Here is a 53264-nt window from a genome sequence, read left to right as displayed (position 1 = left end):
TAGCGACAGAATCACAGCCGCCGGCACGGCCAAAGCTGTTGTAGGGATTGGCTTGTGCAGCAGGGCCTGCAACAGACATCAAGGTGGCACCAGCGGCGAGGGAGGCAGCGGCGGCGGCGATGGTTTTGATCGTGGTCATTGCTCTGATGGGGGTGATGCGTGGGGCGGGATCTCTCCCTCCGATGCATTCACCATCTCCGCTTTCAGCTCTCCAGCTGATGACCTCCATTCCCTCCTGCTGTGAGCTTGCTCACAACTGCGCAAACGGCGCCTGCTAGTGATCAGAAATAGTGGAGTCGCCTGCCACAGTGTGGAATGGAAGCATCGCCAGCCCTGAACAATGGGGGGACTTGTGCTGCAGACGCATCCACAGTTTCGGCAAGGGGTTCAACCACAGCGGCAGTGCCAGTGCCAAGGAGTAGGCCAGCAGCGGTGACAACGGCGACTGACAGAGACAGACCAACTGCGGATACGGCTGCAATGGGATGGATGGTCATCCTTTTGATGGATCAAGAATGGCAAGGAGCGAAAGCTCCGATGACCACACCCTCTGCGCTCAACTGGTGAGAAGCAGGCCTTCCTCCTGGTGAAACCCTGGTGAATCCAGCTCGCAATCAAAGCGCTCTCTAGTCAACGACTGCCATGAACGATCAGCAGGAACAGCGACGCCTGCTCATGCTGAGCAGAGATGAGAACAACTCCGGGCAAAACCCTATTCAGGCCGTGACACATGCAATAAAAAAGCACCTGGTCAAAGAGACCTAGGTGCTCAAAAAGCCTTAGAGGCTTCAATCGAATTGGCAGAATGAATTCAAGCCTGTATCAGCCGAGGCCGATTTGGCCAAGGATGCCTTGACCGGTCAAGAGCTCGGTGCCGATGGCGATCACGAAGCCGAGCATGGCCAGACGACCATTCCAGGATTCGGCGAACTCAGAGAAGCCAAATTTGGTGTCACCCATGAGATGTAAAGCAATGTTTCCAGAAATGTAACAGAACATTGAGCTGCGTGGGTGGATCGAATGCAACACTCCTGGCGCAACAGCCGAGAAGGCAGCCGACAACTGCGGACTTGGGATCGCCGTGATCGGACGCCCCCGATCGGCCCGAGACCTGAATGACCTGCAGGGATGGCACCCAGGAGCTGAATCCTCAAGACCAAACGATGGTGCGCAACCCGCGGCCGCCTAGGCGGTGGCTTTCACCACGAACGTCATGACCATGACTGCCATCGCAACCGTGCAACCAAAGAAGGCAACGTTGATGTGCAGTCCTTTCATGCCTAAATCAAGAGCTCTGATGAGTCTGCAGGTTTTTCTCTTGTGAGCGACTAAGGCTTAATGCCTAATCTCACCCTCCTTGAGCTGGGCGCTGCCAGAGAGCGACCGGCCTGCCTTTCGTTCAAGCCGGAACAAGCAAAGGCTGAGCAAACCTCATGAAGTCGACTGGGTGAGCTGAGTGCGTCCTCGGCAAGCTGGATCAGGCCAACAGACACCAGCGTCATCAAGATCACACCGAATTCACTGGAGGCCAGCTCCCACGACAACGTGCTGTGAGAAATCGATGTGGCGGCAACAGGATTGCCGACGCCACCGCCGCGAGGAAGGGAGATTCCAGATGCAATCAAAGGCTGCAATGAGCAACCCTCTTGAGGTCAATCAAGAATGATCGCGCCGCAGGATGGCGACCACCTGATCGAAGCGATGCAGAAGAAGCGACCCCAACAGGGGAGCGAGACGCTCATTGCAGAGCGCCGTAGCTAGCAAGGGAGAAAGAAACGAGAGAGCTGATGAAGTTTGTTGCGCTTGGACTGCTGGCAATCGGTGCCATCGCCCCCCTACCACTACAAGCACACGACTGCCCCATGGTGTTTAAGTGTGGCTCTCTAGAGCGAGGGACAACTTTTCTGATCACTCTGGACCCAAGCACGGGGAGAGTATTAGTTGACACTGGCGGAAACACATTCCAGTTCGAACAAGAGCTGGTCTCCCATCAATCGGCACAACAAGGATGGCGAAGGTGGCGAACCAATTCTGACCGAAATGGAAGGGCCAACTCTTGGACAGAACTCAACATCAACACTGGTGAAATGAAAGAAATTGATTACACAGGGCACGTCATTCCTTATCCACAGGGACATTGCAAAATGCGGACTCGATAACACCGCCATGGGATCCAGCCCACCTGCGAGCCAAGCAGGCTCAAAGCACAGCTGTTTGGCTAGAGATAAAACTGATCGCTTTCGGCAACGAACGGCACAAAAAAGGAGGGGCTCCTCGTCAGAGTCCCCCCATGTTTTTGTGTGTTGACGACCGCCCCCTTCCCGGGGCCCAAGCATTGTTATGTATCGCCTCGAACTCTTTTGTAGGCACGAACACACTTGATGTATCCAATTGAACCCCTGGCTGGAGCTCACCAAAGGGAGGAGGCGCGACACCCGCAGCGCCTAGATACAGAACTGATGTCTTAGTCGCGGTGGTTCCGCTGGAGGAGTGGGCTTTCATTGACGATCTGGAGCTGCAAAACTGGAAGGGAGCGAGGATCTGCTCAAACAGTGGAGGCACTGGCCATCGGCCTGCGAGGCTCAAGGCAGGGGCAGGGTGTCTGCCTGAGGCCACAAGCAATTCTGCCTATTGTTAAGAGCGATTGAGTAGCTTTAAGTTCCCCACGGTCACCGCTGTTCATTCTGGAAGCGTGGGCTCATCCGGTATTTTTTTGAGTATGTTCGCCAGGTGACTGAGGTTCCACATCGCTGTGGTGGGCCGTGGAACCTACGTTACAAACAACTGAAGCAGCGCAAGATTCTGCTCAAGCAAGCCAGCTCCATGTCGCTGGCCTGCGAAGGGGACGATTGAGGCAGAGTATTCGCGCAAGCCCTTGACTGATGCCAGCACTAGCAAGAGTGCTGAGAAGAATTCAATCGACTGAATCCGGTCATGCTGGCGACCCCAGATCGCCAGCATGACGAAAGGATTGCTTAGCCACCCGCAGGGCTTCATCTGGACGGGACACCGGAACAGAGAAGAGTCTGCCTGCATTAGATCGATGCAGCGATCAGGCTGCGCCTATCAACGGCAACTAGGGCGCGAATCAGGGTTATCGCCACTTGCTTAGGCTCAGCAAGCAAGCATGCGAGGTGACTACGGTCCCTGATTGAGAAGTGGAGCAAGTGCCCACGAATTGATCAAAGAGGTGGAGAACGGCGCAGAGAATTATCCACCCATCCGCCAATACCGAAACAGGCAAGGATTGACAGATGGGGAGATGAGACCTTCAACCCTCCATTGAAGAGCCTGCAAAGCAGCCACCCCCTGAAGGATCAGAGCCCGAGGAACTTGGCGGGAAGGCTATCGAGAGAGTGATTGCCCATCATTTGAAACATGATGTTCACGAGCATGCCACCAAGATGAATGGCTCCAACAAGAGCCAAACCACGCCAAAGCTTCTCAAAGTTTGAAGGGGGCTGGTTGTTTACCCACGTGCCAGTGTCGCTTGCCATCAATTGATTCAACGCAAAGCACATTCTGAGACATGTACCGCCAACTGATCAAGTTTCGTCACTCGATTCAATCTGAAGACTGCTCAACACCCGTGTCATCACCATGACGAGTCGTCAGTTGAGCAGTGCATCCAACCAACCGACAGAGGCGAACTACCCCCTGGGCAACAGGGATTCAGAGTGAGCTGAATCCCCAGCCTTCTTCCGCTGGGAACTCGAAGCGCAACTCCATCACGTCCACCTGTGCTGCAAGAACAGGAGAGCCAGGGCTCTGCTGAGCCTGCTTGTAGACATCGGCGATGAAATCAGAGGACTCGTCGCAACCCAGTGTTCTTCCAAGATCTGCCTTAGGGATAGACACAAACACATTCGAAGCTTGAGAGATCAGGATTGATGAAGGGATTACCGCCATTGGCGAGGCAGGAGACATGAATCTCACGAACCGCAGCCATTGCCTCTGACTCTGCCTTGGCGACCTTGGCTGGATTAGGAAGAACACCGTGGCTGTTGACGAGACCGGTTCATCGACGAGAGGCCTTAATCACGAACTCGGAGAAAGCATCTTTATTGGAATAAAATCGTGACAGTTATTTAGGCCGCTCGCTTAATTATATTTGCATGTTTTTGTTAGTGAGAATATATAAAATTGGGCAACAGAAGCCTCCGCTGCAGCAAAGGCTTCTGCGATTAGGTTGAGCCGTGATCAACTGGAAAACGTTAAACCATGGGGAGAATACTCAAGTCAATATGAAGCCTCTTCTTTTGCCAGCACTTGTCTCTCTACTGACTGTTGGTGCCGTACCAGCGACAGCAGAGGATTGCCGAGAAGAGCGGCAGCTGGCTTTAAGACTTGGCGGCCTACTGGGAACTCTATCAACATCTTGTATTCACCTTGAAAGCGAATGGATCAAAGAAGAATTCGAAGACGAGAGACTGGATGCGATCAGAAAGGGGCTAATACGTTTCAATGAAACTGAAGAGGTATCCGACAAAGTCAAGAGAGACATTTTTAACAAGCTAGACAACGATGTGCTTAGCAAATGCGCTGCGTTGATCAAAGAACTTGGTTACAATGATTAGAAGCAGCCTTGATCAGAATTCAGCCTCGGCACAGTACTACGAAGGCATCAACACTCGACAAAGCAAAGCCGGTTCACTGCAATCAAGATGAATCGATGATCGACTACGCCAGTCCCACAGCTTTCTTGTCAGATCAGACAGATCGATCAAACTCGACCAATTGGCTCTGCACGTTTGTACTGTGCCAGCACACGCCTGTTCTCTGCAGAGCCCCTATCGGTACGCAGTGTTCTTCAATCTGACAGCACTCGGCATGGCACGTAATCCCCGTGCGTGATCGCACAGATGGCAGTGATCAGCATCACTCTCCACTCTAAAAGGTGTCGATACATTCATTTTTGTTAGGTCACTTGTTCGCATCGTGAAGACTTTTCCACTTGCCTTGGCGGCCCTTGCTCTGGTTCCTCAGGCAGCTTTCGCCTCTTACCCCCCTCGGGGTTTCTCCAGTTCGTATAGTCCTACAGCCGCTCAGTGCTACAGCGTCCACCACTTCCTTGTGCCGCAGCCACAAGGAGCTGTTGCCATCCCGGGAGGACAGAAACGCCTAACAGTCCGTTATGGCAATGTTTTGGAAGTGTCCTGGAGCCCCTTCAGTCGTCAGTGTACTTACACACCCAAGGCACGGTTAAATCATTGGCAGAGGGGCATTCCCGGTTCTTCCTTCCGCTATGTGTTTGCTCCCGGTGGTGGTCAGCTGATCCGCGAATATCGCGTGGTTGGAGGGCCGATCCGCCGCATTTATTACCGCACGGTGTTGAGCCAATCGTTGCAGAACGGTGGTCAGCATTTGGACAGAGTGGCAAAACAGCGGTGCCTAAGTCAGGCGAACTATCGCGCCACCATTCAGAGCCTCGCTATGCACTCCATTCCGGAGCATCTACAAGTGCGTTTCAATCAGGTGCACCGCGTCAATTGGAACCCGCACCTAAGACGTTGCGACCTGAATCATCTCGGCCGTGTGGATCAAGGCCCCGCCATGTTTGTGAGCCATGGTCGCCCGGCCTTTCATTTTGAACGGGGCAACCTCATTCGTCGGACTCAGGTCGGCAGCGGTTGGGGAGCAGCCTCGAGCATCAGCACTTCCACCTTTGTACGGATCTGATACACCAGTCCTGAAGATTTCTTGTTGGGTACAGTCAGCTGCATTGACTTTCCTCTGACACACACCTACGGGCGGTTATGATCATCAAAAGCTATCACCTTAATCAGGAGATGATTGCAAACAAAGCCCCGACTCATGCGTGAGCTGGGGCTTTGTTGTTGGCAGTGGTTGTCTCTCTTGCACAGGGAGACTTCAAGGCAAATCCCTAGAGATCAATACGAGAACGACGACCAGAGCTTTGAGGATCACATGATCCGACAGATGGGCACAGGGGATATGGCATACGATGGAAGAGGTCTCCCTTTCGCACTGCGTAAAGCAGCGACAGCTCTTGCTTGGGTTGATTGGATGAGTGAGAATTGCGTTACGAGATTCCTTACGCTCAAAAGAGAATCGTTCCATTTGAGGCTGCATTGATGTCGGTCATTCTTTTCCTTTTTGCTCTTCTAATGCTTGCCAGCTTTTGTGCAGGCTTGGCGGCATCCATGTCTGTCCTTTATTGGGTATGGCGAATGGGCCCTAAGCAGAGTAAAGATGATATTTTTTGCTTTTTATCCATTGCTCTTGGGGTTTATCTTTGGGTGGTCCTGATATCAGTATTATTTGACCCAATGCTTGGAATTGGTGCCAACACCCTATACCTATTGCTTTATCCGGCTCTGATAGGCGCAACACCCTTAGCCGCATGTCCTGGGCTCTTCCTTTTCGGACCCCGCAAGAGATAAAGGAGTCCTATGCCAACTCAGACACTGAATTAAGCGGCTACCACGAACAAAAGCTATTGTGATTGTGCTTTGGAATCATTGAATTGAAGGCAATCCTGATTACAGCGGTGGCCTTCATGGTTACCGTCAACCCCATCTGTGCAGCAGACATGGGAGGGATGAAAGAGCATCTACCAAAACGCGGAAGAGATTACGATCATTTCCTCTGGGGTGCAGCATCCGCAACAGCATTGCTTGTCTGTAATTTTCTTCAAAAGGGATACAACATCCCCAGGCAAGATGCCAAAGACGCACTAGAAGCAATAAGCAAAGAACCAGGCATCAAAAAACAAAATAAATCCAAAATCCTGAATGCTATTAGGAACAACAAGGATCTAAGTGAATGCCATCAAATTTTTGACGAGCTCGGCATTCAGTGATTCAAGCCAATGGCAGTGGCAGTGATCTCCTGATGGAGATGGCATCAAAAAGCAGCACCATCACGGCACTGCTTGGTTGGCGTATGTGACATAGAGGTCTATGTCGCAGCCAGATAAGCCCAGACCGCCATTGGAATCCCACGCTTCACTGCAATTTCTGCGGTCGTGGCGATCAGATCATCAAGGGCATTGATCGGGAGGATCCGATTGTCTTCAAGCTGATGCACAGAGGCGCGTCACTCTCGATTGGTTCAAGCGTGTTCTCCTGCTTCCACAGATCACCGCCAACGTCCAATCGTTCAGTCATTTGATTGGCCGTGGCTTCGGGCTGCTCGTCTAAGAGACAGAACTTGAGTCCACCGCATGTTGGATGCACCTCAGGCAGAAGCAGTTGAAGCAGTGCGATCACTGGTTATCAGTCTGCGAATCAGAAGGTCGATCCACAGTGATGGTGTGACGCCAAGCCTCGTCACCATCTTCGTCTTCCTAGGTTGATATGAGCCGTAGGATGTGACCCAACAGCAAATCTGCAGGACTGAGGCAGTTGCTTTAAACCATTGCAGTAACAAGGGGACTCAAATGTCGCTGACAGAGGTCTTGACCTCGACGATCGAATACTCGATCCGATCATCAGAACAACAGGTGGCGGCATAGAAGCGCTCCAATTCGTCGTAAGCCGCGTCGTAATCGGAAAACGACAGCCGTGTGACGGAGTCGTGTTCCCCGTCATCCCGCACGATTCGATAACCCGGCGCTGCGGCAGTCAAACGCGAGCTGGAGAAGACGTGTTGACATGCCTGCGGCAGCGTCGCTCCGGGGGACGCCGCCAGAAGCTCAGGTAGGCCTTCGCAGTGGAAAGATCAGCGCAGTACACGCAATGGTGGCCACTACAGGGGCGATAGATCGGTCCATCATGTCCGTCAAACCGATGCACCATCACCCCGTCACGCCGAACAGGGTCAGTCTCATCCACCACCATCATCTCCTTGCTTGAGATGGACGAGCACACACTGCTCCACGCAGATGCCATCATCGATGTCACAACTGGTGATGCACTCGAAATAGGAATCAATGGCATCACCATGATCCTGCCTATCTGTTGATCCGATGGACGTCATCCCTTGCATGATCTCTACCAGCCTCCGCTGAACCTTTAGGTTGAACCTATCGCGATTCAGAACGCTGAAACCTCGAGTTTGAGAAGAACAAAGTACCCAGCAATAAATACCTATCCGCCGCAGATTGCGGATCGAAGCTAAGCACAATGACTTATCCGGCAGGATTCTGCTGATCCTGGATAATCCAGTCGATCGCTTCCTCAAGGTCAAGCGCCTCAAGCCGCCAGCGGCGGGGGTGTCGACTGGATAATTCCACCCGGCGATAAGCACGGCCCTGAATCACAATCAGACGAGGGCCTGACGGATCCGCCTGAGCTGAAGAGACAGATTCAGTCACGACGCAGCCAAGCTGAGGCCCCACCGAACCAGTCACCGAGGTCATCCTCCGGGCGATGACGATCAGCGGGGTCATCACTTCCGAGGGCGAGATCATCAAGCAGACCATCCAGACCTGTGACGGTGCCAGCACGTTGTCGCTGGCGCTGAGCACGATGAACCCAAGTGCTAACGCTGCGATCTCGATCAGCGTATTTCTGCACCAGAACACGCTCCTGCAGGCTCACAGCTTCTCCACGGGCCACACGACCAAGAATCTCCTGCAATTTGAGGCGGGTCGTTGTTGTGAGCATCGGGTCCCTCCTTAAGGCATGAATTGATTTGCAGTGTGGGATCACTTCACTGAAGACGCCACACCCAGCAGCCATCTCTATGGCCAAATCAAAACGAACGTCAAAGCGCGGAAAAGACAACAAACACGAACACACTCTGCACTGCATCAATCCGCAGCCATCAGCCCTGCGGGAGATCAGAGACCACCCTTCGCATCAGCAGAACGAGATCGCCGGAAGACTGATCATTGTTCTGCAGATCAATCCGTTGGCCCGTGCGATTGATTTGCACAGACAACACAGAGAAGGTCCAGCGGCCAGACCGTTTCGTTGCCTCCACCAGGATCTGAGCATCACCCTTCGGCCCTGAAATCGGAATCAGGAGCTTCGCTTCCCCGTTGTCTCCACTGGTGCTGAACCGACCGTTCACAAACAGACCCGGCTCGATGGGCTGACCAATCGCCTCCCTCAGCTTGAGGCTCTGCTCAGCTTCAGCCAGAGCTCGCTGATAAGGCACGTTGTTTTTGAGCAAGCCAAACAGCAACGACAAGAACGCCAAGACCAGCCCAGCACCGGTCAGCAGTGCACCAGCCATCGAAACCGGAAGAAACCAGCGCCAGTGACGTGACCACCAAGTGCCGGAACGTTGCGTTGGAGGAGAGGTCATGGCCGCAGGGGAGACCGAAACGGTTGATCAACTGCCCCAGAATGGCGAATATCTGCAGCCCTTCGCATGCGCCGCCTGTTCGCCCTGCTGATGATCTGTGCGGCTCTGGCTTGGCCGGGTATGGCACAGGCTGCAACCCTCGACGTGAGCATCAGCCGCATCAGCGCCGAAGGAGTGGGTGAGGCGATCGGCAGCGTCAGCGCACGAGACAGTGATCAGGGCCTCGAGATCATCCCGAACCTGAGCGGCCTCAGCCCAGGGGAACACGGCTTCCACCTCCACAGCAATGGAAGCTGCGACAGCGCCCTCAATGCAGAAGATGATGCCGTTGCGGGGCTTGCAGCAGGTGGCCACTGGGATCCAGATGAGAGTGGGGCCCACCTTGGTCCGTTCGGAAACGGCCATCGTGGCGACCTCAGCCGTCTGCTGGTGGATGAAGACGGCACCACGCCAACCAGCGTGGTGGCCCCCCGACTGAGCACAACGGATCTGCGCGGCAAAGCCCTGGTCGTGCACGCAGGTGGCGACACCTACAGCGACACCCCTCCTCTAGGAGGAGGGGGTGCCCGGATCGCCTGCGGTGTCGTCGAGCGCTGAAACCTGCTTATCCCTGCTTGACCGGTCGCCCGCGCTCTTCGCTGCGACGACTGTCTTGCACGATCAGAACAACGTGACTAGACCTTCACCAGACCCGAGGGGTGTCCTGCCTGATTTCTGACGGGACATCCTCATGGGGAGTCAGGGGCGCGATAGGCCCCTTTCTTGATGACTGTTGTGGGGAGCATCGAAATGGAAGCACGTTGCTATGGCGTTCGCTTTGAAGCAGATGGTGCCGATCTTTTTGTTGAGCTCCATGCACAGGACACACTCAATCGCCAACAGGTTCTGGAACGGGTGGTGGCGATCCTCGAAGACCGTCATGGGATGGCGGTGAGCCAGAACGAACTTGGTGCCATGACGCGCGTCGTGCACAGCGACGGCTCAACCCTGTTGGCCTGGTTATCCATTTCAGGCAACAGCATCCGCCAGTCGCTGGATGACGAAGGGCTCGATGAAATCCTCACCTGCCTGGCCTTTCTGGCCTTTCCTCCCGTGGTCGAAACCAGTGCAATCTGCACTGACGGGAAGGTCACACCCCTGAATTGATCGCAGGGGCTGAATGGCGACGCCTCAGATCACACGACCAAGGTTGTTAAGCCCAAAAACACAATGAGCATGACAACGGGTGGGCAGATTCTGGCGCCAGGGTGAAAGTGTGGGAACGAACAATGGAGGCGACGATGCAGGCCGACACTCCACCCGAGCACAGTCAAGAAGCACGCTGACTATCTGGAGCCTGGAACCCCTGCTGATCCAACGATTGGCGCAGGCGAGCATCACAGTCTCCGGTGCCTCCAGCGTGATCGGTCCTTCTGTCCAAAGGAGAAGGAGACCTTCCCTTGTCAACATCCCCCTCTGCAGTGCCATGAACCGTCTCTCCGTCGTCTCCTCAAAGACCACCCCACTGCTGATGTCGGTGAGTGGGGCGCAGGAATGCAGAGCCCGCAACGACCGTCAGAGTTATTTCTCAATCACCCGGCAGCTGGGGCGGGCCCAGTTTGAACTGGCCGATCAGGAACTCACTCGCCGGCTCTGGCAGGAGGTCGCAGACCGTGATCTAGAAGTGGGACGCATTACCCATCTTCTGTACGGCTGTCACTGCCATCAAGACGGCGCCGAAATGGTGGCAGCCGATGACGCTTTCCTGGCAATGGACGTCCAGTAAGGAATCCGAGATCCAGGCCTCAGGGGTGATGGCCTCACCCCTGAGACGAGAGTCTCAGTTGTATTCCCCAGGTGTTTCCTGCTTCGACACGGTCACTCTCCCCACCTTCTGACCCGAGAAGCGAAGGAGTTCATCGCCGGAAAACTCATAGCCGCGAGCTGCGGCAATCTTGGCCACATCATCCGCTGTGGAAGACGCCAGCACCGTTTGCTTCAGGGCTGGATCATCCTGCATCAGGACAAGAAAAGCCTTCAACTGATCGAGGGCCATGGGATGAGAAGCAGGCTCTGCTGCATAGAGGGCACACCATCATCTGCCGAAGCAAGCGCTGAGGCGTCAGAGAGTGCGGTCCTCGCGGACGCACACGTCGCCCTCACAACTGATCTCACACTGAGGATCCCTGTTTCTGTACTGACTGGGCTCGCGCATGGCCCAATACTCATCCACTACCCCAAGGATGTAACTGCCGACGCGGCGCAAAACCGTTCTCAAGCCCATGGCCTCCCGCTTCGTTCTCTCCAACCCAGTGTGGCGAGAGATCCAGCGATGACAGGCATGTTTGCGCGAACAACACACCCTGATCGAGAAGGGCCACTGACGCCCGAGAGCAGCCGGTGAGACGTCAACCGCAGGGAGAGGGACAACCTGAAGGGACATGACCACTGCACGGCCCCTCGCGACAGCCCCATCATCACCGTTAAGTTTTCATAAGCAACTTTCAAACCTGTGCTTCGCACCGTTCTGACGCGACCATTTCTGACCGATGCGGGGCTCCTGATCCTGCGTGTGTTCACAGGTGTTTTGTTAATCCATCACGGCTACGAAAAACTCGCCAACATCGAGAACTTTGCAGCTGCTTTTGTACGTCCTCTACATCTTCCCTTTCCGATCACACTCTCGTATGTGGCAGCCTTTTCTGAAATTATTGGCAGCTGGCTGCTGATCACCGGTCTGCTCACCCGCGTTGGCGCGGCTGCCATTGCAGGAACCATCAGCGTTGCGATTTACCACGCGATTGTTGTGAATGGATTCAATATTTATTTGCTTGAACTGCTCGGGCTTTATTGGGCTGCGGCAGTGCTGGTGCTAGCAGCTGGGCCCGGCCTTTTCTCAGTCGATACGTTGATTGTGCGCAAGCTCAATCCGAGCACAGAAGAGCAGGCAGCCAAACTAGAATCACTACTGCAGCCAGAGACTGAACCTGAATATCAGAGCTCAACCAACTAAAAAGCACATCCCATTTATGCTGGCCCAGACGATTGGTCAGGTGCAATGCGCGATTGCACTGATTGCCTTAGGCGCCAGATGGGTGAACACTGATAGCAACGAGATCGGAGGAGCCAATGACGGCCGACACTCCACCCGAGCACAGCCAAGAAGCACGCTGACTTTCTGGCCCCTGCTCCAACAGTTTTCACGCATGTGAGAGGGATAGCCCTTCGGCAGGCACTGCTTTGGTTTCGCCACGTCGATCGGCGCTCCATCTGCACCGCACCAGGTGCCCTACGGAGTGAACCAACCCTCCCCCCTAGGAACCTGGCCCCAGGCGCCACGAGCCAGTTGCTTCGACCACGTTCTTTCAGTCCCATTGCTTGAGGTCACACCTTCAAGGAAACACTGAATTAATTGGTTCGATGCATAAACGAGCGAGTTAGGCCGTCTCTTCCACCTGGGAGGGGCGGCCTCCCTTTATGAGAAGCCTTGGCGTGAGTGACTCGTTGTTTTGGCTTAAAACACAGCCGTCAGCTCTCGTGACATCGTGAGTCACCTCAAGACCCGAATCACACAAGCCCCGAAGGGAGCACATCATTGCCAATGGCAATGATGTGCTGAGTGGCATAGGCCGGCCTCAACGATGGTCAGAACAGAAAGCCTCAGCGGGCCTAGATGCGATTGGTTGCCTGAGCGAATTCTCTGCACCGTCTTAGCTACCAGATGACATCAAGCTGGGGCAGAGCGCCTCAATCTTTCAGCTTGAGCTTTTAAAATGACCGTAAGGATATATGCTCATCGGCAGAGAAATGTTGTATTACCTACCGATGTAAAGCCACATCTTTATCAAACAAGTAGTTGTAGCTACCTTACGCTCAAGCTTTGAGGTCCACGCTTATAGCAGTCAGATTTTTGCCATGGAAGCCTTGGTTGGCCTTGTCTTTGTGATTACGGCGCTGACAGTTCAAGCATGGGAACGAGATGACGACAGCGAAGACCTTTTATAATGAAGAGCCTGTCCAAGGTCTTACACTGAGATGAATCAACGATCGAGAGGTCGTCTTGAAGCAAATTGGCACTATTACATTGATTAGGCTTACATCTTTTCCACTTTAATCAGGTAGCACCAACGCCTTAGCGAGGCTTTCTCACAAGCGAACAACCGCTAGTGCCTCTAGTTTTTGAGACTGATCATCGCAATTAACCTACGCTCTTAGCACACCCGCAATAACGAGGGCCTCTTCAGTCAGCTGACACTCTTTTGCTAAAAAAGACCTCAAGCAAGCCACCCGATCTTGATCGCGACGAAAGTTACCCGAGAAAGTTCTTGGGGTGTGATTAAAATATAAGACGACTGACTTCGTGAAAGGAATGGTCAACACATCAACTTTTTCTATGCTTGCGTAGTCACACTTTTTCAGCCGAAATGAGCCACAGTACTCAATACGATCTCCATAAAGCCTTAGGACTGGCTTGAGACTATTGCTTCCCATCGCCCATATCTTTGGCATAAAGCTCAAGCCATTGAACCCAGCCAGCAAATCGGAATCAAAAACGAGGCCGGGCTCATGCATGCCCATTGATCGCGACTGAGCCAAGGATAGCTGTGTTTCTGTGATATCAGAGAAAAATAGTCAAGTCGCTTTGCGATCAATTGCGACAACTGATCGACACTCCAGAAATCACGGGAAGCGACACGGGGACTTGGCCAGCAGGCACCTGTGAGCAAGATCACAGAAAGTTTTGACCCCGGTCAATGAGTGGATTTCAAATGACGGCGATGGTGTGTGAGCCAGAAGGGCACAACCCTCCACCGCCGTTTCGACCCATGCCTCACTACCGCGATTGGTTTTCATTCCAACCACAAGAAGAAGCCTTCGGCAGGTTTACGGCTAGCAAAGAGAAGGGACGTGGTGCCACTCCAATCAGCGGTGAAGGAGTCTTTAAGCCGCAAGGAGTTTACGACAAAGGCAGCATCATCGTTGGCGACAATCATTTCAAGACTGGTGCTGGTGCTGATCCAATCGTTGACTACCGACAAGCAGATATTCAGCACGTTCCAAACGTGTTTCAGGGCAGTGGCCAGAATGGAGCGAATGCTGACGTACCTCGACCAACCGACAGGTTTATTGATGGTGAGGACTCATCTCCTTTCAAGGTGAACAACAACATTGTGTCGCTACAAGAACACAACCGTTTCTCAACTGGTGGTGGCAGCGACTCCATCACAGGCAGTGAGCGCGCAATCGAGATCTGGACCAACGGTGGTGCCAGCACATTGACACCTGTAGCCACTCAAAATGGAACCGCCACCTTTGCTCCAGGCAGCGCCGTTGAATCATTCAAGCCTGATCGTGGGCTCGGAGACACCACTGCTCCTGGTGGTTCGTCCTACCTGACGGAATGCCTCACTCCAATAGCTGGCATGAACAGTCTTGGCGAATCACTGCACCCTGGCCTTGAAGTCGGAGGCAACGCTGATCCTGGTCATGCCTCCCACCTGATAGAAAAACTCAGCTTTCCCACTAACAACGTCAGCATGTACGACCATTGAGCCTGTTGGTTCTAAGTGTTCGCTCAATATCTCCGAGCGCAGCTAGGGCGGTGCAAGTGCAATCGATCTGGCAGATCTCTCTAACCGGATGTCACCACCTTGTATTCCAAGTGATGGGATGGTCGTTTGAGGTCATGCCGAGATCGCTTGGGTGCATCCCCAGTCATACCTTTTGGCTAGCGGATCAAGACACGTTAACGATTAATCAGTTCCCCAGATTCGACGTAAAACGGCGATGTCGTAATTGGTAAAAAAACTGGGGGGACCACCTGGACGGGGCTTGTAAGCCATCACCGTATGGCCTGCATGGGCTGCAGCGGTGGAATAGGGACGGTTATCGAACAAACAGTCGCCATCAATATCGGAAAAGGGATGCTCAAGACCGAGGGCATGGCCGAATTCATGCAAAAACAACCACACCGGATCTTCCGAGCCGGTGGCAATACCGCGACAACCATTGAGGATCATGATGTATTGCGTGCCATCCACATTCTGCGATACGGCACCTTCTTTACGGTCATTGGCATCGCAATAACCAACGATCACAAGATAAGCGTCGTCTGGCCGTGAGACTTCATGGAAATCGAGTGCGATCAGGCGATCCGTGGCCTTGATCAACTTGATCCCCAGCGCTTTTTCATCGCGATAGAAGGGATCAGCACGCAACGTCTGTGTTGGCGAACGCGCGGTAATCGTTCCCTGCGGATCGCCATACACAACCCGATAGGTCCGGGGGCTCATCTCGAAGTAGTAGGCGATCGAGGTGCGGCCAGCGAGAAACTCCTGATCAGCAGCATTCCAGGGGGCCACCAAAGCCTCGACAGTGGGCCGCATGGCGCAATGATCAGCCCAAGCGCTAGCCGCCGAAGCAATCACCGCACACCCGAACCCTGCTGCGACAGCACAACGGCGCAGGCAAGCCATCACCCCTGACCTCAAGATTGCCCTTACCCAATCACAGATTGATGCCAGACGCCACGGGCAGGAGCCGATCGCAGATGACGATGCAGCAACAGATCAGGGCGGTGTATGCGGACCCTCAGATCGACGGCATGGAAGAGCTGTATCAAGCCATCGGCAGCGAGCTGATCGAGGGCAGTGACTTTGACGAGGCTTACGCGCGAGTGATGGAACGGGGAGGCACCCCAGCCCAAACCTGGATCCGCTTCTGCGTTCAATGCGCCTCGCGCTTGAAGGAACCACCTCCAGAAACAGAGTTCCTCGCCGGATTAGAGGAATGCTGTCGCAGCCACGCAGGGGGTTGATCGATCCGACAGAGTGCAACAGCGTTGTCGCGCTGTGATGAATCCACCAAACCGTGAACAGGTGCTCGCCGTCTCAGCCGGCTGGGTCGCCGTTGTCCTGAATGTTGTGCCTGGGCTGGGCGCCGGCTACCTCTATCAACGCCGTTGGACTGCCTATTGGATCACCTCCGCTCTGGCGACGGCCTGGTTTGTGGCTGGAGCCGCTTTGTCTGCCAATGCAGATGCCGGAACCGATCCAGACAATCAGCTGCTCGGTCTGCTGGGACTTCTCCTCCTCAGTGGAATCACAGCGACAGAAGCAGGGCTCTCGGTCAAACGCGTCCGTGCCTGCTTGGATCAGAGCAGCACTCAGTAATAGCGCCCTGGGTATTCACCGGGATGGTCGATCCTGCTGATGCGCACCCCATCCATTGACTGGCCGGAGAGCTGCAACAAATCACTCCCGGAGATCTCATAGCCATATTCCTGGGCGAGTAGCGCCACCTCGTCTGCGGTGGCAGCAGCCTGGACCTTGACTTGAAGAACCGGATCCTTGCCAAGACGCCTCAGAAAGCCTTGCAATGGCGTTGTCCCCATCGGCAGCCGGACGCTCGTAACGATTCAACGTCAGCAGGTCTCTACAGGCAAAAGCCACAGCCAGCCAAGATCCACGCCAGAATGTAACGAAGTCGTTACAAAGCCCCATGACTGTTGGCGAGGTTTTTCTTGAGTCCCTCTATTCAGGCGTGATTACGGAAGGCGAGATGCGCTGGCTGACCACCAACCAGCCGATGTTCACTCGAACCGAGGAAGCCACAGCGCTCCGCCTCGGCCGCCTCATCGATGCTGGTGAAGTCAATATCGGCTGCCGCATTCCGCCGGCCTCGGTCGCTCGCACCGGGCTTGTGAGCGAATGGCTCGAGCCCCTGGGCTCTCGATGAGGCCATGCCCATTAGGTCGGGGAGCCCCCTGCCCCCTCCTGCACGCGTCTGCGCAACGGAACGGCTCAGCCATGATCCAGCAGTCCGTTGGATCCTTTGCCCCGCTCAGGCCTGAATGCAGATCCAAATCGAACAGCTTGCTGCCTTCAGCGAAGGAGCCTTCACCGGCAACCCCGCAGCAGTCTGCGTACTGGAACGCTGGCTACCCGATGCGTTGATGCAAGCGATCGCGAAAGAAAACAACCTCAGCGAAACAGCCTTCACAGTGGGAAGAGAAGGCCAGTACCAGCTGCGTTGGTTCACGCCTAGCTGCGAAGTTGATCTGTGCGGCCACGCCACCCTGGCGGCAGCGCACGTGGTGTTCGGTCAAGAGCGCGATTTGAGGACACTCCGCTTCGACACCCGCAGCGGCGCGCTCCAGGTGCAACGGGAGGGGAAACAGCTAACGCTCGACTGTCCTGCGCAGCCAACGAAACCCTGTGACGGTCCAGCTGGCCTGAGTCAGGCTCTGGGAGCCAAGCCACTGAACGTGCGACGGGGCACGGATTGGCTGGCGGTGTTCACCACCGAGGCAGAGATCCGCGACTTATCGCCCGACCTGCCGCAATTAGCGGCATTCGAAGGTCGAGGCGTGATCGTGACTGCCCCGGGCGACAACGTCGACATCGTCAGTCGCTTCTTTGCTCCAGGGATCGGCATTGATGAAGACCCGGTGACCGGATCGTCCCATTGCGCCCTGGCCCCCTACTGGGCCGAGCGGCTGGGCAAACCGCTACTTGAGGCACGCCAGTTGTCTGAGCGAGGAGGCAGGCTCACCTGCCGAGTGGTGGGTGAACGCGTCTTGATCAGTGGCCAGGTGACTCCGTATTTACGCGGACACATCACAGTCGCCGAGCGCTGAACAGACGCAGCAGAACGAAACAAGGCTGCATCGAGACGCCTGAATTCAGGCTTGAGGAAGTCAGGCCACATTGAGAACAGCAATGCCAGCCTTCGGAGCGACTGCATCTGTTCATCGGAGACCGGGGGAGTCGCAGAGAAACGCGTCAAGACCGATCGCTTGTGGCCAGCTGTTCTCGACAACTGTTCTCGACAGCGGTTATCGACTGCAGGTATCGATGGACATCAGATCCCATCCACGTCAGAACGGGACAGCCTGACCGTCCAAAGCGCCAAACAGGCAGCCGAAAAAGCGCCAAGAGTGACGAGAAGAAGTTGCGTCGTCATCAATAAGGGCAAACGCAGAACTCGGAAAGCGGCCAACAGAACCGCTTTTACAAAACTAAACAATCCGAGCGTCAACCGCGCTCTGCCTCGTCGAGGTATTGCTCGACGATCGGAGAGGGGTCACCCTTTTCGATCGCATTGATCTCGCGTTCGATGTTCTCGATAAACAGCTGATTGCCATTACGCCTGGCCACCTCCAGCACCGTGCGTAAGCGACTGAGCTGCTCGTCACCATCGGTGGACATGGGCAGACAAAACACCAGGCGCAATCAGTCTGACGAGCGGATCCACTGCAGCAGACAAATCAGCTCAACTTTCGGGTGGCCTCCAGCTAGAGGCAATGCGCCTTAATGCCGATTGCTTTTGTAGCCATCGACACCAAAACTACGTGCATCGAGACCGGAGGAGCTGATGACAGCCGACACTCCACCTGAGCAAGCTCAAGAAGCAGACTGACTTTCTGGCCCCTGCTCCAACAGTCACCCATTCGTGAGGCTGGTCCTTTTGGACACTCCACTGCACCGCCCCAGGTGCCCCGGAGCCGCATCAGCCGCACACCTAGACACGATGGCCCCAGGGACGCCATAGCCAGACGCTTCGCCCCTTCCTCTCTCTTCTGCAGTGACGGGGTTGAATCATGCACAAACGAGCGACGTAGGCCGTCTTCCCACCCGGGGAGGCGGCCTTCCTCTTGGCGATGAACGGCAAGGCAGCTATTGACGTCAAGGCAGCCTGCTAGCCCTGATCGACCACAAAGGGGCTCAAATTTTAGGGAGCCAAAACAACAATAAGATCCGAAAAGTGCACAGATCAAAAAAAGGCAATGTAACAACCCAAGCTGCACTGAGATCAGAACCGCCAGTGAATCATTCAGCCCTCAAAGCTAGATAGACATTCCGGATTCTTCGCCTAGCGTTTAGAGACAATGGGAGACAAGCAATGAGTCTCTCGACTCGAACACACTCATACCAATGACTCTTCTTCGGAACATTGCTCTTCCGATGTCAATGGCCCTTGCCCTGGCTAATCCGACAACCTGCTTCGCTGAGCCACAAGAGCAGAAGTGGGACGATGCCCCCGTGATCTTGACGGCGTCTGAAGACGTTACAAAGGACCAGCAAGAGAGCGAGCAAGACGACGACACCCGTGTCTATGTGGACCTCTACGGCTTTCTGCCCTGGAATACCACAACCAATATCACCGTCGATGGCAACCAGGCGCCCACAGCATCCCAGGGCCTACGTGATGTACTGACGCCAACAACAGGCGCCTTCACCGGTCGAGCTGGCATTGAATTCGGACGCTTTGGCTTTCAGCTTGGCGTCAACCATGGCTCCTCTTACACATCTGAAACTGCCTACAGCTGGAAGGAGAGCAATCCGATCCGAAATAGCGAAAAGTACTCCGACCAGTTCCCCAACCTCATCAAAAATCGCAGGGTCAAATCAGAAGGAAGTATCGGCGTTGACAACACCTTCAATCAAACCATTGTTGACCTTGCACTTCGCTACCGTGGCGGTGCAATCCCAAGCCCGCGAATGGATTCTGGCGACTTCGCCTTCATCGGGCTAGCAGGGGCAAGGATCGTTGATGCCAGCATGGATGTGGATGTGAACTTCTCGAATAAGGTCACCTTTGATGGCGTGCTTCTCGACAAACACCTTCGCAGAGAATTCAATCAATCAGCCAGCCAAACCATTGCCAATACCTGGGTGAGTCCCCTCATCGGCATGAATGCGATCTACGCCTTCAATGACCGGTGGCAGGCGTTTGTTTATCTTGATGCAGCCGGCTTCGGCGTCAGCGGCCAACAAGACATGTCGGGAACCGCGCAAGCAGGGATTGCCTACACAATCGGCAACTCCACCCAGCTCTCCCTCGCCTACAAATACTGGGGTATTGATTACGCCGGCAATGGAACAGACAATTCCTATTCAGTCACGCAAAGTGGTTTAAACCTGGGCCTTCGCCTGTTCTTTGATTGAGCCAAATTTCACCATCAACATGAGCAAACTGTCTCGGATCAACCTGTACAAACTCGGTGCCATTCTCGAGCTAGCCACTGGGGCAGCACTCGTGGTCTGTCCTGCCCTGGTCATGCAACTTCTGTTCGGGTCACCCCTCGGTTCAGGAGGTGATCACGTCGCTCAGTTGTATGGACTCGCCCTGTTGGGGCTTGGTGTGGCCTGCTGGGGTGATTCCTGTGCTGATCAGAGCCAGAAAGGGCTGATGATGTACAACAGCGTGGCGGCCATTGTGCTCATCAGCTTTGCCGTCCGAGGCATCGCCGCTGGCCTGATGGTCTGGCCGGCAGGCCTCATGCATCTTGCTCTGGGCAGTTTGATGGTTTGGGATCGCTTCTCAAGCTGATCAAGCTGATTCAGACGCACAACGAAAGCCCATATGGCATGTGGCCGTGTCGACGGTCTGCCCCATCAGTGCAGCCGGTCGAAAACGATGGCAATAATTCTCAGCGCACAGGAACGATCCACCCTTGATGATCCGACGTTCCTGCTCACCATCAGCAACGGGAAACAGCGTGGAAGTCCATTCCCAGACATTGCCACACACGTCGACCAAGCCGTAGCCATTGGCGGGGAAACTGCCCACCGGTGAGGTCCAGAACCATCCATCGGTCTGCTCGTTCTTCCAGGGGAACGGCCCTTGCCAAACGTTGGCAAGCCAACGGCCGCCGGGAGTCATCTCAGCTCCCCAGGCGTAATCCTGATCCACCAGTCCTCCCCGCGCTGCCACCTCCCATTCATCAGCGGTGGGGAGACGTTTCCCCATCCATTGCGCATAAGCGAGGGCATCGTCATAGGCGAGATGCACCACAGGGTGATCCATGCGGTCGTCGATCGCAGTGTCCGGGCCCTGGGGATGGCACCAGTCCGCACCGGCGATCAAAGCCCACCAAGACATCGGCTGGCTGCGATCCACCGATGGCGGTGGCGGAATGAACACGGCGGATTCTGGGATCTGCTCCTCCGGGGGCAGATTTGGATAGAGCACGGGATCCGGTGGTTGCTCCGAGACCGTCACATATCCGGTCTCGGCAACGAAGCGCGCATACTCCGCATTGGTGACTGGAGCAGCATCGATGGCAAAAGCCTCGAGATGAATCGAGCGGATCGGCGACTCCTCCGGGTAGAAGGACTCGGAACCGACCCGATACTCCCCAGCAGGGATGGTGATCATCGCGTTGAAGGGGTGGGGCATGACCTCGAATCAGTTCGCCTTCTGATCAGTGGGCTTAGGGAAAATCTGAATCGTGACCTTGTCAATTTGGCCGCCATAGGCGCTGTAACGGCGAGGGCCAATGGTTTTCACCGTGACCGCGGAACCACGATCAAGCCCGACATCAGCACCTTCATCAATGGAGAAACGCGATGCAATCGTCTTCTCCAAACGGCCCTCAGCAACCACTTCACCGTTGAGCATCATCCGAACGTCAGCACCCTTGCCAACACCACCGCCGTCGTAGTCAAGCTCGAAACGAATTTCAGATTGACCGTTAGGCAATGGCTTATGACTTGTGAACGTGAACAGCTCACCCATGTAATTGTAGGTATAGGAGGGCTTGTTGTTTTCGACGTACAGCGACCAACCGCCAAATCGTCCACCTTGGGAGAAAATCACGCCATCTTCATCACCTCCCTTCACATCAACATAGGCGGTCACACTGTTCGACACGTTCTTCACATTGAGGATCGAGTCTTCGACCATGTTCCAGGCATAGGGATACAAATCGATGGACGTCCGATCACCTAACAGTGTCGGACGACCGGCAACAGACGGCACCAGACGTTCAAGAAGACGATCATCAAGTGGCAACACCTGATTTTCAATCGCCTCTTCCATGAACTTCTGCTTCATGGCCGCAAGGCGATCCGGATACTGAGCCGCAAGATCATTCGACAAGCTGAAATCATTGGTGGTGTCGTACAGCTGCCAACCATCATCTGCTGCAACCGTATTCATTCTGTTCGGCGCCATCCAGGGATACATGACGGTTGTCCGCGCCATCCAACCGTTGTGATAGATGCCGCGATTGCCAATAATCTCGAAATACTGTGTGTTATGCCTTTCCTTAGCGCCTGGGTTGTCAAATGTGTAGAGCAGGCTGGTTCCTTGCATTGGGATTTGCTTAATGCCATTGATCGTTGTTGGCATCGGCAGATTGGCCGCCTCAAGAATCGTGGGGGCTACATCATTCACATGCGAGAACTGCGTGCGAATGCCGCCACCCTGCCTGATGCGCTCAGGCCAGTGGATCACGGTTCCATTGCGTGTTCCACCGAAATCACCCGCAACCTGCTTAGAAAGAGCAAAGGGTGAATTAAAGGCGATCGCCCAGCCCATGTGATACATGGGATAGGTCGTAGGCCCACCCCACTCATCAAGCTTGGCCTCCTGTTCGTCAGGTGTCTCTTCAACACCATTGAGATAGTGGTTCCAATTCCATTGACCACTTCGATCCCCTTCAACACTGGCGCCATTGTCGCCAGTGATGTAGATCACCAACGTGTTATCAAGCTCGCCAAGGTCATCGATTGCTTGAACTAAACGACCTGCTTCATGATCAGAGTGCTCCGTAAAAGCAGCAAACACTTCTGCCTGACGCGCATAGATTTTCTGCTGTTGTGGCGTGAGGCTATCCCATTTGGGAATACTGTCTGGCGCCGTGGCCATCTGAGTGCCTTCAGGAACAATCCCTGCCTTGATCTGATTCTGGAGATTGCGCTCGCGAAGAACATCCCAGCCTTCATCGAACTTGCCTTTGTATTTAGCAATCCATTCCTGACCGACATGATGCGGAGAGTGCGAACCGGCTGAGGAGTAATAGATGAAAAATGGCTTATCTGGCTTGATGGCCTTCTGCTGCCGCATCCAGCCGATCGCCTGATCGGTCATGTCTTCGGTGAAGTGATACCGATCTTTCTTCGGTGCATCCACTACGGTCACACCATCGTGGATGGTGGGTTCCCACATGTTGTCTTCCGCACCCACGAAGCCATAGAACTTCTCAAAACCCTGACGCGTTGGCCAACGCGTCTGAGGACCAGCTGCCGTGGTCTCACGGCCTGGGGTTTCATGCCACTTGCCGAAAGCAGCTGTGTTGTAGCCGTTGAGTCTGAGGATTTCTGCAACCGGCACGGCGTAATCGGGCACCACGGTGGAGTTACCGGCATATCCAGTTGCGATTTCAGGAATCGAGCCCATGTTCACCTTGTGGTGATTGCGACCGGATTTCAGCGCCGCTCGGGTCGGCGCACAGAGTGCTGTGGTGTGGAATTTGTTGTAACGCAAGCCATTCTGGGCAAGCTTCTCAGCCGTCGGCATGTTCACCACGCCGCCAAACGCCGACGGTGCTGCGTAGCCAACGTCATCGAGAAGGATGATCACCACATTGGGAGCATTGGCTGGTGCCTTGACCTCCCACTGGGGAGGCAATGGCACCTCTGAAGGGAGCACCTTGGTGACTTTTTCAGGCATCGGCTCTGCGATCGGCAGAGTCATGCGGTTCAGCGTGCCGGCGAAGGCTGGCTTCTGGCCCGCCAAGGGAGCAGACAACGTCGACACCAGAAGGAGTCCACCGCCAAGAGCGGCCTGACGCAGCAGGCTGGAAAGCTTGGTTTGTTCAGTCATGGAGAGGCAAGCGAGTGAGTTCAGGCAACGTCCTGTTCAGGACTGGGCATCGATTTGTGCAACCCATTGGCTGAGGCGCTCCTGCATGCCTTCATGGATGTCATCTCCCTTGGCTTGGGCGGAACGCAGGACGTCAGCCAGCTTCACTTTGAGGGCTTGATTTTTGCGCTCAATCTGATCGGCTTTTGCATCGGCGAAAAGCTGAGCGTCCTTGACCTTGTCGGCAATGGCATCAACGCCTCCGTCAAGACCGGTCTTGATGGAATCAGCAAGATGCTGAATCCTGTCGTGCTTTGGGGTCGACACAGATCAAGAGAAAACTCTCCTTTGGATAGATGGAGTCGAAGCAACTCGCTTGGCAATCACACAAAGATCCGCACGATCAGGACCAAGACAGGAGCAAGCAGTGGCGCGACCCTCGACCGAACACGGGCGGGCGGCTAGCCCCACCTATCGAGATTGATGGCTTCGCCTTAGACCTGACTCAGGGCCCTAGGACGGGACGCCAACTCCTGAGCTGGTCGAGCATCTCAGGAGTTTTTTTCATGGTGATGGGCAGCCGCTGGCCATCGCCCACACCAGAGCACGGCCAAGAATCCCAAAACGCAAAGAGACAACGCAGCAACGCCGCTTCGCACTCCGTTACAAATTGGCGTAACATTGCTTTACACGCTTCGAGGTTCTATGGATTCCGTCCAAGCTGCAAACGATGCATGGTTCCAGCAAGCCGCTGCTGATCAAATCAAGGGCGAACGCATGGCACGGGCCGAACTCCTGAATGGCCGCGTCGCCATGCTCGGCTTCGTCATCGGTGTACTCACCGAGGCCCTCACCGGTCATGGCATCCTCAGCCAGATCAGCTTTGGTGTTTTGGGGCTGAACTGATGTCCGATTACACGATCTGGATTTACGCCATGCTCGCCTTCGGCAGCCTGATCACAGCCGCTGTGGTATTCACATTGTCCAAACCATCGGATCTGCCCTACCTCAACAGCGACCGTTAAACGTCGATCTGTTTTCCGATGGGTTGCCAAGGCGCAAGACAGTCCACAACCTCTTGCTTTGTGGGCTGTCTATTCAGGAACACTCAAATTGACTGACACAAACTCAGTTTTGTGAGATGGTTCCAACGCCCCAAAACCGCATTTGCAATGACGTTCCTAATGCATTGGTCGTTCAAGACCGGCTATCACGAAATTGCTGCCAGAAAATTTCTGGCCACTGGTGCTCCCTTCCCTGAGTGCAAATCATGGAAGCGTTTTCATGGTCCAGGATCCGTCGAGGGATGGATCCTCGTTGAAGCCGACAATGCTGAGGCTTGCTACGAGCATGCGGCCGAATGGGCCGAATGCCTCGACTGGAAAGTAACTCCCGTTCTTGCCGATGATCAGGCTGGTCCGCTGATCGCCAAGGTTTATACCTGATCAAAAGTCAGGGCCGATGATGCATCGTCATCCACACTGTCGGAAGACGATGCATCATCGGCAACCATCTGGTTGTTGGCATCATCCAGCCAACAACCAAAGCAAAGATCTTGGTGGATCCAAAGCGCATCATTCGATCGGAAAACTGTAGGAACCGCTTCAACATCAATCCACCAAAAGATCTAATCATCTCTTGACTGAATCAAGGGCTATGCAATCATCATTCGCTGTGATCGGCTGTGGCTATGTCGGCGCCGATGTTGCTGTCAGCATGAAATATGCAGGGCATCATGTTCTCGGCACAACCCGATCAAGACAACGCTTCCGGGAACTGCATGACATAGTGCACGAGCCACACGTGCTTGATCTCACAGACCCCAATGGAGATCTGACATTTCTGGAACGACAGGATGGAGTGCTCATCAGTGTTGCGCCCACAGAAAGTATGGACGACCTCGAAGCTGTCTTCTCTACTGGCATCCGAAACCTCGCCAGAGCTTTGCGCAGCAGAACGAGCAGCCAACACCTGCATGTGACCTACATCAGTACCGCCGGAGTGTATGGCAATCAGAACGGAGACTTAGTCGATGAAGAGTCATCACTTGATGCGATCAATCCGGTGAACCGGATGCTTGGAGAAGCAGAAACTCTGTTGCTGTCCATCGACCGTCCGGACACCACCATCTGCGTATTGCGCCTAGGCGGAATCTATGGCCCAGGCCGCGACATGGTCAGCATCATCAAGCAGGCTGCTGGAGAGCAGATCCCTAAAAACGGCAATAGTATCCCCGCATGGAGCTCCCTACTCGACATCACCAGTGGAGTTCAATTTGCCTTTGACAACAACTTAGAGGGCATCTACAACCTGGTAGACGACATGCAGCTCAGCCGCCGGCAACTCTCCAACGAAATCTGTGATCTCGATGGTCTACCACCTGTGATCTGGGCCAATCAAGATTTCAAAGGTGCTCGGGCGATGAATGCCAAGGTGTCAAATCAGAAACTCAAGTCTGCTGGATTCCGATTCAAATCCCCCTCAATGCTGATGGCTTCTGTTGCCTGATCTGGCATTGCTGACACCCGCTTGATTACGTACCAACTGACACACCGATTGTGCTCTGGATTTCGCGATCCTTGATGCAATCACGCGTCGAATCATGCATGCACCTCAAGCCGTGGAGATTTTGCCCTGCACTGGCCTAAAGGCCGGTGTCGCCTTTTTTAGCGATCCACTCCCAAGCGATGAAACCTTGGTGGCTGAAGTGAGCCGATCCAGCGTTCCGGAATTGTTCTGTCATCGCCATCAAACCGATCAACTGATGGTGCTACGTGGCAGCGTCGAGCTGATTGTTCTGCAGAACCGCAGATTGCATCGCATCAGTTTGCGAGAGGACGAAGCCACCTGGGTGAGGATCCCTCCGGGCGTTCCCCACGGCGCCATCAACCGCAGCCGTCAACCCGTGGTGATGGTGAATGCCGTGCTGCGGCATGGTCCAACCGATCCCCGTGACTACCAAGCTCGGCCGGTGCCCAGAGCCCTGATCAAGCAATGGGATCAGCTGCGAGCCCACGGCTGATGGCAGCCATCAGTCGTCGTCGTCGAAATCGGGAACGACCACACGGAAGGGACGATCCTGGCCGGGGGCATCGTTATCGAGGATGAAAGAGGCGAGATCCTCTTCGATCTCGAACACCATCAGGCCGTCTTGCTCAGGATGCACGCCTGTCATTTCGGGATGACCAGACAGCAGGCCGCGCAGGCGACGCCATTCCCCCACTCGCTCGATCACCTGACGAACGACATAGTCGGCAAGGATCACCGCGACCAACACCAGGTTGATCCAAAGAAGAAGCGTCATCACCACCTCCCTCATTGCAATCACACTAGTGAGCGAACGGTGACCGCAACCACTGGCGTTGCAATGGTTGGACAACAGCCAAGGCTGGTTCAGCATGCAGGGCATCAGCCCAAGCACTCGAGCTTGACGACGGAGATGGGATGCCCATAGCCCTGCAACTGATTAGCACCCTGCTCAGCACAGTCCTGATGCTGTCCAGTCCCATCACGGTTCACCGTTCCGCCAACTGCGAGTGCTGCACCGCCTGGGAGTCACACCTCACCGCGGCCGGCTTCAGCGTCACCGATGCGGTGCATGAAGACATGGCGGCCGTCAAAACAGAGCATGGCATTGCAGCAGAACTGGAGTCGTGCCACACCGCAGTGGTGGACGGCTATGTGATCGAAGGCCATGTACCGGCCCGCTCCATCCAGCGGCTCCTGAAGCAGCGACCGGCGCTGCGCGGACTCAGCGCTCCAGGCATGCCGATGGGATCCCCCGGGATGGACGGTGAGGGCATCAACGCCGAGGCCTTCGCCGTGCTCAGCCTCGATGATGACGGCACCACCCAGGTGTTTGACCGCTACGGATCCTGAGCCCATCAGTGCGCAGGAATTAAGCCAATCACTTCATGACAGCCGAGACGCAAGAGACATAGAACGGAAGGGAAGAGCTGCCAAGTGGACGTGAAGAGACGATCCCATCTCCATAGCCCCCGTGCCTTTGACGCAGATGCCGCAAGCGACCGACCGCAGATCAGGCTCCGACTTCGAGCGCGTCAGGGCCCTTGAACGCTCCGGACTGCTCGATCAGCCCGAGGATGACGCCCTGCAGAGGCTGGTGCGTTTGACCGCAACGGTGATGGACACCCCGATTGCGCTGATCTCACTGATTGATCAAGACCGGCAGTGGTGCCTGGCCCGCCATGGGCTGAACCAGAAGCAAACACCCCGGGCTGTGTCGTTCTGCACGCACACCATCCAGCAAGACACGCCTCTGGTGGTGCCAGATGCCCGGCAAGATCCGCGTTTTTCCAACAATCCTCTTGTCACCTCAAGCCCGCACATCCGCTTCTATGCCGGCTGCCCGCTGAGGGGGAAGAAGCAGCACAAGCTGGGAACGCTTTGCGTGATCGATCGCCACACCAGAACGATCAGCCAGGCGCAACTGCAACTGCTGGAGGATCTCAGCGACATCGTCAACCGGGACCTGATCGCGCGACATGCGTTGCTGACCCACCACAACGGACTCGTGGCCAAATCAGACCTGTTCTCGTTTGTGCTGACCCGTGAACTAGAGCGTGCCGCCACAACCCAGACACCACTGAGCCTGATTGCCCTGGCCTGCGATCAACACGAAGACGTTTGCGGCGTGCTGGGCATCACCAACAGCTTGCGCTGGCTGCTCTCCATCTGCAGCATCTGTACGGACAACAGCAACGACAGCGACTTCATCGGGCTGATGGACCAGCGCATGATCGCGGTGCTTCTGCCGGACACCAACATCCAGTCAGCTCTTGCCAGGGCCGTGGCCATGCGCATGGCCCTGCGGCATTCGAGCGCAGCCATTGACCTCCCCCATGGCACGGCCAGCTTCAGCGCGATGGCACTGGAGGTGCAGAACAGGCAGATCCAGGCCTCTGACCTGTTGCAGCTCTGCGAACAGAAACTGAAGGGGCTGCAGGCCAACCTCGGCGACCAGACCGCCAGTGATTGCATCCACTGACGCCAGGCCAGTCAGCCAGCGAAGGGACACGCATCCTGCGCAAGAGCGAGCGGGTCAGCAGCCATCCTGTTGGCGGTGATCGTGCGGCCTACTCCAACTTAAAACCGCAGGATTGATCGCAATAGCCAGTGTTTAGCGTGGCAATTCGATGCATCCAACCACCAGCCAATCGGGTTGGAACATCAGGATCCCTTCCCCTGCAGATCGCCGCGCAGATGTTCTGCGGCACCAACACTTCAGCCACCACGGTTGGCACAGACTGGAGGATGCAGACCAGGCCAATTCGGACTGAATCCGAGCCCACTAAGTATCACTACTTAGGCGCGAAGGAGTAAAGAAATTCGATGCATCGGCGAAACCGAGAGCAGGCATCGCTTGAATAGATCTGTAGCAACCACTACACACGTTCACTCCGTCGTTAGGCGGAGCGCAATTCGCCTCAGGCCAGGGAACGGGGACCTGAGCTTTCGCTGGAACGACACCATGAGTGCACTTCTCTACCGGGGCAAGACCTACGAACCCCACCACAAAGCAGCCCCAAAAGCCTGCCGCGTGCTGAATTACCACCAACAGCACTACAACACCTGCCGCGAGAAGGCTCAGCGCGACCTGCATCCACAGCTGAGCTACCGCGGCGTCGCCTACGTGAAGGATCAGGTCGCCCCGGCCATCACCACTGCGGAAGCCCGCAGCCGCAACGATCGCCAAGCTTATTTCGCGATCACGCGGGATCTGGCAGAAGCCCAATTCAAGCTCGCAGACGACGAGCTTTCACGCCGCCTGTGGGACGACGTGGGTGAGCGCGAGCTCGATGTCGAGCGCATCAACAACCTGCTCTATGGCTGCACGTTCCACGACGATGACGCAGCTATGCAGGAAGCGGATGAGGCTTACCTCAAGGGCCGAAAAGACTGAACAGAACTGGTAACGCATTGGTCGCCCTCCTCAAGACAATCCGAGGGCGGTCAATGCAATCAACAACGCGAGAAATTAGAGCGGCAAGGGCGTGGGAACCCTTGGCTTATACGACCTTCCCGATTTGAGGTTGTGGTGATCAACCAAGCTGCGACGGGATTTCTCGGCTCTGGCTAAGCGAGAGATCAGAGCAGCAGTGTCGTGCTGAGAAAGATCGCCATCCTCACCCCACTTGAGGGACGACAACGGGAACACAGCATGTCCCTTCATGGAAATGTGCGCCTAATGGATTGTCACACTAGACGGATTAAATGCTGACAACCCGGAAGGAAAAATGAAGAGTTCCAGCACAACTGTGCTGGGTGGCCGATCAGGCTCCAACCGTTCAAACCTGGCTCTGCACTTGCGTGCATTCGCCGCAGCCGAACCCTGACAGCCTTTTCAAACCAAGCCGATGCGGTGCGCAACAACACAGGCTGGTGTGAGCCCGCTCACACCCTCCCAACCTTGATCGGGCGATCGTGAACGCACGGTGAAGAACAAACAAAAAGACGTCATCACCAACCCAGACCAGGCCGCGATATCCAGGGAGCCCCGCCATCACGGTGGGGCTTTCGACTAGCGCTCAAGCCGCTCAATCAAAGGCGATCACGGCTCTGTAGAGCATGGTGCCGGAGCCGTCGGTGGACGTTGCACCGGCCCCGAGCATTTCGAGGGTATGGAAACAGGCTTTGGCTTTCTGCTCCGTGAGCTGGCTGGTGGCCATCCAAGTGCGGCGGATGTCCTGCGAACAGATCGGGCGCCGCGACTGCACGGCCACCGCCTGAATCTGCTTCAGCAACTGATCAGTGATCATGGGCCCGTCGCTCTCACTGAGGCCGTTGTACCGGAGGCACTAACGCGCGGCTGTTCTTTCTGAACGCTGACGAGAGCCCCGGATCCAGGGTTTGCTCCCATTTGAGCTGGGGAATGGAAATGCTGTTGGCACCCAGCGCCCAACCGCTTCAACGGAGGCCAGCACCTCGAGCTGCCGGGATTCAAATCGTGCACATATCCCCCATTTGGGGGATGTGTTTAACCCTAGACACGGACACATTAAGGCTGAACACACCTTCGATCAAAGAAGTAAGTGAATGAATGGAGAAGCACCATGGCTCATAGATTTCTCAGCCGCTGAAGCCAACTTCCAGGTTAGACATGATCCATCACCCTCCAGGGCGAACAACCTTATGAATAACGAGAACGTACTGCCCCCATCTGAACTGGACACCGCCAGCCAAAGCTCGATCCAAGCTCAGGTTGAATACACGGGGATGAGATCCACGAGCGACTTCCCTCGAACAACCCAGGGACTCAGCCGAGCTCAACTCGAGCACCACTACAAGGCAATGCGAAACAGCCATGCCTCACTGATGCGTTCACGTGGGCAGCTGCAACGGCGTTCGAGAGAGTTTAGTGAAGCCCGGTTGAACTTCCTCAACACACTCAAGACCTACGAACAGCGGCTGGTCGCCATTGGGGAAGAAAAGGCTGAAGCCATGCGAATCGCTCAAGACATGCATCAGGAACTTGAAGCATTTGAGAACAAGCAACAAGCGCTTGATCACTTACTCCATGACCTAGAGGAAGCGAAGCAGGGGTACACCGGCTTTTGGTCGATCCTTCAAATCAACCAACTAATTGAGCGAATGAAACTTTTGCTGCGTGGAGCTAGCTGAACACCATGGGGGAACTGAGCGATCGCTTCGCAGCACTCATGGCCGGAATGGCAAAGAGCGACGCCGCGCTCTACCGAACCATCAGTGAACAAAACACCCACATCCGCCAGATGGTGGATGAGCTTGTTCCCGCTGAGGAGAACTCCACAACTGCTGCACGAACCGCCCTTCAGGCTGCGGCCCTCCTCCCGGCAGCAGAATGCGACCAAGCCCCACTAAAGAAGCGCTTCAAGAAGGCGGCAGAGGCACAGGCCTGGATCGAAAGTCAGATCGGTCCTGCACCGAAGAAGCCCACCTGGGCCGTGATTGTCCAGACCTGCAAAACAGGATCCTGGCCCGCCAAAACCACCCCCACTCGGCGATCCAAAGCCCTCACTGCCGATGAGCTCGATGCTCGCTTGATCGCCTTTGAGCGACGTCTTGATCAGCGCCTGGAGCGGATAGAAGCGATGTTGTTGCTAGTCGCAGACTCCAATACAGCGTTGCCCAGCGCATCCGATGGGAGGTGAGACGTGGTGCCTATGTCCACACAGCTGATCAAACGTAGCCAGCTATCGCTTTTCTTGATTAGCCCGGTGATCGTCGCGTGGTTGCACGGGTTGGGAGCCCGGAGGCGACAAGCCAGCCCTGCCAAATGCAGAAATCGCATCAGCTGGGCCAAACCCAGCCAAAGCAGTACAGGACAGCTATACCCACAGCAATGCGTGGTGTTTGACCCGATGGCCCATAGCGGCCAAAACGTTTGCAGCGAGGAAGAAATCAACCGCATCGAAGCATTGGTGGATGCCCTGCTGGGGGGCAGTTACCAACACGCCAAAGCCGGCGGCATCGCAGAAGGCACGCCGTAACAGGTAAATCCTGAATATCTCCCGAGCGGGGGATTCCATGCTGGACATTCTCACCAACAATCGATTCATAGGCCTGAGGCCGCCGTTAATCAATGACGATCCGCACCGAACTCACTGACACACTGATCATGCTGATCCCAGAGGATGGCAGCCGGATCAGCAACGCTGAGATCAAAGCAGCGCTGGAGCAGGAAATTGCCGAAACCATCAGCGAGGCGGAGCTGAAGGAACTCAAGGCACGAGTCATCTCAATGCAAGCAGCCGAGGCAGCAATGGGCCCCGGAGGAGGGCTGAAGGCTCCTGGAGTCGATCCACCGCAACGAACTAGAACTACTCCTAGGGAGAAAAATTCAACTGCAGCACCCCAACCAAGCGCAATCGCCCCTGGCACCACAGCGGCTTCGGTACTGACAGGGGAACTTCGCAACCAGGTTGACGGTATTTGGGATGCTTTCTGGAGTGGTGGCATCTCTAATCCAATAGAGGTGCTTGAACAACTCACCTACTTGTTGTTTATTCGCCGATTAGACGAGCTACAGACTCTCGAAGAAAATAAAGCCAATCGAACAGGAAAGTCAATCCAGCGGCAAATCTTTCCTGAGGGCAATGATCCGAAAGGGCGGCCTTATGAACAACTGCGATGGAGCCGATTTAAGCAAGCCAGCCCGGCTGAGATGTATTCGACTGTGAGTGAAAGTGTTTTCCCATTTTTACAACAAATGGGAGGAGAAGGCAGTTCCTTTGCGGATCACATGAAAGATGCCCGCTTCACGATCCCTACTTCGTTGTTACTTGCAAAAGTCGTGGATCTGCTGGACGCAGTGCCAATGCAAGACCGCGACACCAAGGGGGATATCTACGAGTACATGCTCGGCAAGCTGGCGACCGCCGGCACCAATGGCCAGTTCCGCACGCCGCGCCACATCATCGAGCTGATGGTGGCAATGACGGAACCCACACCGCGTGAGGTGATGGTGGATCCGGCCTGTGGCACCTGCGGATTCACCGTTGCTGTGGGCGAATACCTGCGTGAACACCATCCGGAAATCCTCAGCGATCCGGAATTACGTGAGCACTTCAACCATGGCTTGTTCCATGGCTTTGATTTCGACAACACGATGCTGCGCATCGGCGCGATGAACATGCTGCTGCACGGGGTTGAAAACCCTGATGTGAGCTACCGCGATTCGCTTTCAGAAGATGGCGCGATCGAGGAAGACAAATACACCCTGATCCTCGCCAACCCTCCCTTCGCTGGATCACTCGACTACGAGAGCACCAGCGGCAAGCTGCAGCGCGTCGTGAAGACCAAAAAAACCGAACTGCTGTTCATGGCGCTGTTCCTGCAGCTGCTCAAACCAGGCGGCCGCGCGGCTGTGATCGTTCCGGATGGCGTGCTGTTTGGCTCCAGCAAAGCCCATAAAGAACTGCGCCGCAGCTTGGTCGAAGACCACTTCCTTGAAGGCGTTGTCTCGCTGCCCAGCGGAGTCTTCCGCCCCTATGCCGGTGTCAGTACGGCGATCTTGCTCTTCACCAAAACCGGCCGGGGCGGCACCGATCAGGTGTGGTTCTACGACATGGCTGCCGATGGGTGGAGCCTTGATGACAAGCGTAATCCGCTGCTAGCGCTAGAGAAGCTCGGGCCTTCACCGAAGGAAGCCTTAGCCGAAGGCGAACACGAGAAGAACAACCTGCCTGACTGCCTCAAACGCTGGCGCCAACGCAAAGATTCAGAACGCGAAAGAGAACGCACCGCCCAGAGCTTCTGCGTATCTAAAGATGAAATCGCGAAAGAGGGTTACGACCTCAGTCTCAATCGCTACAAAGAAATCGTTTACGAAGAAGAAGAACACCGCCCTCCCCTAGAGATCCTTGCGGAACTGCGCATAATCGAGAAGGAAATCCTGCAAGGAATTGAAGAGCTGGAGGGGATGCTGCAATGAAATATTCTTACATTGCACTATCTGAGTGCTGTGAGTTTCTCGATCACATCAGGAAACCAGTCAAAGAATCTGAACGAATCAGTGGACCTTATCCCTATTACGGTGCGAATGGTCAGCAGGGATGGATTGACAACTACTTATTTGATGAACCTTTGGTTCTACTTGCAGAGGACGGAGGGCACTTCTTAACCCCTGAAAGAGGAATTGCATACAAGATCGAAGGAAAGAGCTGGGTCAATAATCATGCACATGTACTGCGCCCTAAGGAAGATCTATTACATGTTGAATACCTTGAATATGCTCTGAGAAATAAAGATGTGCGCAAATATCTAAGTGGTTCTACACGGCACAAACTCACCAAAACAGGTGCCAGCCAAATCGAAATCCCTCTCCCACCATTGGAGGAGCAGCGGCGCATCGCAGCGATTTTGGATAAGGCATCTAAGCTCTCGGAGGCCAGCCAAAGAAGGAAGGATCTTCTAAAGGCTTGCCCGCTATCCATTTTTATAGAGATATTTGGTGACCCTCGTCACAATCCTAAACAGTGGCCAATAATCCGCCTAGGCGAAATCTGTATAAACGAGGACGCAAGAAGGGTTCCGGTCAAGTCTGCCAACCGAAAAGCTATGCAAGGCAGATACCCCTATTACGGTGCATCTGGAATTATCGACCATGTTGACGACTATCTATTTGACGGGAAAAGACTGCTAATCGGCGAAGATGGGGCAAATCTGCTAGCTCGCTCATCACCAATTGCTTTTATTGCAGATGGAAAATACTGGGTCAATAATCATGCACATGTTTTAAACGAGAATGGTAAAGCAAAGCTTCGTTTTCTGGAATACTATTTTGCACTCATCGACCTCAAGCCTTTTGTCACAGGCTCGGCACAACCAAAACTAACAAGATCCGCACTCGATTCACTTCCTGTGCCGCTCCCTCCCATAGAGCTACAGGAGCGCTTTGTATCATTCTTGAATATATTAGACTCAAAACACGCTAGAGCCGAGATATCTGGACAGACAATTTCAAGTATTAAGAGAGCGCTTCAACATCTCGCTTTTGAGGGAGATGTACATCGATGAAAGCCACAGAAGCCAAACTCTTACAAGTCCTGGGAAACGTCTCCCAGTTCATCATTCCGATTTATCAGCGTACCTATTCGTGGACGTTGAAAGAATGCCAACAGCTCTGGGACGACATTCTCCGTGCAGGTACTACTGATGAGATCGGTGTCCACTTCATTGGCTCGGTGGTCCACATCGATGAAGGCTTGGGCACCATTGCTGTACAGGCCCCCAAGCTGGTAATTGATGGCCAACAGCGCTTAACAACAGTCACCCTGCTGCTCACTGCTCTGGCTGATGTGCTGGATCAACTCCCAGAAGAGCAGCAAGAGCCGATGGAAGAGTTCGCGCCAGCGATCATCCGTGAGACGTATCTAACCCGCAGGCACCAGAAAGGCGACAAGCGCTTCAAGTTGTTGCTCTCTGATACCGACCGCAGCACGCTGATGGCACTGGTTGATCCTGTTGGTGCAGCACAACCGAGCGAACCATCGATCCGGATTCAAGAAAACCACCAATATTTTTCGGAGGAACTTCAGCGCACCACAACGGATCTAGCGGCGGTCTGCCGCGGCATCAGCAAGCTGCTGGTAGTTGATGTCGCCCTCTCGCGGGATCAAGACAATCCGCAGCTGATCTTCGAGAGCATGAACTCCACAGGCCGGGAACTCTCCCAGGCCGATCTGATTCGCAACTACGTGTTGATGGGCCAGCCTCCTGAGTTGCAGGAGCAGCTCTACACGCGCCACTGGCGGCCAATGGAGCAAGCCTTTGGCCAAGAGGCTTACAGCGGCAATGAGTTCAGCGCGTTTATGCGCGACTTTCTCACCCTCAAAACAGCCGAGATCCCCCGGCTTGATCTGGTTTATGAGGTTTTTAAGCAATACGAACGCCAACCAGCCGTTGCCAATGCAGGCGTCGAATCACTCCTAAGCGATCTCCACACCATCGCCAACCGTTACTGCCGAGTCGTTCTCGGCAAAGAAACCGATCCCGCGCTGAAGGCTGCTTTCCATGATCTGCGCGAGCTGAAAGTGAATGTGGTCAACCCATTACTGCTGGAGCTCTACAGCGACTATGAGTCCGGCCTTCTAAGCCGCGATGAGCTTTTGGAATGCTTACGCCTCTTGGAGGCTTATGTATTCCGCCGTGCCGTTTGCTCGATCCCCTCAAACTCGCAGCAGAAAACCTTCGCCACCTTCAGCCGGTCTGTCCGGCGCGAGCCTGAGCACTACCTAGCGAGCTTCAAAGCGCATCTCCTTAATCTCCCTTCCTACCGACGCTTTCCGCCTGACCAGGAATTCCGCCGCGAGATCCAGATCCGCAATCTCTACAAATGCAACAAGAGCTGCAGTTATTGGCTCCGCCGCCTTGAGAACCACCAGCGCAAAGAGCCCATTGCCGTGGCGGATTACACGATTGAACACATCCTTCCTCAGAACCCCGAGCTCTCAGCACCCTGGCGCGATGCTCTCGGGCCGGATTGGCAACACGTTCAAGAGGAATGGCTGCATCGACTCGGCAACCTCACCCTCACCGGGTACAACCCGGAACTCAGTGACCGCCCTTTCCTCGAGAAGCGGGACCACCTTCAGGGAGGCTTTCGCACCAGCCCCCTACGGCTCAATCAGGGGCTAGGCCAGCTGGAGCACTGGGATGCCGATGCCATTCGTGCACGCGGCGAAGCACTTGCATCACGCGCACTGGAGGTTTGGGCCAGCCCGCAGCTCAGTGATGAAGCGCGGCTGCTCTACAAACCAAACAAAGACAAAAAAACCAGCTACAGCCTGAAGGATCATCCCCAGCTTTCGGATCCTCACATCGGCGAAATCTTTGCGGTTTTGGATGCCCGCATCCAAGCTCTCGATCCAAACATCACCCAAGAGGTGCTCAAGCTCTACATCGCCTACAAGGCTGAAACCAACTTCGTCGACGTAGTAGCCAAAGAAGGGCAACTACGCCTCTTCCTCAACATGCCCTTTGCTGATCTGGATGATCCAAAGGCCTTAGCCAAAGATGTGTCTGAGATTGGCCATTGGGGGAATGGCGATGTGGAGCTCGGTGTTGCCACCCTGAATGAGGTGCCCTACGCACTCGGCCTCATTCGGCAATCGCTCGAACGACAGCTCGATGACTTAGAGGGAATGAACTAAGGAATGAATGCCATGAACAATCAGCAATCTCAATACGGTCTAATCGCTAAAGAATGGCCGGAGCTCTGCAAAGAAGCTGAGCAGGTTGAGGCGTTTGCCCTCAACGATCCTCGCACCGCTTGCTTTTACGCCCGCCGCACTGTTGAGCTAATGGTGGAGTGGATTTATGAATACGATTCCACACTGCGTCGCCCATACGAGACGAATCTCTCATCTTTAATTCATAACTATGATTTTCGAGAACTGGTAGGCCCTAAACACTTCGAGAGAATTAAGTATGTCAAAAATTTAGGGAATGATGCTGTTCACAAAAATGAACCAATCAAGCAAGCGGAATCGGTTCTAGCCGCATCAGAAATCTTTCAAGTACTACGTTGGCTTGCACTTACTTATGGACGTAACGCCCAAAATATTCGTGGCCTACGTTTTGACAAAACCCTGCTACCGAAGGGAGGTCAAGTTTTTGAGCAGACGCGTCAGCAACTTGCAGCATTAGCTGATCAACTGGCTGAGCGTGATCAACAACTAAGAGCAGCTCAAGCCGAAAGCAGTTCTCATCAGATAGAACTCGAACACGCCAAGAAGGAACTCGAAGCCCTCAAAGCTGTTAACCAGGCTCAGCAGCAACCAGAAGAAGATCTCACCGAATTTCAGACCCGTCAGCTCTATATCGATCACTACTTAGAGGAAACAGGCTGGCGCCTAGATCATGGCCGCTCTGATGAAGTTGAAGTCAATGGCATGCCCAACGAAACAGGGGAAGGCTTTGTTGACTATGTGCTTTGGGGGGATGACGGTAAACCTTTGGCTCTTGTTGAAGCCAAACGCACTAGCAAGGATCCCAAGATTGGCCAACAACAGGCCAAGCTCTATGCTGACTGTTTAGAGCAACAATTCGGCCAACGGCCAATCATCTTCCTCTCCAATGGTTACCGGCATCTGATCTGGGATGACATCAATTACCCACCAAGAGACGTTCAAGGATTTTATAAAAAAGATGAACTAGAGCTCCTCATTCGGCGACGTGACAGCATCAAGCCACTGCAGGAACTCAACATCAATAAGCGAATCACTGAGCGCTACTACCAAGAACGGGCTATACGTTGCATCACTGAATCCCTCGAGAAGAAGCATCGAAAGAGCTTGCTCGTGATGGCCACAGGAACCGGCAAAACGCGCACAGTCATAAGCCTTTGTGATCTCTTGATTCGATCTAATTGGGTCAAGCGCATTCTGTTTTTGGCTGATCGCACAGCTTTGGTCAATCAGGCTGAAAAAGCATTCAAAGAACATCTTCCAGATTGTTCTCCGGTCAATTTGGTCACTAACCGGCATGGGGAAGGGCGCGTATTCCTAAGTACCTACCCAACAATCCTCAACCTAATCGACTCACAAGAAAACTCAGGTCAACGACGTTTCGGCGTTGGCCACTTTGACCTGGTTGTCATTGACGAGGCTCACCGGAGTGTTTACCAGAAGTATGGTGCGATCTTTGATTATTTCGACAGCCTGCTTGTTGGTCTAACAGCGACTCCAAAAGATGAAGTAGACAAGAACACCTACCGACTCTTTGGCCTAGACGTCGGCATGCCAACCGATGAATATGGGCTTGATCAAGCTATTGAAGATAAATACCTCACACCGTTTCGCGCAATTTCAGTTCCTCTTCGTTTTGTTCGGGATGGTATTCGATATGATGAACTTTCTGACGAAGACAAAGCGGAATGGGATGAGATCGATTGGGACGAGGGGCAAACCACACCTACCACGGTTGAATCAGGAGCCATCAACAAGTGGCTATTTAATACCGACACAGTCGACAAGGTCCTCGAGCATCTGCTGACGCATGGACAACGTGCGGAAGACAGTGACCGTATCGGGAAAACGATCATTTTCGCCAAGAACCATGATCACGCTGTTTTTATTCAGGAGCGCTTTGACGCCAACTATCCCCATTTGATTGGGCGCTGTGCACGCGTGATCGATAACCGTACGACCTATGCACAAAGCCTGATTGATGAATTCTCTGATCCAGCCAACCCTCTCGACATTGCCATTTCTGTGGACATGCTGGACACCGGTATAGATGTGCCAGAGATTGTCAACCTGATTTTCTTCAAGTTGGTGCGATCCAAAACTAAGTTTTGGCAGATGCTCGGTAGAGGAACTCGACTTTGCCCTGATCTCTTTGGCCCAGGAGAAGATAAAAGCTTCTTTTGGATTTTTGACTACTGCCAGAACTTGGAATTTTTCTTGGGACAAGGCGGCACTGAGAGCGGATCAAACCAAGAAACGATGGCAACCAAGCTGTTCAAAATCCGGCTTGATTTACTTCTTGCCTTAGATCAAGGCGGTCACAGAAATACAAATTTGGGTTTTCTGACTGATCAAACTACAGAGCTACCGAAAGATCTTGGTTCACATCGAGCCCAAATAGCAGGTCTCCTGAAAGCTGAGGTTTCTTCCTGCAATCCAGATAACTTCCTGGTTAGGCCACACCTTCAGATGGTCGAACGATTCAGCAATGCAAATGAATGGAACTCAATAAATGAAGCAGCGCGCAATGAACTCTCCAGCACGATTGCTTACCTACCATTTGGGCAAAAAAAAGATGATCCTGACGCTCGACGATTCGACCTACTGTTGTACAAGCTTCAAATAGCACACCTTCAAAACGATTCTGTCTTTCTAAAGCTACAGCAGCAAGTGCAGGAAATTGCTGGGCTCTTAGTAGAGAAAGAAACTATACCAATGGTGCTTAGCCAGCTCCCTCTTATCCAAGAAATTCAGACCAATGAATGGTGGCAAGATATTAATCCAATAATGCTTGAAAACGTTCGGCGCAAGCTTCGTTCTCTAATTGGGATTATCGAGAAGAAGGCTCGCAAGCCTGTCTACACAGACTTTGAGGATCAAATTGGTGAAGGCAGTGAAATTGATAGTACTCACTTAATCACAAATGATGAGTTCAGAAAATTCAGGCTAAAAACCAGAAATATTCTTCAACAGTATCAGGACAATTTAACTATTCAGCGTCTTCGCAGAAATCAAGCTTTAACAGCCAGCGACCTCATAGAACTTGAACAATTTCTTTTAGAGCATGGAGCTGGGTCGCAAGCAATGCTCAACCAAATCAAGGAGGAAGACAATGGCCTTGGCATCTTTGTTCGCAGTTTGATTGGTTTAGACCGCAAAGCAGCCAAGGAGGTATTTTCCGAATTCCTGACTGAAGGAATATACAACTCAACGCAGATTCAATTTATCAACGAAATCATCAATTATCTTACTCAGTATGGCGTGATGGAGCCAGAGATGCTTTATCAAGCTCCCTTTACAGACATGGCACCTGAAGGCCCAGAGCAAATTTTCCAACCAGATGAGGTAGATAAGATCTGCAATCTGATGGCTTTTATTCGCTCAAGAGCCTCATATCAAGAAGCGGCATAGAAATCCCTTGCGTTAGCAGATCGATGTGGCTGCGCACCTTCTTCAAGTGCTCCGTCAGTGCTGCTTCCCGCTGGGTTTTCAGATTCGGAGAGCGCAACGCTGAGGTGAGCGGCTGGGCTGGCGATGGAAACAACCCAAACGAGATCGCCAGAACTCTCAGCCTTTACTCATTGACAGTTGCACTGCAAGTGCACATGATTAAGGGATGGATCCAGATCCCCCCAGTTACAGCCTCGATCAGCTCCTCGCTCAGGCCAGCGATCAGCTGGGGGAACCCCTCAACCCACGCACCGTTCGCCTCTATGCCACCGAAGGACTGATCGATCGCCCCGGCCGCGATGGCCGTAGGGCGATCTATGGCCAACGCCAGCTACGGCAATTGCTGCTGATCCGCAGCTTGGCTGCACGCGGGCTCAGCCTCTCCGCCATCGCACCGCTGACGGCCGCCAGCGACGACGAGCTCGCCCACCAACTCAGCGCTCTGCTGCCGGAACCAACAGAAGCGATGGCAGCTCCGCTGTTGGACAACAACCAGGCACTCGCCTACCTCGAGGAACTGCCTTCAAGCCCGCCTGTGCACCGGTCGCGATCACACCAACGCCGCTCCTTCAGCACCAGCACAAGTGCCACCAGCCACTGGCAACGCATCGACCTCGCGCCCGGAGTGGAACTGCACCTCAGCGATGCCGTGCCGATTCCACCGGCGGGGCCGCGACGAGAGCACTGGCTGGAGCAGCTCACGCAATCCCTCAACGACCATTTCAATCCCGACACCCCATGAGCAACAGCCAAGCCCCAGCACCATCCCTTCGCTTCCGGCCTCTACGGCCCGCCGTCTCTGCCGATGCACCAGGTCGCCTCGATCTGCTGATCAGCGTGGTGCCACCACCGGCCCCGAACACCACGCAAAAGCGCACGCCCCTCAACCTTGCGCTAGTGATCGACCGCTCCGGCTCCATGAACGGTGCGCCCTTAAGCCAAGCCCGCAAAGCCGCCTGTTTTCTTGCTCGAGAGCTCACGCCCGCCGATCGGCTGGCGATCGTGGTCTTCGATCACGACGCCGACGTCTTGGTGCCATCCATGCCGGTCAAAAACCCGGAGGTGTTCGTGCGCGCCATCAACAGCATCGAGGCTCGCGGCATGACCGATCTTCAGCTCGGCTGGGTCACTGGAGCGAGGCAAGTCGCTGAACAGCTCAACCCCCAAGTAATGAATCGGGTGTTGCTGCTCTCCGATGGCCACACCAACCACGGGACCACAGAAGCGGAGGTCATCGCCCAGCAAGTGGCTGGCCTCAGCAGCCGTGGCGTCAGCACCAGCGCCTTCGGATTGGGAGATGGCTTTGACGAAGACCTGATGGGAGCCATCGCCAGCGGCGGTGACGGCACCCTGGCATTCATCGACAACCCAGATCAGTTGGCTGATCTGTACGCCAACGAACTCAATGGCCTCACCAACACCGCAGCCAAACGCATCAGCCTCGGCCTACGCACGGTTCAAGGCGCCGAACTGATCGACGCACTCAACGACCTACCGCAAACGGCCTATGGCAACTGGCAGCTGCCCAACCTCCAATTCGGCCATGAACTGCATGTAGCTGTGCGCTTGCAATTGCCACCGTGGAAGGCCAACAACGAAATCGCCACGCTGCGGTTGGCTTGGGAGGAACCTGGGGATGAGCAACGTCACAGTGTTCGGGTGCCGCTCACGTTGCCAGTGCTACCGGCAGAAGAATTAGCAGCCATGGATGTTGATCCCCTGGTGGCTGAACAGTTCGCCTTGCTCCAGGCCAATCGCGACCGCCAACGAGCCATCGATGCGCTTGATGCCGACGATCTTCAAACAGCTGATCAGTGCCTGATGGCCATCGACCACTCCCTTGCCTCCATGCCCACGAGCGACGCAATCGTGGCCGAGCGGGTCGCCCTGACACAGCGACGGGCAATGCTCAAAAGCGACCGCAACAAAAGCCGCAAACATCTCCGCCGTGAAGCACTGCGCTCCAGCGTGCATGTATGGGACGACACCCAGGCCACAGGGGACTAAGCCTCGGCCCTGGCTCTCGCCCTGGGTCTCGCCCTGGATCTTGAAAACCACACTGAACCGTCATCAGCCAGGGATCGTGACCACACCAACGCGCCGGTCGCCACCCTCCTCTCCACCGCGATGATGAGGCCAACCATTCCCCTCGGTCATGCGCACAACGGCCTCGCTGTTGTTCAGCCTCGCTTCAATGGCTCTGCCTGCTGCCGCCTGCTCACTCCATCAGCCGCCGCTGGCCAACAGCGTCACACCCGCAGCGGAACAACGCCCCGCCTCAGGTGATGCACCATCCAGCACCGCGAAGGTGACGGTGCAACCCCTTGGCAGCGTGGATCTCTCCCAGGAGTTTGCAGGCCTGGAAGGACGGGTGCTGCGCACGCGGCGGATCACCATCGCACCCGGCGGATCCGTGGCCTGGCATGAACACCAGCGCCGCCCCGGCGTCGCCTACATCCTCAGCGGCAACCTGATCGAAGTGCGCCAAGACGGCACCGGGCAGCGAAGGATCCAGCGCCAGGCAGGTGACGCCGTGTTCGAGTCGAGCGGTGTACGCCATGGCTGGATGAACAACTCGGCACAACCCGCCACTGCCGTAGTGATTGATCTCGTGCCTGCATCGCAACCCTGACGCAGGCATCGGCGCTTGCGCTCTTTGGCTGGAGCGCGATCAAGCGTGGAGAAGTGCCAACGAGCCGAACAACAGCAGGCAGGCCGCAAACACAACATTCACCAGCTGTGCTGCACGCTTAGCGTTGCGCTGGCTTGGATCAAACAGGTGCAATCCTGCCGCCTGCGCCATATAAATTCCAAACACAAGAATCACAGCGCCCTGCGTCTGCATCGCCCAGGCTTGCGCCCAAGCGATCAATCCGACCAATCCCCAGGCGAGGTTGGCAAACCCCGCCTCCAGCTGAAAATCGTTGCGCTTGCCATAGTCCCAGTTCATCCGCTTTGCATCACTGCGGTGAAACACGGCATGGCGTAAAAACGACACCACACCCACTCCACCAACCACCCAACTACTGATCCAGGCCGTCGCCGACACCAGATCACCACGCTGCAGTGCGCCAAACCCTCCCCAGAAACCAACGAAGCCCAACAACCAGGTGAGCTGCATCAGACGCTGAGAGGGGCCAGGCCCAGAAGGGAGTTGCATTGGACGTGGGGCCAACTATCCCTCTCTAACCACGAAGATCCTGAAACGTCTCTGATCCACCAATGGAAAGGTTTTTGGAGGCCAACTCATACATCCTTTGGTGCAAGCTTGGCATCTCTTTCACTGCGAACCAATCCTGATCTTGAGGCATTGGAACCACGATCGGACCTAGATCAATCAGCGAAAACTCAAGGGTGATGAAAACGCCATCAGCATCTCTGTAACCCAACTCCAGCATTAACTTGCCGCTCTCAGTCGGCATGTTGATCGTGGCGGCCTCTTTCCAGATGCTGGTTTCGGCTTCAATCACCGCAGTCATTCCACGGGAAGAATCACCCGTAGCGATGCTCTTAAGCCTTAAAATAAGGGTTGAGTCATAACTCTTGGAAACAAGCTTTTTGGTTTCGTCGCGAAGCTTCCAATTGCAATCAATCTGTCCCGACGAGATCTTGCAGGACAGAAAAGACCTGACCGGAGGAGTTGTCTCAGACTTTTCCGGCTTGAGGATGCCCAGTCTTCTCAGAAGCCCTTGCATAGTCGGGATCAATTTCACCGCTTTTTACTATGGATACTGGAATTTCGGGGCAAACGTTTCAACTGCGTCATCCGCGTATCAGCTGTTACCAAGCATGCGCTCGCGTGACCAAGTTGAAGCTGAACAGCCTTGACTGCCTGATCCGCAGCGCAGGGACAGATGGGCGGATCTACATTCAGCCCGCGTGTCGCCTGGCAGCTGAGATGCCTGTGTTGTGATGACTTCCAGCACCAGGTCCCTGACCCTGGAATGCGATGCAGCCTTGCTGGACAAGTTTGAGGCCTACGCGCTGACCAACGGCCTGGATCTGAACGCAGCGATGCAGCTGGCCCTGCGCTCTGTGATCGCAGCACCAGCGTCAATCACAGCCACAGACCAGGCAGCGCGGGATGCTCTCACCAAGCTGAAGGAGCGCACTGAAGCACTCGAGAACCTCACCCGGCAAATGACCACCCACATGCGCATGCTTCAAGAGGAGGTGGACAGCCTCAAGCGACCTGCAACGCCAAGCCAAGACCAACTGATGGCAGAGATGCTGCCCACAGTGACTGACGATTTCGCCGCCGATTTTTGATCAACAACCAACAGTCCTGGCTCTTCTAGGAGCCATGGCATCGAACTGAAACGAGGAGGCCTATGCGTCAGCTCACCGATCGACGTGAGCCAACTCACAGCCGCAGCACGACAACGAGGCGATCGTGAATGCACGGTGAAGGACCCCAACAACGACGTCATCACCGACCGAGACCAGGCCGCGATATCCAGAACGCCCCGCCACCACGGTGGGGCGTTCTGCTGTAGGCAAGCCATTGCCACTTTCAGCTGAACCAGCACAAAAAGGCAATGCGCATGAACACTGATAGGCAAACCAGGTCACCTCACCCAAAGTGACTGCATCGAGATCGGAGGCGCTGATGACAGCCGACACTCCACCTGAGCAAACCCCAGAAGCAGACTGACTTTTTGGCCCCTGCTCCAACAGTTTCCACCCATCCGTGAGGCTGGTCCTTTCACGGGCGTTTCAGGTCCGCCCCGTGAATCGACACTCCATTGCATCGCCACAGGTGCCCCGGAGCTGCATCAGCCACACACCTGGACGTCATGGCCCCAGGGACGCCATCGCCAGACGCTTCGCCCCTACCTCTCTCTTCTGCAGTGACGGGGTTGAACCATGCACAAGCGAGCGACGTAGGCCGTCTTTCCACCACGGAAGGGCGGCCTTCCTTTTGAAGGGTACACAGACAGTTCCGAAGACTGGAAACGTCTAAGCCTTGCCAGCTCTGCTTGCCCCGTCCTTTCGGCGTCTCTGCGATCCACAGCTTGGAACACCAAATCAAGCTTGATCAAGACAAGCACCATCGCCATCCATCCTGAACACGCATGCACGCATCAGCATCGCCAGAACGCAATCGCAACGAGACAAGTGATCTTCTACAACGGTGATCTCAACGCCTTCCTGTGGCGAGGCGTTGCAGCGATCTACGCTTTCCTCTTCCTGATTGCATTCTTTGGTTTTATTGCCTTACTCCAAGGCGACATCACCGGAGGTAGCATTGTGATTGCAGCATCATCTCTGGTGGCATTGATTGCCCATAAAGCGATCAAAAACTACTTAAAAGGCAGAAACTATTAAGAGCCTATGCACCTTGAGCAAGGAAGAATTCGAAAAAGCAGAGCAAGAAAGACCGGGGCAAAATCAAATCAAACCTATGTCATACCTTTTAGCTTTTGGATTTCTTCGATCCAAGGTGTGCGACGGAACAGAGTAAAGCGATTGTCATCTCCTGCTTGGGAGGACACCACAAGACAATTGGGGAATACAGGGATGGCGCCAAACAGAAGCGTCCAGTCTTTCCTTAAGGTAGTAATACTGGGCAAGGGAACAACCGTAGCCCCTGTCTGAACATTGAAGGCGTGTGCCTCAAAAATCAAACGCTGCTGAGTGAGGTACAGCCTGCCTCCAACCGTCTCGATACCGCGCTGGTGATTGGCCGGCGATTTTCGAATAATCGCTTCGCCCGCTTCAAGCTTGGTTTGCATGACTCCATGCTTCACTGAACTCAGGATATTGAGCAAAGCGCTGCTGTCAGCAAAAGCCCTTTTGAATGCTGGACTTGCTGAGATCAATCGTGGTTTTTTGGACAGTTGACTGGCATCTCGGCGTGGCTCCAACCCAGAGAAGCGACAGGGAAACGTCAATGTCCGCTTCAACGGCTGGCCCCGCAATGAGAGGAGTTTTTGCGGGTGATGCCCAGTGACAGCAGGGGGGCTGAGCATTTCACCAGGTCTTCACCAGAACTTGCCACCATCCTCACCACAGCAGTGCAGTTGGGTTCACCAGAAGGGCTGTGATCTTGAAGGAGTCGAGGGGGCACTACCCCACACATCACATGCACATCAAGCTGATGACGACTCAAACTGTTCCAATCCAAGAGGTTACTGATCAAGAGCTAGAAGCCATCCACGGTGGGGGCAATCAATTTGGACTTCCATCCTGGGCTCCTCGCGGTCGTGATCGACGCCCTGTTGACAGGTGGTACGAGACCAAACGCAGGTAAACAGTCTCTCTACTTCGCTCAAGAGTTGATAGCAGAAAGGTCTGAATGATTGGGAAGGAGGCAACCACCACCCCGCAAGGAACTGGGTTTTTTCTTGACTATCCCTGCCGAAAAATTGCGATTACAAGCGCGGCTCTCGGCAGGACAGCATCATGCGCGCACTTGCCCATGCCTAATGCTGCGCCGCCTGTCCCTTGGCCTTGCTGCTCCTGCCGCCTTGGGGCTTTTGGCGCCTGTGGCTGCAAACGCCAGCGACCTGAATATCAACGGTGTGTCTGACTACGCCGCTTCTGGCGAGCAGGTCACCAGCATCACCCAATTCTCGGATGTGGTTCCGACTGACTGGGCCTACCAGGCTCTGTCGAACCTGATCGAGCGCTACGGCTGCGTCGCCGGCTACCCGAACGGCACCTACCGCGGTAACCGTGCGATGACCCGCTTTGAAGCGGCCGCACTGCTGAACACTTGCCTCGACCGGATCACTGAAGTGACCGACGAACTGAAGCGCCTGATGAAAGAGTTCGAGCGTGAACTCGCCATCCTCAAGGGCCGCGTTGACGGTTTGGAAGCCCGCGTAGGCGAACTGGAAGCCACCCAGTTCTCCACCACCACCAAGCTGAGAGGCCAGACCACCTTCGTGATCGGCGCCAACAGCTATGGCGGTGATGCCCAACAAGGTAGAGATTACTTTGAAATACAGAAAAATAATATGGGACAATATGACGTGATCGGTGGCTTCGGAACACGCCGCTCAAAGGTCGCTTCTGAATTAAGCGGGGCTACCACTTTTAATTACGATATCCGCCTTTTTGTTGATACAAGCTTCACAGGAAAAGACCTCTTGCGAACCATGCTGCGAGCTGGAAATTTTCAGAACACTCCTTTTTACGCAAGTAGAATTGGAGCCGGCGGCTACGTGGGCCTTAGTGCACTAGCGGTTACATTTGGGGAGCCAAAAATCCCAGACTCCTTAAGTGTCAATCGATTGTTTTATCAATTTCCAGTAGGCCGCAACCTACAAGTCACAGCGGGTCCTATAGTAAGACAAGATGAAATGCTTGCGATATGGCCTGGCGCCTACAGTCGCGAATCAGTACTTAATTTCTTTAGCTATGCAGGGGCACCAGCAGTTTATGACAAGACACTAGGCGCTGGCGGCGGAATTTCGTGGACCTCTAACGAATTTAGCGTTAGCGCTAATTATGTGAGTTGCAATGGTCAATTTAGCAGCCCGAACAAAGGGAAATATGGAGCAAGACAACTGGAAGGGGGTACTCCCTTTAACCCCGCAGGTGGCATTGGCACAGATGCAGCCTGCTCCAATGGCACTGTGCAAATTGCTTACGCACCAGACAATTGGGGGCTTGCAGCTGCTTATACATATTCTTCAGGAATAAATGGTGCGGGAATCTACTCTGGATCTGCAACAAACTTTGCTGCACAAATTAGCCAGATTGGAAACGCAAATTCATTTGGCTTAAGTGCATGGTGGTCCCCACTCAAATCAGCTTGGTATCCCAGCATTAGCGCTGGATGGGGTTACAGTAAAATGAATTCCGAGGGAATATACAAAGAGCTTGCAACAAGTGCTGTGTATCAATCATGGTCTATAGGCTTGGAATGGGATGATGCATTCCTTATTGGCAACACCCTTGGAATGGCCGTAGGACAACCGACATTCGTGACAAGCTGGGACAACACCTCGAAATCTGGGAATAGGTACACGAACAATGGCAATTACATTAACGACGGCAATTATGCATGGGAAGGCTGGTATAAATTTCAGATTAGCGATTATATTTCTGTAACCCCGGCCATCTACTATTTGAGCAGGCCTCTCGGAGCAGTTACAAACGCGAAGCTAAATACAGGAGATGGGGCCTTCAACAACTTTGGAGCAATTCTTAAAAGCACATTTAAGTTCTGAACCAATGCTCTAAGAGGCAATGCCCTAAGAGGAGGCATTGCCTCTCAATTGCTTGCAGCAGCGCAATTTCTATTCGTGCAAAATGCCCAAGAGCATCCAGCGATTAACACCTTAACATCAGCATCACGCAACCGGGGGTTGAGACTGCATGACATCAAAGCGCCTGGATGTAGGTTTTTAGTTCGGGCATTGTTTCTTACCTGATAACGCCTTACCTAACAATGCCCATCGATGATGCTCTGGTGTATTGCGGCCAATCATTGCCTGATTCTTGAATCTTAGAGACGGCCATGCAAAGCCCAGCTGCATGTACCAGGGGGCTTGTCATCTCTTCAGCCACTACCATAAGCACACAATCTAGTCTCCATCACCTAGGGAAATTAAGTGGCAACAATAGGCATAGTTCTCAACATATTAGCTGGTATCTCAGGCTTCGATGCCGTTTGTGCCCCCCCTGCGTAACAGACGTCAATGCGCCGCATAAGCGGTTACTTGGACTGGGGATTGATGAACTCGTCAGTGAGGGCGAGTGCATCACCACCCCGCTGTTCGGAGACGAGCAGATCAACCCTGTCGTTCCACCATCGAAGGGTCTCGGGCTGCAGTCCCTTGTAATCGTCTTTGTTCGGTTTGTCCTTACCGCGAGCCATAGTCGCGCCGCATCGATCTCCAGTTAAGCGAGGAGTCGATAGCAACTGCGACTCGTCAAGCTCTTCAAGGGGCGATCCTTCCTTGGCGTCCAATGCTTTCTGTCACCCGTCTCTAGTCATTCAGTTGGCAATACCAATCGACCACTCTGATCACCTGAAAGTGGTCACCGATCGAGCTCATGGCACCGTGATTGGCCATGGCGGCATGGTGTATCGACTGTCCTGATCCAATGGCAAGAACCTGGCATCCAAGTGGCGATGAGCCGCAGCCTGGCTAAAAAGCAGACAAATACCAATGCCTTACTCAAGCCTTCATGGCTTCCTTCAAGCAGAAACGCTGGAACTTCCTAGCCGCAGTCGCGCTGTTGCTGGCGCTAGTACTGGGCATCAGCGGCATCAGCCAGCTCAACTTCAGCACTGAAGAGAGAACCGACAAACTGCAGCTCAGCTCAGCTCCGCGCCATCAGGTGCTTCGTGCTGACCGAACCGAGCTGGATGGCTGGACGTCCCTACGAAGCCACCCCCCAGAGCAAGAGAGCCTCCTTCTGGATGCCAGCGATGCTGATAAGGCGTTGTATCGCGTGCAGGTGGGCATTTACTCCACCAACACCTACGACCTTGACCTCAGCGTTCCCAGCTTCGAGGCCCGCGGCTACCTCTGGATGAGCTGGGGGGAAGCCCTGCAGCAATATCTAGAACAGAACAACCTTGGCCTTGAGGATCGAATCATCCTCGCCAACGAACTGATCTCCGATGCCGATCCGGGACTGCACCCAATAGGGGATGCAAAACGCATGCCGGATGGTAGCTATTACCAGCGGTTCTCCTACATCGGCCGTTTCTATAGCGACAGGGCCAGCTTTCGTCACTTCCCCTTCATCACCGTGAGCCTGCCGATTGTGCTGGAGGCCGATGATGTCGACGGCGTCTTCGAATACACCAACCTTCGATTCGTACCGGATGTGGAGAACAGCGGTGTGGGCCTGTTCTCCGGAATCATCGGCTGGCTTAAACGCAGCTGGTCGATCGCCGAGTACCGGCATACCTACGCCACGAATTTCGCATTGGGCGGAAATCAGGTGGCCTACAGCACTGTGGTCTTCGACATTGCCTTCGGCACGTCGTCATGGTCGGCGTTCTGGCGACTGATCCTGCCGCTACTCGTGGTGATGGCGATGGTGCTACTGGTGTTCAAATTGGAGCCAGATCAACAGGATGCCCGCGCTGGCATTCCGATCACCGTGCTGCTCACGCTCGTCTTTCTGCAGCAGACCTACCGTGATGAGCTGCCGCAGCTTCCCTTCCTCACCTTCCTCGACCAGGTCTATGTGATCGCCTATGTGGTGACACTCTTGGCCTTCGTGCTGGTGATCTGGATCGGCCGCCGCTACAGCGAGCTCAAACAGCTTCCCGAAGGGCACGACCATGACGTGATGGCCAAGCGCCTGCACACCATGGACGAGATCTGGCCGCTCACCGTTGTGGCCTTCAGCAGCGTGAGCGTGGCACTCTGCTGGTTCACCCTGCCACCGGGCAGTTGAGGAAAGAGAGCGACAGCCGCCGATGGGAACCGCTCACCAGGGCAGCACCTCACCGTTGGCATGCCAGAAGGTACCGCTGCTCTCGAGCGTGAGTGCATCGATCCGCGCCAGTAGCCCCTGCACCGACGCGGCCGGAGTGATGCCATGGGGATTGAAGTTGATCATGCGTGTTCGCACCAATCCCGGATGCAAGATCGCCACTGCGATGCCTCGCGATGCCAGATCGACCGCCAGCGACTTGCCAGCAATGTTGAGGGCCACCTTCGACATCCTGTAGCCGTAGGAGCCACCGGAGGTGTTGTCATCGATGGAGCCCATGCGACTGGTCATCAGCGCCAACTTGGCGCCGTAGGGCATCTGATCCACCAGAGCCCGAGCCAGCAGCAACGGTGCAAGGGCATTCACTTCGAACTGACGCCGAATCGCCTCGACATCAAGATCCTCCAACCCCATCGACTGAAGCAAACCCGCATTGAGAATCACCCCATCGAGGGGCATGCCGGCTAAGCGTTTCACCAAGTCAGTGATGCACACCCCACGCGTGAGCTCGATCCCCGATTCGATCCTCACGCCCAGAGCATCGAGGGCCGGGGAAGCCTCCCGGCAGACCGCGATCACCTGCTCTCCGCGCGCCTGCAACTGCCTGCAGTATTCCAATCCAATGCCGCGGTTTGCGCCCGTGACCAGAAACGAAGCCATCCCAGCAGCTGAGGCAAGCCACCATCCTGATTGGTCAAGACGCCGCACCGACTTGCAAACCCTGCCCATAATCAAGGCAACAAGAACAACTGAGTGCAAAACGTGTCCCCCAACCAGCCTGGGGCTCAGGCATCCCTCGCCGTTATCGCAGCCTTTACGGCTTTGATCGTTGCCATTGCCGCCATTTTCGTGGTGCCTGCTGGTCAGGTGGCTGTGATCACAACGCTGGGCAAAGTAAGTGACGAAGCTCGCCTGCCTGGCCTGAATCTCAAGGCCCCATTCGTGCAATCCGTGCATTTCTTCAATGTGCGCACCCAGGTTCGCCCTGAGGAATTCTCCAGCCTCACCAAAGACCTGCAGGTGATCGAAGCGACCGCAACGATCAAATACGCCGTCAAATCCACCGAAGCGCCACGGGTTTACAGCACCATCTCCACAGGCAATGAAGGGATTTACGCACGGATCATTCAGCCTTCACTGCTCAAATCACTGAAATCCGTCTTTTCAAAATACGAGCTCGTGGAGATCGCCACAGATTGGAACAAGATCTCCTCAATCGTTGAGGAGAGTGTTGCCAAAGAGCTAGAAAAATTTGACTATGTGGAAGTCAAAGGACTTGATCTCACCGGCCTCAAAATTGCTGAGGAATACCGTTCTGCTATCGAGCAAAAACAAATTGCCGAGCAGCGCCTGCTCAAAGCCGAAACCGAGGTGAAGATCGCTGAACAAGAAGCGATTAAGTTCGAAACCCTCAATAAAGGCCTGAACGACAGAGTTCTCTATAAGCTGTTCCTCGACAAATGGGACGGTCAGACCCAAGTGGTGCCAGGCCTCTCCGGCGGCACCCCACCAGTGATTGTGGGGCGGCAATAGCCCGCTGACCCCACACCAAAACGAGCCAAGTCGCCAGCCACTTGCTGCGAGATGCTCCCTGGTTTTGAGCTCCCCCTGAAGGGACTCGGAGCCAGGGTCTCCATCACTCCTGCTCCGAGGTGATCACGCCTCGCAGTACAACGTGCCGATCAGAGGCCTAGAAGCCGCCGAGATGAAGGGCAAGCTCGAGGGTGCCGAGGCCAAACAGGAAGGTGCCTCCGAGCAGAACAAATTCTTTCGGGCTTCTTGCCATCGATAGCAGGGACGAGCCCACGAGCAACGCTCCGAAGAATCTAAAGGGAATCTGAAGCTCCAAGCTGTCGAGGTCTTGCGATCGCGCCATTTTGCCCCGAAAAGGTTACGCAAATTCATGCAATTGAGACAAAAGTGGCTTCA

The 53264-nt window shown here is 54.6% G+C and carries 63 protein-coding genes; 36 read left to right on the top strand and 27 right to left on the bottom strand.

Annotated elements, in window-relative coordinates; translation table 11 throughout:
• From DXY10_RS09615 to DXY10_RS09585, 4 genes are all read right to left on the bottom strand, one after another.
• Positions 1-229 (bottom strand): hypothetical protein (locus DXY10_RS09615; RefSeq protein ID WP_371411140.1); only part of this gene is annotated, 229 nt, incomplete at its 3' end.
• A 52-nt stretch (positions 230-281) separates the two neighbouring features.
• Entirely contained in the window at positions 282-497 is a 216-nt protein-coding gene (locus tag DXY10_RS09610) for a hypothetical protein (protein WP_115018792.1), read from the bottom strand.
• Positions 498-822: 325 nt separating this feature from the next.
• Positions 823-960, bottom strand: a complete 138-nt coding sequence (locus DXY10_RS09605) for a chlorophyll a/b-binding protein (RefSeq protein ID WP_115018854.1) — start codon at positions 958-960, stop codon at positions 823-825.
• 2712 nt (positions 961-3672) lie between these two features.
• On the bottom strand, positions 3673-3927 hold the full coding sequence (locus DXY10_RS09585; protein WP_136989172.1) for a hypothetical protein: 255 nt from the start codon (positions 3925-3927) through the stop codon (positions 3673-3675).
• A 269-nt stretch (positions 3928-4196) separates the two neighbouring features.
• Here DXY10_RS09585 and DXY10_RS09580 point away from each other — a divergent pair, with 269 nt between their 5' ends.
• From DXY10_RS09580 to DXY10_RS09560, 3 genes are all read left to right on the top strand, one after another.
• Positions 4197-4577, top strand: coding sequence for a hypothetical protein (locus DXY10_RS09580; RefSeq protein WP_115018784.1), 381 nt, complete (start codon positions 4197-4199; stop codon positions 4575-4577).
• 361 nt (positions 4578-4938) lie between these two features.
• Positions 4939-5679 (top strand): hypothetical protein, encoded by a 741-nt coding sequence (locus DXY10_RS14300; RefSeq protein ID WP_136989170.1) that lies wholly within the window; start codon positions 4939-4941, stop codon positions 5677-5679.
• 808 nt (positions 5680-6487) lie between these two features.
• On the top strand, positions 6488-6823 hold the full coding sequence (locus tag DXY10_RS09560) for a hypothetical protein (protein ID WP_170955773.1): 336 nt from the start codon (positions 6488-6490) through the stop codon (positions 6821-6823).
• A gap of 575 nt (positions 6824-7398) precedes the next feature.
• Here DXY10_RS09560 and DXY10_RS09550 read toward each other — a convergent pair.
• From DXY10_RS09550 to DXY10_RS09535, 6 genes are all read right to left on the bottom strand, one after another.
• Positions 7399-7590, bottom strand: a complete 192-nt coding sequence (locus DXY10_RS09550; protein WP_115018774.1) for a hypothetical protein — start codon at positions 7588-7590, stop codon at positions 7399-7401.
• Complete coding sequence (locus DXY10_RS14295; RefSeq protein WP_136989166.1) at positions 7587-7796, bottom strand: hypothetical protein; 210 nt, start codon at positions 7794-7796, stop codon at positions 7587-7589. The genes DXY10_RS09550 and DXY10_RS14295 overlap by 4 nt, the downstream gene beginning before the upstream one ends.
• Positions 7789-7941, bottom strand: a complete 153-nt coding sequence (locus DXY10_RS14630) for a hypothetical protein (RefSeq protein WP_170955756.1) — start codon at positions 7939-7941, stop codon at positions 7789-7791. The genes DXY10_RS14295 and DXY10_RS14630 overlap by 8 nt, the downstream gene beginning before the upstream one ends.
• Positions 7942-8092: 151 nt before the next feature.
• On the bottom strand, positions 8093-8278 hold the full coding sequence (locus tag DXY10_RS09545) for a hypothetical protein (RefSeq protein ID WP_115018772.1): 186 nt from the start codon (positions 8276-8278) through the stop codon (positions 8093-8095).
• The gene (locus DXY10_RS09540) at positions 8271-8570 is read right to left on the bottom strand and encodes a hypothetical protein (protein ID WP_115018770.1); all 300 of its coding nucleotides are present in this window, start codon (positions 8568-8570) and stop codon (positions 8271-8273) included. Before DXY10_RS09540 ends, DXY10_RS09545 begins: the two co-directional genes overlap by 8 nt.
• Positions 8571-8730: 160 nt before the next feature.
• Positions 8731-9216, bottom strand: a complete 486-nt coding sequence (locus DXY10_RS09535; RefSeq protein ID WP_115018769.1) for a cytochrome c oxidase assembly factor Coa1 family protein — start codon at positions 9214-9216, stop codon at positions 8731-8733.
• Positions 9217-9282: 66 nt separating this feature from the next.
• Here DXY10_RS09535 and sodC point away from each other — a divergent pair, with 66 nt between their 5' ends.
• The 3 genes from sodC (at position 9283) to DXY10_RS14905 (ending at position 10981) form a co-directional block, all read left to right on the top strand.
• Complete coding sequence (sodC, locus tag DXY10_RS09530; protein WP_115018767.1) at positions 9283-9813, top strand: superoxide dismutase family protein; 531 nt, start codon at positions 9283-9285, stop codon at positions 9811-9813.
• A 177-nt stretch (positions 9814-9990) separates the two neighbouring features.
• Positions 9991-10362 carry a hypothetical protein gene (locus DXY10_RS09525; protein WP_170955772.1) on the top strand — a complete coding sequence of 124 codons (372 nt, stop codon included), beginning with the start codon at positions 9991-9993 and terminating at the stop codon, positions 10360-10362.
• Positions 10363-10441: 79 nt separating this feature from the next.
• Positions 10442-10981 (top strand): hypothetical protein, encoded by a 540-nt coding sequence (locus DXY10_RS14905; protein WP_244282198.1) that lies wholly within the window; start codon positions 10442-10444, stop codon positions 10979-10981.
• Between the two features lie 54 nt (positions 10982-11035).
• On the opposite strand, the gene DXY10_RS09515 is transcribed toward DXY10_RS14905, so the two are convergent.
• Together DXY10_RS09515 and DXY10_RS14900 are read right to left on the bottom strand one after the other, a co-directional pair.
• Positions 11036-11251 carry a Nif11-like leader peptide family natural product precursor gene (locus DXY10_RS09515; protein ID WP_115018764.1) on the bottom strand — a complete coding sequence of 72 codons (216 nt, stop codon included), beginning with the start codon at positions 11249-11251 and terminating at the stop codon, positions 11036-11038.
• A 66-nt stretch (positions 11252-11317) separates the two neighbouring features.
• A complete protein-coding gene (locus DXY10_RS14900) occupies positions 11318-11638 on the bottom strand; it encodes a hypothetical protein (RefSeq protein WP_244282196.1) in 321 nt (106 codons plus the stop codon).
• Positions 11639-11707: 69 nt separating this feature from the next.
• Between DXY10_RS14900 and DXY10_RS09505 the strand changes: the two genes are divergently transcribed.
• Positions 11708-12208 carry a DoxX family protein gene (locus tag DXY10_RS09505; protein WP_115018762.1) on the top strand — a complete coding sequence of 167 codons (501 nt, stop codon included), beginning with the start codon at positions 11708-11710 and terminating at the stop codon, positions 12206-12208.
• Positions 12209-13949: 1741 nt separating this feature from the next.
• Positions 13950-14747 carry a hypothetical protein gene (locus DXY10_RS09490; RefSeq protein ID WP_136989164.1) on the top strand — a complete coding sequence of 266 codons (798 nt, stop codon included), beginning with the start codon at positions 13950-13952 and terminating at the stop codon, positions 14745-14747.
• Between the two features lie 201 nt (positions 14748-14948).
• On the opposite strand, the gene DXY10_RS09485 is transcribed toward DXY10_RS09490, so the two are convergent.
• Complete coding sequence (locus tag DXY10_RS09485) at positions 14949-15581, bottom strand: M66 family metalloprotease (RefSeq protein ID WP_115018756.1); 633 nt, start codon at positions 15579-15581, stop codon at positions 14949-14951.
• 164 nt (positions 15582-15745) lie between these two features.
• Here DXY10_RS09485 and DXY10_RS09480 point away from each other — a divergent pair, with 164 nt between their 5' ends.
• Both DXY10_RS09480 and DXY10_RS09475 read left to right on the top strand, forming a co-directional pair.
• Positions 15746-16012 (top strand): hypothetical protein, encoded by a 267-nt coding sequence (locus DXY10_RS09480; RefSeq protein ID WP_115018850.1) that lies wholly within the window; start codon positions 15746-15748, stop codon positions 16010-16012.
• Between the two features lie 37 nt (positions 16013-16049).
• Positions 16050-16367 carry a hypothetical protein gene (locus DXY10_RS09475; protein ID WP_115018848.1) on the top strand — a complete coding sequence of 106 codons (318 nt, stop codon included), beginning with the start codon at positions 16050-16052 and terminating at the stop codon, positions 16365-16367.
• Here DXY10_RS09475 and DXY10_RS09470 read toward each other — a convergent pair.
• Positions 16361-16588 (bottom strand): Nif11-like leader peptide family natural product precursor, encoded by a 228-nt coding sequence (locus tag DXY10_RS09470; protein ID WP_115018754.1) that lies wholly within the window; start codon positions 16586-16588, stop codon positions 16361-16363. The genes DXY10_RS09475 and DXY10_RS09470 overlap by 7 nt on opposite strands.
• Before the next feature lie 107 nt (positions 16589-16695).
• Here DXY10_RS09470 and DXY10_RS09465 point away from each other — a divergent pair, with 107 nt between their 5' ends.
• Together DXY10_RS09465 and DXY10_RS09460 are read left to right on the top strand one after the other, a co-directional pair.
• Entirely contained in the window at positions 16696-16932 is a 237-nt protein-coding gene (locus DXY10_RS09465) for a hypothetical protein (RefSeq protein WP_115018752.1), read from the top strand.
• 115 nt (positions 16933-17047) lie between these two features.
• Positions 17048-17833 (top strand): PhzF family phenazine biosynthesis protein, encoded by a 786-nt coding sequence (locus tag DXY10_RS09460; RefSeq protein ID WP_115018751.1) that lies wholly within the window; start codon positions 17048-17050, stop codon positions 17831-17833.
• 397 nt (positions 17834-18230) lie between these two features.
• Here DXY10_RS09460 and DXY10_RS14625 read toward each other — a convergent pair whose 3' ends face one another.
• Positions 18231-18404: a hypothetical protein gene (locus DXY10_RS14625; RefSeq protein WP_170955771.1), complete on the bottom strand. Its 174-nt coding sequence runs from the start codon at positions 18402-18404 to the stop codon at positions 18231-18233.
• Positions 18405-19160: 756 nt separating this feature from the next.
• On the opposite strand from DXY10_RS14625, the gene DXY10_RS09455 reads away from it, so the two are divergent.
• Both DXY10_RS09455 and DXY10_RS09450 read left to right on the top strand, forming a co-directional pair.
• On the top strand, positions 19161-20144 hold the full coding sequence (locus DXY10_RS09455) for a hypothetical protein (RefSeq protein ID WP_206749698.1): 984 nt from the start codon (positions 19161-19163) through the stop codon (positions 20142-20144).
• A 19-nt stretch (positions 20145-20163) separates the two neighbouring features.
• Positions 20164-20529, top strand: coding sequence for a hypothetical protein (locus DXY10_RS09450; RefSeq protein WP_115018748.1), 366 nt, complete (start codon positions 20164-20166; stop codon positions 20527-20529).
• Here DXY10_RS09450 and DXY10_RS09445 read toward each other — a convergent pair whose 3' ends face one another.
• Genes DXY10_RS09445 through DXY10_RS09435 form a run of 3 tightly spaced genes read right to left on the bottom strand, consistent with a single transcriptional unit; the run spans position 20530 to position 24114 of the window.
• Entirely contained in the window at positions 20530-21378 is an 849-nt protein-coding gene (locus DXY10_RS09445; RefSeq protein ID WP_115018746.1) for a formylglycine-generating enzyme family protein, read from the bottom strand.
• Between the two features lie 9 nt (positions 21379-21387).
• Entirely contained in the window at positions 21388-23808 is a 2421-nt protein-coding gene (locus DXY10_RS09440) for an arylsulfatase (RefSeq protein ID WP_115018745.1), read from the bottom strand.
• A 36-nt stretch (positions 23809-23844) separates the two neighbouring features.
• The gene (locus tag DXY10_RS09435) at positions 23845-24114 is read right to left on the bottom strand and encodes a hypothetical protein (RefSeq protein WP_115018743.1); all 270 of its coding nucleotides are present in this window, start codon (positions 24112-24114) and stop codon (positions 23845-23847) included.
• 378 nt (positions 24115-24492) lie between these two features.
• On the opposite strand from DXY10_RS09435, the gene DXY10_RS09430 reads away from it, so the two are divergent.
• The 4 genes from DXY10_RS09430 to DXY10_RS09415 all read left to right on the top strand — a co-directional run bounded on the left by DXY10_RS09430 (position 24493) and on the right by DXY10_RS09415 (position 26809).
• Positions 24493-24693, top strand: a complete 201-nt coding sequence (locus DXY10_RS09430) for a chlorophyll a/b-binding protein (RefSeq protein ID WP_115018742.1) — start codon at positions 24493-24495, stop codon at positions 24691-24693.
• 266 nt (positions 24694-24959) lie between these two features.
• Complete coding sequence (locus DXY10_RS09425; RefSeq protein WP_115018740.1) at positions 24960-25232, top strand: DUF3303 domain-containing protein; 273 nt, start codon at positions 24960-24962, stop codon at positions 25230-25232.
• Between the two features lie 211 nt (positions 25233-25443).
• Positions 25444-26295 (top strand): NAD-dependent epimerase/dehydratase family protein, encoded by an 852-nt coding sequence (locus tag DXY10_RS09420; protein ID WP_115018738.1) that lies wholly within the window; start codon positions 25444-25446, stop codon positions 26293-26295.
• A gap of 94 nt (positions 26296-26389) precedes the next feature.
• Complete coding sequence (locus tag DXY10_RS09415) at positions 26390-26809, top strand: WxcM-like domain-containing protein (RefSeq protein WP_115018737.1); 420 nt, start codon at positions 26390-26392, stop codon at positions 26807-26809.
• A 9-nt stretch (positions 26810-26818) separates the two neighbouring features.
• Here DXY10_RS09415 and DXY10_RS09410 read toward each other — a convergent pair whose 3' ends face one another.
• Positions 26819-27091, bottom strand: coding sequence for a hypothetical protein (locus DXY10_RS09410; RefSeq protein ID WP_136989160.1), 273 nt, complete (start codon positions 27089-27091; stop codon positions 26819-26821).
• Positions 27092-27231: 140 nt separating this feature from the next.
• Between DXY10_RS09410 and DXY10_RS09405 the strand changes: the two genes are divergently transcribed.
• The 3 genes from DXY10_RS09405 (at position 27232) to DXY10_RS15135 (ending at position 29710) form a co-directional block, all read left to right on the top strand.
• Positions 27232-27666: a DUF411 domain-containing protein gene (locus tag DXY10_RS09405; protein ID WP_115018734.1), complete on the top strand. Its 435-nt coding sequence runs from the start codon at positions 27232-27234 to the stop codon at positions 27664-27666.
• Between the two features lie 136 nt (positions 27667-27802).
• Positions 27803-28795 (top strand): GAF domain-containing protein, encoded by a 993-nt coding sequence (locus tag DXY10_RS09400; RefSeq protein ID WP_136989158.1) that lies wholly within the window; start codon positions 27803-27805, stop codon positions 28793-28795.
• A 483-nt stretch (positions 28796-29278) separates the two neighbouring features.
• Positions 29279-29710, top strand: coding sequence for a DUF4278 domain-containing protein (locus DXY10_RS15135; RefSeq protein WP_115018729.1), 432 nt, complete (start codon positions 29279-29281; stop codon positions 29708-29710).
• A 634-nt stretch (positions 29711-30344) separates the two neighbouring features.
• Here the strand turns inward: DXY10_RS15135 and DXY10_RS09380 are convergent.
• Positions 30345-30566, bottom strand: coding sequence for a hypothetical protein (locus DXY10_RS09380; protein WP_115018727.1), 222 nt, complete (start codon positions 30564-30566; stop codon positions 30345-30347).
• A gap of 277 nt (positions 30567-30843) precedes the next feature.
• Between DXY10_RS09380 and DXY10_RS09375 the strand changes: the two genes are divergently transcribed.
• The 10 genes from DXY10_RS09375 (at position 30844) to DXY10_RS09330 (ending at position 43557) form a co-directional block, all read left to right on the top strand.
• The gene (locus DXY10_RS09375; protein ID WP_136989156.1) at positions 30844-31428 is read left to right on the top strand and encodes a hypothetical protein; all 585 of its coding nucleotides are present in this window, start codon (positions 30844-30846) and stop codon (positions 31426-31428) included.
• A gap of 5 nt (positions 31429-31433) precedes the next feature.
• Positions 31434-31937, top strand: coding sequence for a hypothetical protein (locus tag DXY10_RS09370; RefSeq protein WP_115018724.1), 504 nt, complete (start codon positions 31434-31436; stop codon positions 31935-31937).
• Between the two features lie 210 nt (positions 31938-32147).
• On the top strand, positions 32148-32276 hold the full coding sequence (locus DXY10_RS15025) for a hypothetical protein (RefSeq protein WP_256359478.1): 129 nt from the start codon (positions 32148-32150) through the stop codon (positions 32274-32276).
• A gap of 92 nt (positions 32277-32368) precedes the next feature.
• Entirely contained in the window at positions 32369-34219 is a 1851-nt protein-coding gene (locus tag DXY10_RS09360; RefSeq protein WP_244282194.1) for a class I SAM-dependent DNA methyltransferase, read from the top strand.
• Positions 34216-35304 (top strand): restriction endonuclease subunit S, encoded by a 1089-nt coding sequence (locus DXY10_RS09355; protein ID WP_115018722.1) that lies wholly within the window; start codon positions 34216-34218, stop codon positions 35302-35304. Before DXY10_RS09360 ends, DXY10_RS09355 begins: the two co-directional genes overlap by 4 nt.
• Complete coding sequence (locus DXY10_RS09350; RefSeq protein ID WP_115018721.1) at positions 35301-37439, top strand: DUF262 and DUF1524 domain-containing protein; 2139 nt, start codon at positions 35301-35303, stop codon at positions 37437-37439. The genes DXY10_RS09355 and DXY10_RS09350 overlap by 4 nt, the downstream gene beginning before the upstream one ends.
• Before the next feature lie 12 nt (positions 37440-37451).
• Positions 37452-40886: a DEAD/DEAH box helicase family protein gene (locus DXY10_RS09345; protein ID WP_115018845.1), complete on the top strand. Its 3435-nt coding sequence runs from the start codon at positions 37452-37454 to the stop codon at positions 40884-40886.
• A 205-nt stretch (positions 40887-41091) separates the two neighbouring features.
• On the top strand, positions 41092-41667 hold the full coding sequence (locus DXY10_RS09340) for a MerR family transcriptional regulator (protein WP_115018719.1): 576 nt from the start codon (positions 41092-41094) through the stop codon (positions 41665-41667).
• Entirely contained in the window at positions 41664-42932 is a 1269-nt protein-coding gene (locus DXY10_RS09335; protein ID WP_115018717.1) for a VWA domain-containing protein, read from the top strand. Before DXY10_RS09340 ends, DXY10_RS09335 begins: the two co-directional genes overlap by 4 nt.
• 148 nt (positions 42933-43080) lie before the next feature.
• Complete coding sequence (locus tag DXY10_RS09330; RefSeq protein WP_115018715.1) at positions 43081-43557, top strand: cupin domain-containing protein; 477 nt, start codon at positions 43081-43083, stop codon at positions 43555-43557.
• Positions 43558-43596: 39 nt separating this feature from the next.
• Here DXY10_RS09330 and DXY10_RS09325 read toward each other — a convergent pair whose 3' ends face one another.
• Both DXY10_RS09325 and DXY10_RS14290 read right to left on the bottom strand, forming a co-directional pair.
• Positions 43597-44085: a DUF6790 family protein gene (locus tag DXY10_RS09325; protein WP_136989154.1), complete on the bottom strand. Its 489-nt coding sequence runs from the start codon at positions 44083-44085 to the stop codon at positions 43597-43599.
• A gap of 25 nt (positions 44086-44110) precedes the next feature.
• Positions 44111-44620 carry a hypothetical protein gene (locus tag DXY10_RS14290; RefSeq protein WP_136989151.1) on the bottom strand — a complete coding sequence of 170 codons (510 nt, stop codon included), beginning with the start codon at positions 44618-44620 and terminating at the stop codon, positions 44111-44113.
• Positions 44621-44837: 217 nt separating this feature from the next.
• Between DXY10_RS14290 and DXY10_RS09315 the strand changes: the two genes are divergently transcribed.
• Positions 44838-45194 (top strand): hypothetical protein, encoded by a 357-nt coding sequence (locus DXY10_RS09315; protein ID WP_115018710.1) that lies wholly within the window; start codon positions 44838-44840, stop codon positions 45192-45194.
• A gap of 72 nt (positions 45195-45266) precedes the next feature.
• Here DXY10_RS09315 and DXY10_RS09310 read toward each other — a convergent pair whose 3' ends face one another.
• The gene (locus DXY10_RS09310) at positions 45267-45548 is read right to left on the bottom strand and encodes a hypothetical protein (RefSeq protein ID WP_136989149.1); all 282 of its coding nucleotides are present in this window, start codon (positions 45546-45548) and stop codon (positions 45267-45269) included.
• Positions 45549-45959: 411 nt separating this feature from the next.
• Here DXY10_RS09310 and DXY10_RS09305 point away from each other — a divergent pair, with 411 nt between their 5' ends.
• A complete protein-coding gene (locus DXY10_RS09305) occupies positions 45960-46253 on the top strand; it encodes a hypothetical protein (RefSeq protein WP_115018707.1) in 294 nt (97 codons plus the stop codon).
• Positions 46254-46327: 74 nt separating this feature from the next.
• On the opposite strand, the gene DXY10_RS09300 is transcribed toward DXY10_RS09305, so the two are convergent.
• A complete protein-coding gene (locus DXY10_RS09300; RefSeq protein WP_115018705.1) occupies positions 46328-46660 on the bottom strand; it encodes a GRAM domain-containing protein in 333 nt (110 codons plus the stop codon).
• A gap of 693 nt (positions 46661-47353) precedes the next feature.
• Here DXY10_RS09300 and DXY10_RS09290 point away from each other — a divergent pair.
• Positions 47354-49105: an iron uptake porin gene (locus DXY10_RS09290; RefSeq protein WP_115018701.1), complete on the top strand. Its 1752-nt coding sequence runs from the start codon at positions 47354-47356 to the stop codon at positions 49103-49105.
• Between the two features lie 488 nt (positions 49106-49593).
• Here DXY10_RS09290 and DXY10_RS14620 read toward each other — a convergent pair whose 3' ends face one another.
• Positions 49594-49755 carry a hypothetical protein gene (locus DXY10_RS14620; RefSeq protein ID WP_170955769.1) on the bottom strand — a complete coding sequence of 54 codons (162 nt, stop codon included), beginning with the start codon at positions 49753-49755 and terminating at the stop codon, positions 49594-49596.
• A 314-nt stretch (positions 49756-50069) separates the two neighbouring features.
• Between DXY10_RS14620 and DXY10_RS09285 the strand changes: the two genes are divergently transcribed.
• Positions 50070-51296 (top strand): hypothetical protein, encoded by a 1227-nt coding sequence (locus DXY10_RS09285; protein ID WP_115018699.1) that lies wholly within the window; start codon positions 50070-50072, stop codon positions 51294-51296.
• Positions 51297-51329: 33 nt separating this feature from the next.
• Here DXY10_RS09285 and DXY10_RS09280 read toward each other — a convergent pair whose 3' ends face one another.
• Positions 51330-51995: an SDR family oxidoreductase gene (locus DXY10_RS09280; protein WP_115018843.1), complete on the bottom strand. Its 666-nt coding sequence runs from the start codon at positions 51993-51995 to the stop codon at positions 51330-51332.
• 144 nt (positions 51996-52139) lie between these two features.
• Here DXY10_RS09280 and DXY10_RS09275 point away from each other — a divergent pair, with 144 nt between their 5' ends.
• The gene (locus DXY10_RS09275) at positions 52140-52868 is read left to right on the top strand and encodes a prohibitin family protein (RefSeq protein ID WP_244282199.1); all 729 of its coding nucleotides are present in this window, start codon (positions 52140-52142) and stop codon (positions 52866-52868) included.
• A gap of 157 nt (positions 52869-53025) precedes the next feature.
• Here DXY10_RS09275 and DXY10_RS09270 read toward each other — a convergent pair whose 3' ends face one another.
• On the bottom strand, positions 53026-53211 hold the full coding sequence (locus DXY10_RS09270) for a hypothetical protein (RefSeq protein ID WP_115018698.1): 186 nt from the start codon (positions 53209-53211) through the stop codon (positions 53026-53028).
• Between the last annotated feature and the right edge of the window lie 53 nt (positions 53212-53264).

The sequence above is a fragment of the Synechococcus sp. UW140 genome (assembly GCF_900474295.1).
GTDB lineage: Bacteria > Cyanobacteriota > Cyanobacteriia > PCC-6307 > Cyanobiaceae > Synechococcus_C.
The sequence above is the reverse complement of the archived record's forward strand: the minus strand, read 5'-3'. Positions and strand labels throughout refer to the sequence as shown.

Excerpts from the sequence above, each read along its gene's own strand:
- DXY10_RS09610 (WP_115018792.1), bottom strand. The coding sequence starts at position 497 with ATGACCATCCATCCCATTGCAGCCGTATCCGCAGTTGGTCTGTCTCTG.
- DXY10_RS09605 (WP_115018854.1), bottom strand. The coding sequence starts at position 960 with ATGGGTGACACCAAATTTGGCTTCTCTGAGTTCGCCGAATCCTGGAAT.
- DXY10_RS09585 (WP_136989172.1), bottom strand. The coding sequence starts at position 3,927 with ATGTCTCCTGCCTCGCCAATGGCGGTAATCCCTTCATCAATCCTGATC.
- DXY10_RS14630 (WP_170955756.1), bottom strand. The coding sequence starts at position 7,941 with ATGACGTCCATCGGATCAACAGATAGGCAGGATCATGGTGATGCCATT.
- DXY10_RS09540 (WP_115018770.1), bottom strand. The coding sequence starts at position 8,570 with ATGCTCACAACAACGACCCGCCTCAAATTGCAGGAGATTCTTGGTCGT.
- DXY10_RS09535 (WP_115018769.1), bottom strand. The coding sequence starts at position 9,216 with ATGACCTCTCCTCCAACGCAACGTTCCGGCACTTGGTGGTCACGTCAC.
- sodC (WP_115018767.1), top strand. The coding sequence starts at position 9,283 with ATGCGCCGCCTGTTCGCCCTGCTGATGATCTGTGCGGCTCTGGCTTGG.
- DXY10_RS09515 (WP_115018764.1), bottom strand. The coding sequence starts at position 11,251 with ATGGCCCTCGATCAGTTGAAGGCTTTTCTTGTCCTGATGCAGGATGAT.
- DXY10_RS14900 (WP_244282196.1), bottom strand. The coding sequence starts at position 11,638 with ATGTCCCTTCAGGTTGTCCCTCTCCCTGCGGTTGACGTCTCACCGGCT.
- DXY10_RS09490 (WP_136989164.1), top strand. The coding sequence starts at position 13,950 with ATGAGTGGATTTCAAATGACGGCGATGGTGTGTGAGCCAGAAGGGCAC.
- DXY10_RS09485 (WP_115018756.1), bottom strand. The coding sequence starts at position 15,581 with ATGCGGCCCACTGTCGAGGCTTTGGTGGCCCCCTGGAATGCTGCTGAT.
- DXY10_RS09480 (WP_115018850.1), top strand. The coding sequence starts at position 15,746 with ATGACGATGCAGCAACAGATCAGGGCGGTGTATGCGGACCCTCAGATC.
- DXY10_RS09475 (WP_115018848.1), top strand. The coding sequence starts at position 16,050 with ATGAATCCACCAAACCGTGAACAGGTGCTCGCCGTCTCAGCCGGCTGG.
- DXY10_RS09470 (WP_115018754.1), bottom strand. The coding sequence starts at position 16,588 with ATGGGGACAACGCCATTGCAAGGCTTTCTGAGGCGTCTTGGCAAGGAT.
- DXY10_RS09465 (WP_115018752.1), top strand. The coding sequence starts at position 16,696 with ATGACTGTTGGCGAGGTTTTTCTTGAGTCCCTCTATTCAGGCGTGATT.
- DXY10_RS09460 (WP_115018751.1), top strand. The coding sequence starts at position 17,048 with ATGCAGATCCAAATCGAACAGCTTGCTGCCTTCAGCGAAGGAGCCTTC.
- DXY10_RS14625 (WP_170955771.1), bottom strand. The coding sequence starts at position 18,404 with ATGTCCACCGATGGTGACGAGCAGCTCAGTCGCTTACGCACGGTGCTG.
- DXY10_RS09455 (WP_206749698.1), top strand. The coding sequence starts at position 19,161 with ATGTCAATGGCCCTTGCCCTGGCTAATCCGACAACCTGCTTCGCTGAG.
- DXY10_RS09450 (WP_115018748.1), top strand. The coding sequence starts at position 20,164 with ATGAGCAAACTGTCTCGGATCAACCTGTACAAACTCGGTGCCATTCTC.
- DXY10_RS09445 (WP_115018746.1), bottom strand. The coding sequence starts at position 21,378 with ATGCCCCACCCCTTCAACGCGATGATCACCATCCCTGCTGGGGAGTAT.
- DXY10_RS09440 (WP_115018745.1), bottom strand. The coding sequence starts at position 23,808 with ATGACTGAACAAACCAAGCTTTCCAGCCTGCTGCGTCAGGCCGCTCTT.
- DXY10_RS09430 (WP_115018742.1), top strand. The coding sequence starts at position 24,493 with ATGGATTCCGTCCAAGCTGCAAACGATGCATGGTTCCAGCAAGCCGCT.
- DXY10_RS09425 (WP_115018740.1), top strand. The coding sequence starts at position 24,960 with ATGACGTTCCTAATGCATTGGTCGTTCAAGACCGGCTATCACGAAATT.
- DXY10_RS09420 (WP_115018738.1), top strand. The coding sequence starts at position 25,444 with ATGCAATCATCATTCGCTGTGATCGGCTGTGGCTATGTCGGCGCCGAT.
- DXY10_RS09415 (WP_115018737.1), top strand. The coding sequence starts at position 26,390 with ATGCATGCACCTCAAGCCGTGGAGATTTTGCCCTGCACTGGCCTAAAG.
- DXY10_RS09410 (WP_136989160.1), bottom strand. The coding sequence starts at position 27,091 with ATGACGCTTCTTCTTTGGATCAACCTGGTGTTGGTCGCGGTGATCCTT.
- DXY10_RS09405 (WP_115018734.1), top strand. The coding sequence starts at position 27,232 with ATGCCCATAGCCCTGCAACTGATTAGCACCCTGCTCAGCACAGTCCTG.
- DXY10_RS09400 (WP_136989158.1), top strand. The coding sequence starts at position 27,803 with ATGCCGCAAGCGACCGACCGCAGATCAGGCTCCGACTTCGAGCGCGTC.
- DXY10_RS15135 (WP_115018729.1), top strand. The coding sequence starts at position 29,279 with ATGAGTGCACTTCTCTACCGGGGCAAGACCTACGAACCCCACCACAAA.
- DXY10_RS09380 (WP_115018727.1), bottom strand. The coding sequence starts at position 30,566 with ATGATCACTGATCAGTTGCTGAAGCAGATTCAGGCGGTGGCCGTGCAG.
- DXY10_RS09375 (WP_136989156.1), top strand. The coding sequence starts at position 30,844 with ATGAATGGAGAAGCACCATGGCTCATAGATTTCTCAGCCGCTGAAGCC.
- DXY10_RS09370 (WP_115018724.1), top strand. The coding sequence starts at position 31,434 with ATGGGGGAACTGAGCGATCGCTTCGCAGCACTCATGGCCGGAATGGCA.
- DXY10_RS15025 (WP_256359478.1), top strand. The coding sequence starts at position 32,148 with ATGGCCCATAGCGGCCAAAACGTTTGCAGCGAGGAAGAAATCAACCGC.
- DXY10_RS09360 (WP_244282194.1), top strand. The coding sequence starts at position 32,369 with ATGACGATCCGCACCGAACTCACTGACACACTGATCATGCTGATCCCA.
- DXY10_RS09355 (WP_115018722.1), top strand. The coding sequence starts at position 34,216 with ATGAAATATTCTTACATTGCACTATCTGAGTGCTGTGAGTTTCTCGAT.
- DXY10_RS09350 (WP_115018721.1), top strand. The coding sequence starts at position 35,301 with ATGAAAGCCACAGAAGCCAAACTCTTACAAGTCCTGGGAAACGTCTCC.
- DXY10_RS09345 (WP_115018845.1), top strand. The coding sequence starts at position 37,452 with ATGAACAATCAGCAATCTCAATACGGTCTAATCGCTAAAGAATGGCCG.
- DXY10_RS09340 (WP_115018719.1), top strand. The coding sequence starts at position 41,092 with ATGGATCCAGATCCCCCCAGTTACAGCCTCGATCAGCTCCTCGCTCAG.
- DXY10_RS09335 (WP_115018717.1), top strand. The coding sequence starts at position 41,664 with ATGAGCAACAGCCAAGCCCCAGCACCATCCCTTCGCTTCCGGCCTCTA.
- DXY10_RS09330 (WP_115018715.1), top strand. The coding sequence starts at position 43,081 with ATGCGCACAACGGCCTCGCTGTTGTTCAGCCTCGCTTCAATGGCTCTG.
- DXY10_RS09325 (WP_136989154.1), bottom strand. The coding sequence starts at position 44,085 with ATGCAACTCCCTTCTGGGCCTGGCCCCTCTCAGCGTCTGATGCAGCTC.
- DXY10_RS14290 (WP_136989151.1), bottom strand. The coding sequence starts at position 44,620 with ATGCAAGGGCTTCTGAGAAGACTGGGCATCCTCAAGCCGGAAAAGTCT.
- DXY10_RS09315 (WP_115018710.1), top strand. The coding sequence starts at position 44,838 with ATGACTTCCAGCACCAGGTCCCTGACCCTGGAATGCGATGCAGCCTTG.
- DXY10_RS09300 (WP_115018705.1), bottom strand. The coding sequence starts at position 46,660 with ATGCAAACCAAGCTTGAAGCGGGCGAAGCGATTATTCGAAAATCGCCG.
- DXY10_RS09290 (WP_115018701.1), top strand. The coding sequence starts at position 47,354 with ATGCTGCGCCGCCTGTCCCTTGGCCTTGCTGCTCCTGCCGCCTTGGGG.
- DXY10_RS14620 (WP_170955769.1), bottom strand. The coding sequence starts at position 49,755 with ATGGCTCGCGGTAAGGACAAACCGAACAAAGACGATTACAAGGGACTG.
- DXY10_RS09285 (WP_115018699.1), top strand. The coding sequence starts at position 50,070 with ATGGCTTCCTTCAAGCAGAAACGCTGGAACTTCCTAGCCGCAGTCGCG.
- DXY10_RS09280 (WP_115018843.1), bottom strand. The coding sequence starts at position 51,995 with ATGGCTTCGTTTCTGGTCACGGGCGCAAACCGCGGCATTGGATTGGAA.
- DXY10_RS09270 (WP_115018698.1), bottom strand. The coding sequence starts at position 53,211 with ATGGCGCGATCGCAAGACCTCGACAGCTTGGAGCTTCAGATTCCCTTT.